The following is a 42,491-nucleotide window of genomic DNA, read 5'->3' as shown; positions in this document are numbered from 1 at the left end:
CAGTACAACTTTTGTTACTACCTACCCAAACCACCTAATAAGCCAAGATGGCTTTTTTAAAAGGATATAGCATTATGAAAACGGATTTTCTACCATGCTCAACACTAAAAATCAGCACCCTCGCCTTAGCAATTGCCGCGGCAACACTGATATCAGTTTCTGCCTCAGCTGATGGAACTGCAGATTGTAATGAAAATGCTGGTGATTCAACTGCTTTAGAGTGTGGTGTTAATGCTACTGCAACAGGCGAAGATGCTCTTGCTGTCGGTACAGACTCGACTGCAACTGGCAATTCCACTACTGCTGTGGGCGGTGAATCAGCTGCTACTGGTCCTGGTGCAACTGCCGTCGGTTGGCGGGCTATCACTCAAGGAAATCGCTCAACAGCGCTAGGACACCAGACCTCCGCAATCGGTGTTCAATCAGTCGCCGTCGGTGAAGATGCAACTGCCACAGGCAATGGTGCAATCGCTATTGGCGGTAACAACGATGTAAATGATGACGGAACCTTGGACGAAGACGGTGTCGGTTCAAATGCCAATGGTAATGACGCTGTAGCAATTGGTGCTGGCGCCAGTGCTCAGGGTAACTCAACCACAGCAGTTGGTGGCGAATCAGTGGCTACCGGTCCTGGTGCAACTGCCGTCGGTTGGCAGTCGGGAGCAAACGCTGAGCGCGCTCAAGCTTTCGGTCATTTGGCTCAAGCAAACGGCGTACGCTCTACGGCAGTTGGTGAAGCAGCAACCGCTGGTGGTACTAACGATACGGTCGCCGTCGGTAACCAAGCCAACGCAGGTAATAATTCAGCTACTGCTGTCGGTGGTCAAGCCAATGCAGCAGGCTTAGGTTCTACCTCAGTAGGTTGGCAATCTGAAGCGACTGGTGAACGTGCCCAAGCATTCGGTCATTTAGCATCTGCGACTGGTCTACGTTCAACTGCGGTTGGTGAAGCGGCTAGCGCTGAGTCAGACAACGCTATCGCTATCGGTAATAACTCAGTAGCTTCAGGTCTTGACGGGGTTGCAATTGGCGGAGACAGAAGTGGTGTACGTCAGACGACTGCTTCTGGCACATCTTCAACTGCCCTCGGTGCTCAAGCTCAGGCAACTCAAGCAGGTGCTACCGCAGTAGGTTGGCAGTCAACTGCAAGCGCTGAACGCGCTCAAGCATTTGGTCACTTAGCTTCAGCAACGGGTGTTCGCTCTACAGCAGTTGGTGAAGCGGCAACCGCAGGCGGCTTAAACAGTATCGCTATCGGTAACCAAGCCTCCGCGGTAAACGACAATCAGATCACGCTGGGCGGCGCAGGTCAGCTGCAAGCAAGTACAGCCTCACAAACAGGCAATACCAACATCGTCACCACCGATGCCAACGGCACTTTAGGCACTAGTAGTGTCAGCGTAGATTCACTAGCAACGTCTAGACAACTTAACGATTTGCGCAGCGAGTACAATCGTCATGAAGATCGCTTAGATGAAGCGGAAGACGGTATCGCTATGGCACTGTCGTTTGAGACGCCAGTCATTCCTTCGGATAAGCGCTACGCGATGACAATTGGCACGGGTTATTATAGCGGTGGCTCAGCACTAAGCACGTCTTTTGCAGGCAGACTCAATGACAGCACGACCATCTCAGCTGGTGCTGGTGTTGGTCTTGATACGGGCAAAGTTGGCGCACGTGGTGGGGTCACTTTTGCTTGGTAGGATATGATTAGCCTTAATTAAATTAACTAAAATTAAGAAAGCCTCGCGATTGCGAGGTTTTTGTATAGCTAAAAAGGCTCAATTAGTACCCAATTTCATTTAGGATTGGCTCTATACCTTATAGCTTTAAACTTTTTAAATAATACTTAGTTACTGCTGTAAGTATAAAGCTTCAATACCTTAGATTCAGTTCTCTTCTCTCAGTTATCGCTATTATGCCCTAGAGTCTAAAACCCAACTGTCATCTGCCAATAAATCAGCACCGCACTCATACTAAAGAACGAGCCGATGGTAGAGACGATGACGATAGCCGACATACGATTAACTAGGCCATAATGTTGCCCGATGATAGCGATGGTCGAAAATGTCGGCGCTGAGGCGAACAGCATCGCCACATACTTACCTTCTAGCGTACCGCCCGGAATTAAGGTAATAGCCAGTAGAATCATGAGCGGGTGTAGTATTAGCTTACCCAAGCCGACCGTAGTGATTTTTGGTAAATCGCCTTTAAGCTCCAGCCCATACAGGCTCATACCGATCACAAACAGCGCAACAGGAGCCGCCGCGCCAGTAAGTATTTGCGCAGTTTGAGCGACCACTTGCGGTATAGGCAGACTAAAGATAGAAAAGATCACGCTGACCACTAAAGCAATGATCAGCGGATTACGAGTAAAGTTTTTGCCAATACCCAGCAGCACGCTGGCTAAAGACTTATTGGAAGTGGGATTTATATCAGCCATGATAAACAGCATCGGCAGGATGATAAGGTTTTCGATGATGACGCCCATGGATAAATAGGCGGCAGCCTTATCAGTGCCGATGACCATAGAGGCCACCGCATAGCCAATAAAGGCGCTGTTAGAGAACGAAAGCGCCGTAGAGTTGAGCGCAGCGGAGACATTATCTTGTCGCCAAATCACTTTGGTCAGCACGACACCGACTGTAAAAGCCATGACCGAGCCTAGAGCATAGGCAAACAGATAGTGCGGCATTATGACTTGTTGAAAAGGCATGTCTGCAATAGCGTTAAACATGAGTGCAGGCAGTGCAATATTTAGCACCAAACTACCCATGCCTTTAGCGTGCTTAGGAGCGATGGCTTTAATACGCACGCACAAATAGCCAAGCGCAATAATGATAAAGATAGGGGCGGTGATGTTAATAATGTCTAACATAGGTGTGATTGCCCCTTGTAGGCATAGATATAAAGGGGCAATTATAATCAATCAATCCTCAGATGAATATAAAATCAATCAAACTTTAACGCCCTTTTTTAACGACCTTTAAAATCCGCCTCGCGCCTTTCAACCATCGCCATCGCACCCTCGCGAGCGTCTTCTGAGTAAAATAAATGCGGCAAATAGCTATGAATATTAGCCAGTGCCGCGGCGGTGCCACTACGACTCACATCTTGTGCTGAGGACAGTAGCCCTTGTACGCCAAGCGGTGCAGCTGTGCAAATCTCTTTAGCAATTGTCAATGCGCGCTCGTATTCTTTGCCATTTGGCACGACTTCACTGACCAGATTGAGATTATCAGCGGTTTGTGCGTCAAAGGGTTTACCGGTTAATAAATATGGCATGGCTTTTTGCCACCCAGCTGCTGCCACAAATCTTACGGTTGCCCCGCCAAATGGCATGATACCGCGTTGCACTTCCATTTGTGCAAAGTTGCAGTTATCACTGGCGATGACCACATCACTGTTTAACATCAGCTCAATCCCTGCAGTAAAACAGGTGCCTTGTACCGCAACGACAATAGGCTTGGTGCGTAATTTGCCACTGATACCCCACGGATCAATCTCGTCATCGTTAAATTCAAACGCACCTTTGTCCCATTTGTCTTGCAGCTCCATGAGATCAAGACCAGCGGTGAAGTGCTCACCATGCGCAAATATCAGCGCACAGCGTAAATTATCGTCATTGTCATAATGAGTCAGCGCATCAGACAATTGATTGATCATATGGCTGTCAAAGGCATTGCGCTTATCTGCGCGATTTAGTCCAATAAGACAAATATAGCCTTGGACTTCATAAGTAATGCGAGTGTCTGTGTGATGGTTATGTTCCGTCGTCATGGTTGCGTCCTTTTATACTTGTCTTTATTGAGAATCGTAAGAAGTCGCTTTTAATATAGCCATCTATACACTATTACACAAGCAGCAAAGCCATTATCAATACTCGCTGACCTGACGATAATAGTTGACCTGATTTACGATTGGTGCAACTATTATTCAAACTAAAACATTACTCAGAGCCTATTATGGAATTTTGGCATGGATTTTTGCTTATCACTAGCGTACATCTGCTGGCGGCCGCTTCACCTGGGCCTGACTTTGTATTAGTTTCACGTGAAACTTTAACCAAAGGACGTCGTACTGGCTTGATTTGTAGTCTAGGTATTACAGTTGGTCTTGCGGTGCATATTATTTATTCCGTGCTAGGATTGGCGGCGGTAATAGCTCATTCGCAGCCGTTATTGACTGCTATTAAATGGTTGGGCGGTAGCTATCTGATTTATTTGGGATGGCAAGGTATTCAAGCCAAACCAAAGCCTACAACTGACTTAGCACTAGATACTCCACAGCAGGAAGCGATCAAACAGGCAAAGCAAGACGTTTTAAAAGCCGATTCAACCCTCGCTACCCTGCGACGCGGTTTCTTCTGTAATGTCTTTAACCCTAAAGCGCCCGTATATTTCGTCGCGATATTTACCCTCGTATTGTCCCCTGATATCCCGCTGTGGCAGCTCTCCATCTATGGCGTATGGATGATGGTGCTACAGATGGCATGGTTTAGCGCTGTGGTGATGCTGCTCTCTATTCCTGCTATTCTGCGACGTTTTGAACGTATGGAGCACTGGATAAACCGTATCTTAGGTAGCGCGATGATAATATTAGGGTTAAACCTCATTTTACGTAGCCGATAAGACATTCGCTACTCGCAAAATCTGCTAAACTGAGCAGTTATATTCAAACCTCAAAGCCCATACTATGACCAGTACCCGTCCAAACCCTAAACACCGAAACCGCGCACCTGCGACTGCCAAAAAACTTGGTAAGCTCCATCCGCGCAACCCGCACCAAGGTCGCTACGACTTTACGCTATTGACCCGCGCTTTACCTGAACTTGCCAAGCATACGATCACCAATCCTAAGGGTGAGCCGACGATTAATTTTTCGGATCATCAGGCGGTAAGGGTGCTCAATCAAGCACTATTGGCCCATTATTATGGTGTCAAGTTTTGGGACATTCCAGAAGGTTATTTGTGCCCCCCTATCCCTGGGCGCGCCGATTATATTCACTATATCGCAGACCTACTAGCGCAAACCAGTCATATCAATGCAGATAATACACCGCCAACAGGCAAAGAAATTCATGCACTCGATATCGGCACCGGTGCCAGCGCCATCTACCCTATCATTGGTAGTCAAAGTTATGGCTGGCGCTTTACTGCAAGCGACATTGACTCTATTTCGGTAAATACCGCTGCATTAATTTGCGAGGCCAATCCAAAGCTAAAAGGCGCAATTAAGGTCAAACTACAACCCGAGCCTAAGTATATTTTTAAAAACATCATTGGACGTCAAGACTACTTTGATGTGGTGGTTTGTAATCCGCCCTTTCATGCCTCCTTAGATGAAGCCTTGCAAGCAAATAGCCGCAAGCAGCACAACTTGCAGCGCCATCGTGGCAAAAACGAAAGCGCGCAAATCAGTCGTCACTCTACAAAGTCAGGTAATGCCGCGCAAAACCTCAACTTTGGCGGTCAACATAAAGAATTGTGGTCTGAAGGTGGTGAGATTGCTTTTTTGAGTAATATGATAAAAGAGAGCCAAAACTATGCTGAGCATGTTGGTTGGTTTACCAGTTTAGTCTCAAAGTCCGAAAACGTAAAGCCACTGCAGATGCTGTTAAAACAATTAAATGTCGCGCAAATGCGCATTATTGAGATGAGTCAGGGTCAAAAAAACACCCGTGTCTTAGCATGGCGTTTTGATACTGACGAAGCGTAATCATTGCCGAAACGTCTTGTCAGAGTTTCACGTGAAACAGAAAAGCCGCTATAAAGATTTTATAGCGGCTTTTTTATTTGAGCATAAAATAACGTCTCTATTTAGCTAAAAAACATGATTTTGAGCCCAATCAAAACCAATACGATGCCGCCGAGTGCTTCTGCTTTATCTTCAAGATACGTACCTGATTTTTTGCCCAAATAGATGCCCACTGCGCTAAAGACAGCCGTGACAATCGCGATGATCACACAAGCAAGCCACGCATTAAGTGCGAGTAGGTTTAAAGTAAAACCAGCCGCCATAGCATCGATACTGGTGGCAATCGCGAGGGTAAACATGGTGCGGTGATTGATATATTTTTCTGCGTTATCTCTTACTAAAGTGGCATTATTACTTATATCAAGCTGTTGATCTGCGATAGCCTCCTTACTACCCAAAAACACCTCATAGAGCATCTTGCCGCCCAGCCCAATAAGAATAAAACCACCGATCCAAGGAGCAGCAGCGGCAAGCCAGCCTAATAAAGCTGCACCCAGCAAATAACCAATAACCGGCATCACCCCTTGTGCAATCCCAAAATATAAGGCAGCGTAGACAGCCAGTCGCCCTATATATTGACGGCTTTGTTTTTGCGATTTAGCGCCCAGTCCTATAGAGACCGCGAACGCATCCATCGCCAAAGCGATAGCCAGTAGTACCACTTCAATCATTTTATTATCCAGTTATCCATTAGTTCAAAATATAGCAAAGGTATTAAAAGGTGTTAAATGAAATTTCACGTGAAACAAACCTATTATTGAAAAAATACCGCCTTGGAAGACAAGGCGGTATTTTATACTTAACGTAAAAGCTAAACCTTAGATATCAAGGTTAGAAACCGTTAATGCATTTTCTTCGATAAAGATACGACGCGGTTCGACATGATCGCCCATGAGACAAGTAAACATATGATCTGCGGCGATAGCATCTTCGATGGTAACACGTAGCATCCGGCGGTTTTCAGGATCCATTGTCGTATCCCACAGCTGGTCGGCGTTCATCTCCCCTAGGCCTTTATAACGCTGAATTGCCAAACCACGACGAGCATCTAGCATCATCTGTTGCCAGAGATAGTCAAAGTCGCGCACTGGAATATCTTTAGTCGTACCCGAGCTTGCTTCACGGCGGATAAAGGCATCGTCTTCAAGCAGCGTGTTCCATTCGCTTGATAAGCGGAGCAGCTTGCTATACTCACCTGAATTAATAAAACTTGCATCAAGCAAGTAATGATGTGCTAATTGATGCACATAAACGGTAATACGTGGTAACCACTGCGCTTTATTAGATATGGCTTCTACGTTTTCTACGGCTGGCTCAATATTCAACATATCTTCTGCAGCGTCCATATCCTCTGGTTGCTGCTCGTGAATATTTACCAGCTCAATTTCAGGGCTTAAGTCACTACCGAAGTGATTAAGCTGAGCTTGCATGGCCTCTTTCCATCCTTGCATGGCAGTTTTATCATACGTCATATCCGTGCTCAGCTTTGGCGTATGCGTCAACGCATCCAAAATCACTGCTGGAAAACGTATCTGCAAACGTGCCTTGATCAACTGCGTTTGGTTGTAGTCGTTCAGTAGCGTCTCAAGCGCTTGACCAGTAATAGCAGGAGCATCGGCACTGATGTGCAGCTTAGTATTATCAATCGTAGATGACAATAAATAGGCTTTGAGTGCTTCATCGTCTTTTAGATAGAGCTCTTGACGACCTTTTTTTACTTTATACAGTGGTGGTTGCGCGATATAAATATAACCACGTTCGATCAGCTCCGGCGTTTGACGGAAAAAGAACGTCAGTAACAAGGTACGAATGTGCGAACCATCAACGTCGGCATCGGTCATGATGATAATTTTATGATAACGTACTTTATCAGGGTTATATTCATCAGGGCCAATACCGCAGCCAAGCGCGGTAATCAAATTACCCACTTCTGCAGACGATAGCATCTTATCAAAACGCGCGCGCTCGACGTTTAGAATCTTACCTTTTAGTGGCAAAATCGCCTGCGTCTTACGGCTACGCCCTTGCTTCGCTGATCCGCCAGCGGAGTCACCCTCCACGATGTATAACTCTGATAAAGACGGGTCTTTTTCTTGGCAATCTGCCAATTTGCCTGGCAAGCCTGCGATATCCAAAGTAGTCTTGCGACGCGTCATCTCACGCGCTTTACGTGCCGCATCACGAGCCCTTGCCGCATCAATAATCTTATTGGCAATACCTTTAGCAGCGCTTGGGTTTTCAAGCAAATAATCATTAAACTTATCATGCATCGCTGACTCAACAGCAGATTTGACTTCGCTTGATACCAGCTTATCTTTGGTCTGACTAGAAAACTTTGGATCAGGAACTTTCACTGAGACAATAGCACTTAGACCTTCTCGAGCATCATCCCCACTGACCGCGACTTTCTCTTTTTTAAACAGGTTTTCACGATCCATATAGCTGTTTAGACCACGGGTAAGCGCTGAGCGAAACCCTGACAAGTGCGTACCACCATCACGCTGCGGGATGTTATTCGTGAAACAAAGTACTTTTTCATTATAAGTGTCCGTCCACTGTAGTGCGACTTCTACTGCGATACCATCATCTTGTTCGCTAGTAAAATGGAACACTTCATTGATGCCATCTTTGCCTGCATTGATATAGCTTACAAACTCAGATAACCCGCCTTTATGCTCAAACTCATGGCGCTTATCAATACGCTCATCAGTTAAGACAATACGCACGCCTGAGTTTAAGAAGGACAGCTCACGTAAGCGTTTGGCTAAAATATCGTACTCAAAAATGGTGCCAGTAAACACCTCATCGCTAGGATAAAAACGGATTTGTGTACCCGTTTTATCGGTCGCTTCCATTTGCTGAATATCAGCATCTGGCACACCGTCGGTATAAGTTTGATGGTAATGATAGCCTTCACGCCAGATATTCATCTCAAGCTTTTTCGATAAGGCGTTTACAACTGAGACACCAACGCCATGTAGGCCGCCTGAGACTTTATAACTGTTGTCGTCGAACTTACCACCAGCATGCAGTACGGTCATGATGACCTGTGCGGCAGACACCCCTTCTTCTGGATGAATATCAACAGGGACACCGCGGCCATTGTCCATGACACTGACCGACTCATCTTCATGAATGATAATATCGATCTGATCACAGTGACCAGCTAGCGCCTCATCGATAGAGTTGTCCACTACCTCAAAGACCATATGATGCAAACCTGTGCCATCATCAGTATCACCGATATACATACCGGGACGCACGCGCACTGCTTCTAGGCCGCGCAATACACGAATGTCTTTGGAGCTGTATTCAGATGGAAGTCCTTCAGAAATAGTCGCTGGCGCAATAGTCTCAACGATAGTATCTGACATCATATTATCTGATGCCAGTTGCTCGTAATCGGTAGGTAATGAATCACTCATGTGCATTCCTTAATCTAGCCACAATCAGCCATATATTATCAGCTCACCACTCTGGTAAGACTGTACAATATTATCTTAGAATTAATGTTTTACTGTTAGAACCTCGAATATGCACCATTAGCTAAAGCCACATACAAAGTGACGTTGACTATAAACTGATACATTGCATTTACCTGTAGTTTTTACTTTGCATCAAAACTATTGACAATAAATAAAAGTTCAAATTTATCAACCACTTAAATACTTGTGTATAATCATAAGCATTTAAATAAAGTCATAAGATAATTTGCTGAGAATAGGGCAAAAATAAAGCCTTATTTTAACATTTTTTTAGCTGTAAGTCACTGTTTACTGGCTGTTTTATGCCTTGGAAACAGTCGTTTTAGAGTAGTAAATATTGTATAAAGACCAGACAGCAGTTAGCTGCGAATATGAGAGGATAGAAAACAATAAAGAGATAACAAAGAAGTAAAAAGTAGTGATCTAATAATAGAATTTGCTAAGTCAAATAAATCTGACCATGTTTCACATGAAACGTTTTAGGATTTGACCATAATTCTTTAACTAGGGGTACAACATCATCAGTTAGACTGGTCATAAATACTTGACAAGGTAGGCGCGCTAAAGTTGTTAGTAATATTTTTATCGCTCTACTGTCCAATTCTGCCGTAATATCATCTAAAAGTACGACAGGAGTCATTCTCGTTTGGATGTCGCTATTAGGTAATTTTGTGACCATCTCATTATTAAGTAGCAAAGGCAATTGAGACAAACGCAATGCAGTAATCAAAAGCTTCTTTTCACCGCGAGATAAGACATTGGCTGCCTGTTCTTTCAAAATCGGCAACTTGTGGTTTAACTCATCTCTTAAGGCGACATCTACTTTTTTATCAGAATTTTTGGCTCCTGTAGAGTCACTAGAGCGCCAATGTACATGAATATCAGCACGATGGTTGCCGATACGAGTGTATCCTAACTGTAGATCCTGTTCTAGACGCTCATTAAGCTGCACGTCAAGTCCCATACTTGTATCATAACCAACATTGTAACTTAGGCTTAACTGCTCAGCATAGGCAGGTAGTAGTTGTGCGATACTTTTAGCAAAGTAAGGCTGCCATTCGGTAAATACTTGCTCACGATAATGGTGAATAAGCGCAGCGTGATTACCAAGTCCTTTGTCCCAAGATCTCAGCTCTGCAAGCTGAACATGTGATAAATGATTCGTCTTTTTTAATAAACTATTGCGCTGTTTTAAAAGTCTTTGATAAGCAACCCACTGCGGATGAAAACCCTGTTTCATGTGAAACACTAACCAGTCTAGTAATTGCCGTCGACTGGCACTACCCTGCTCTAACATATCCATTGTGGAAGGGTCTATCAACAGCGTGGGCAACTGTTCGGTGAGGATGCTTTGGTTGTAGACAGTGGTTTGATTAAGGCGTAATAAGGTTGTCGCATCGGCTTGCTTTTGAATAGCTAATGTACTGTTATCAGTCAGCCTAGCATGTACAGTAGTACTGTCTTTATGATGCTGAATATAACGTTTGGGCTGATGATGACGAAAGCTTTTACCTCTTGATAATAAAAATATTGCTTCAAGTAGTGAAGTTTTGCCGCTACCATTGACACCGATGATGACATTACAAGCGGCAGAAGACAGGTCAACTTGAGATAAGTTACGCAAATATGAGACTTGTAGACGTTCAATCATAATAGCGACAGCCGCCTATTAAAAATGTTTACACAAACAGATAAAAGTTTGTGAAAATAAAGATTTTAAGAGTTAACTCAAGTTAAAGGTTTAGAACTTACAAAGGCTGCTTTTGATCCAAATTGTCAAAAAACAACCTCAATAACACCATCAAAAACCATATGCACGTTATTTTTAATGTTGATAAACCGCGAACACTATATACGCATTGGCATAATCACATACTGATGGAAGTCATCATTTAGCTGATTGACCAGTACAGAAGCGTTTGATTGGCTCATATGCATTTGCAAATCACCTTGAATAACACCTAGCACATCTTGTAGATAAGCGGCGTTAAATGACAACTCCATAGGCTCACCTTGATACTTAGCTTGTATCATCTCAACAGCTTCATCTTGCTCAGCGTTGTTGGCGCGGACTTCTACCATACCGTCACTAGCAAAGTTGAACACCACTCCGCGAGATTTTTCATTACTTAAGATTGCAACACGGCGCAGTACTTCCGTCATTTTTTCTTGATTAAACAAGGCCAATTTGTCAGTGTTACTTGGCATAACGCGGCGATAGTCGGGAAACTTACCATCAATCAAACGCGCGGTAAAAGTCACCATTAGATCTTGACTGACCTGCCCTGTACTATCCACCTCACCAAAAGGCAAACTGACTTGCAAAAATTCACGACCAAAACTTAAGGTCACCGGATTGTCTTTATCGCCCAGCATTTTACCAAGCTCAGAAGCCAAACGCTCAAGCTCAATGACAGCTTTACGTGGTAAAATGGCTTGCATATTCAAATCGCTACTGACATCGATCACACTACGTGCTAAAGCCAATCTATGCCCATCGGTCGCAACCGTCGTCAGCTGCTGCTGTGAGACATCAAATAACATGCCAGTTAAATAATAGCGTACGTCTTGGATTGCCATTGCAAACTGAGTCTTATGGATCAAATCAGTCAGACGACTGCGACTGATCGTCAATGGCGTGATGTTTTCTGGGTTGCCTAAGCTTGGATAATCTTCACTAGGCAAAGTACCCAAAGTAAAACGGCTCTTGCCACTAGTTAGTAAGCAGCGCTCGTTTACCTGGGTAGTAAGGTTTACCTGTGCTTGAGTGGGCAAAGACTTGCAAATCTCTTTTAATTTGGTTGCCGGTAATGTCGTTGTCCCCGCTTCAATACAAGCACCTGTAGGCAATCTCAATGTCGATGTCAGCTCTACTTCTAAATCAGACGCGGTCAAAACAAGCTCAGACTCAGACAACTGCAGCTTTATATTACCTAAGATCACCATGTTATGACGCTTGTCAGCAGCCTTGGCGATTAAATTAATAGCTTTTAGTAACGACTCTCGATTAATCGATAATTGCATGCTTAGTTACTCTTATTTAAGTTACTATAGTCGATTCTACATAAAACAGACACGTTATATGCCAACGCGGAACTGGTATAAATTTTTCTGGCTTGCTGTGCCTACGCAGACAGGGGCTGCAAAAAATTCATCCCAGTCCCGCTGTATCTTTTTCATATTGGACTGACCATTAATAACTGTGACAAAGGACTGTTTACCATGCTGAATAACGTTACTACTATGGCAAGCTCATTACGCCAACACCTGCCCTTTTCATCTAATCAAGACCATGACATCACCCCTTATTACCGAGATCATGTTGCCGCTATTACTGGTGCAGGTTCTGGCATGGGACGTGAGCTTGCCATTCATTTAGCGCAAATGGGCTGTCATGTTGCGCTATCCGATATCAACGCTGAGCAATTGGCCCAAACCAAGGATTTGCTGGTTGGTTACGATATTAAGGCGACTACAACAATACTTGATGTCTCAGACAATAAAGCGGTTGAAGCTTGGGCCGTTGATGTCATGAGCGATCATAGCAAAGTGAATTTTATCTTTAACAATGCAGGCGTGGCGCTATATTCTACCGTAGAGGGCAGTAGCATCAGCGAGCTTGAATGGGTGATGGATATTAATTTTTGGGGTGTGGTTTACGGCACCAAGGCGTTTCTGCCTTTGATTAAAAATAGTGTCAAAGCCACTGAAACGGACAATAGCAATCACACAGACAAAAACGCCCGCCAGTTTTCTGAGCATGGTCATATCGTCAATATCTCCAGTCTCTTTGGACTGACCGCCCAGCCCTCACAATCCGCCTATAACGCTAGCAAGTTTGCAGTGCGCGGCTTTACCGAGAGCCTGCGTCAAGAGTTAGATATTCAGCGCTGCGGCGTGTCAGCGACCTGTATCCATCCAGGAGGTATTAAAACCAATATCGCCAACAGTGCGCGTGGTAATGACAGCATAAACGATATTGGCATGCGTACTGGCCCAAAAGCCATCAGAAGTTTTAATAAGTTTTTGAAGTTCGATGCCAGTGATGCCGCTTGGATCATTTTGCAGGCGGCCGCGACCAACCAGCGCCGCTGCCTGATTGGCAACGATGCCAAAATGATCGATGCCGTACAGCGCATCTTTCCAGCGCGATATAGTCAAGTGTTAAACGACGTCAATAAGTTATCTCGCAAGCTAAAACCGCGACGTGCCAAAAAACCCAATCATGGCAGATGATTTTTTCTTGTTCTATCTGGAGTTACCTCCCTATAAAACAGACACAGTACGACTGGGAGCAGTTTGGCAGCGCCTCTATCGGCGTAGGCGCAGCAAGAAAAATTGACACTCCTCACACATGGTACAGTTACCTACTGATTTTACTTAGAATTGTCAAAAAAAGGCGCTTAACCCATGTGTGGTTAAGCGCCTTTTTTCGGTTTGTCGCTATCTATAGCATTGCGTTTATGATTGACGATTCTGACCTTATTAGCGGGTAAGCGCTTGCGCATAAACTGTGACACTTTACGTATTTATATACTTTAACACGTTATATTTGCTACAATTATGTTTCTAGCAACTTACTGCTTATTATCTATTTATATTGTTATTTACCGGCTAAATATCCGGCTTGCTTTTTTATTGATACAGCACTTACTCCAGACCTAGATTAGGCACAGTTCTATCAGCATGACGGTTAAATTACCATATAAATATATATTCAGATATTATCTTTTATAATAAGGATATTCCAGTGAAAACATTTCTAGCAATACCGTCGCCTTTTTTGTTGGCGACTATCGTGGCTGTCGGTGCCACTAGCATCACGGCCTGTAGCGACTCAGAGACCAAGGCGGTGGACCGTGTCGAAGAAGCAGAAGCCCTCGCCCGCGTCAAATCGCTTGAAGCACGCGCCGCTGAGATTAAAAACGACATGGCCGCAAACCCCGGTGCCAAACTAAACATCAGCATGCCAGATGAGTCGACCATCCCTGATAATGAATATGGCGCCGCTGTCCGCCGAGGGTTGGAGCTTGCCAATCATACGTACCGAGAGCTGCCAAATAACGTCGGCAACAAGCTCAATTGTACCAGCTGTCACTTAGCCAATGGCTCAGAAGCCTATGCCGCACCGTGGAATGGCCTACCGGGTATCTTTCCGATTTACCGCTCGCGTGATGCTCGCGTCAACTCGTTACAAGAACGGGTCAATGGCTGCTTACAGCGTTCGATGAACGGCACGCCACTGGATCTAGATTCAGAGGAGATGAATGCCTTTATCTCTTATATGACATGGCTATCACAAGATATGCCTATTAAGGTATCGCCAGAAGGCCGTGGGTTTGTCAAGATTGACAACACACTGACCCCAGACCCCGTCAAAGGCAAGGAGATATTTGCCAATACCTGTAGCACCTGTCATGGTGAAAATGGTGAAGGTCAATACAATGACGACGGCACCTACGTATATCCTGCCGTCGCTGGTGAAAACTCATTCAACGACGGCGCAGGTATGGCACGTACCTATAAGGCAGCAGCCTTTGTGAAAGGTAAAATGCCGTTTGGTCAAGGCAATACCCTAACCGATCAAGAAGCCATCGATGTGGCCAGCTACTTTACCCACTTGCCGCGCCCTGTCAAAGCCAACAAAGACAAAGATTGGCCAAAAGGCGGCGCGCCTGTTGATGTACGCCGTTAATAAAGGTCAGTGGTTTAGACAATAAAAGGACTCAGATAAAAAGCCCAGCTATAAATAACTGGGCTTTTTTGCGGTATGCATAACCATCATAGTAATATTTAAGGTAGCTTCATATCACCTTCTACCAGCCAGCCCATACGCCGCATCACATAAGCGACGATACCGGCAATCACGGCTGGCAGCACAAACATCAATAACACAATCGCCGTCCATAGCTGTGCGGTGCTCATCAGTCCTTGCGAGGCCTCGATGACGCCAAACACCCCGACCAACCCCGCCGTACCCATGCCAGCGCCAGTTGCGGTACATGCCAGCCCAAAGCCGACTGTCGCAATAGGACCGACGATAGCGCTAGCGACAACGGCTGGCAATAAAATTAATGGCTTTTTAAGTACATTAGGTATTTGTAGCATACTGGTGCCAAGCCCCTGAGAGACCACCCCGCTGACACCGTTGTCCTTAAAGCTCGCCACGGCAAAGCCGATCATGTGCGCCGCGCAGCCCACCACCGCCGCCCCGCCTGCCAGCCCGCCAAGCCCGATAGCGATACAGATAGCTGCGCTTGAGGTTGGTAGCGTCAGTAAAATGCCAACCACAACTGCTATCACGATTCCCATTAATAACGGTTGTAGCTCAGTGGCGGCTTGGATACCTTGTCCAATAGCATCAACAGCAGCGACGATAGGTGGATTGAGTAGCGCACAGACCAATAGCGCGATACCACACACCACAAGTGGTACTAATAGAATGTCAAGCTTAGTCTTGCCAGCGACCCATGTACCAGCGCGATAAGCAAATACCGATGCCAAATATGCCCCTATCGGGTTGCCAGGTAAAGCGACAAAAGTTGCCGGACCGCTCACTTGCGGTGTAAAGAGCGTCCCCGCCATTAATGCTTCAGAATGGGCGCCGAGCATACCTGCCACCAAGCAACTTAGCATAACCAATGTTGGTGCTTTGAGGTAATAGGCAATACCCACTCCGATACCAGCGCCCATCAAAATAGAAGCCAGTTTACCGACAGCGATAAGGGCTGGTAAGTCTAACCAGCCACCAATTTGCGAGATGATAAGGCCAGCGATTAAGGTGACAAATAGCCCTAGAGCCATACCAGTAAAAGCATCGATAAAATACTTTTGAAAAAATGCTTTAAACATATTGACAGATGGGGCGGAGAAACAAATCCAATTGCAAAGGGTTCATCTCCCATGCGTCTTTTAGCGTTTGAAATTCTGGCTCCTGCGAGGTCATGATGGTTTCATCAATCAGCGCACAGTAAGCGTACTTAGCTTCATGAATATCTTCTGATAAAAAGCCTTTTTTGCGTGCATTTATCTCAAATTTATCTAGGAAGTCGTATATCTTTTGACGAAACTTATGTGGTTCGGTACTAAAGTAGTGGTTGCGTAGTAAGAACACTAAATAAAAGCCGTCATACATGATATCAACCAGCGATTGGCTGCTGATGCGTTTATCAAGACCGATTGCTGAGACCTTTGATGCCACCTCACCTGAATCTAACAATGAGGGCGCAGAACCAATTGAATTATTCCCTGACATGATCGTTCCTAATGCTTAATTTTTGAAAATACTGGTTTTGGAGATATTACTTAACGACAGCAATCAACTAACGTGTATACACAAGTAGCGATTTATAACGCTGCTCGATAGTAGCTTCTAGAATTCACTACTGTACGATAGCCATTAGCTCTATTTTTAAATCATCAAAACCGTTTGGCACATAGATACAGATGGATTCAGACTTTATCATCTCATCATACAGCTCACCTACAGGCTCAATGGTGAAGTAACTAAATCCTGGCCGCACAGGTATCGCACTCGGTACTTGAGTCACATGTGAGATAGGTGAACCGGGCAGCGCTGATAAGACACGCTTCTCTACCGAATCAGGGGTCGCGACCTTAAAGCGGCGTGGTACGATATCGATTAATTCATGCATCGGCAGTGAGGAGCTAATAGACAGATATAGCTGTGAGCTGCGTGTGATTTTGTCGCCGCTCAGCTCCCCTGTATAGTAAGACGATTTGTTTTGACGTAATGGGATTGAGATGAAGTTACTCGCGATCACGGTGTTGAGTAGCTCACGAATGATTGAGATGATGCTATTAAACGACTCATTAGCATTGTCATGATGATAAGAAGGCAAATCGCCTACTTTATATAATGAGCTAAAAGTAGCCAACTGGCTGGCCACATTTAATAGCGCCTCATACAGACGTTCTGGATGCAATTTAGCGTTATTATATAAGTGATTTAGCTGAGAGTATGCGGTATTGAGCGTATGCAATAGCCAAAAAGATGCGATATCTGATGAGCGAAATTCTAGTAAATCATTATTAGACTGGCGATGATGGTCATATAACGAAGTCGATTTGGTATTGATCATGGTCATCAAACGATAGACTTGACCCACGAGCGCAGGGTTACTCTTAATATGCACACTAGGACGATATAATCTTCATCTACTTGGTAGATGCCTTGGGTTGTGCGCACCAGTTTGGCAACTAACAACGACAGGGTATCTCGACTGGGCGCTTGCGCGGAATGGCTCAATTGCAGGCTTGGTGATAGCTTGATAACATCAATGACTGCTTCAGCTGCCTGACTATATAAATCTTTTGCTTCAATAGCTCCCCTGACATAGCGTGCTGGATTATCATTATGGTCTGCTTGTATGTTACTGCCACCATTATGGACAATCTCTAAACTTAAAAACACAAAGACCTCATCACCATGATCTTGACTATCTAGCGCAACACCTTTGGGTAATGCATCTATACGGGGTGCCTGATATATTGTGCTATCTGGCAATACAGCGTAAATACTTTGAAAGCTTAATAAGTTACTTTCTAAAAGCTGTTTATCTATCTGAACATCGGATACTCCGTAAGCATACGGTTGCATCAGCATCATACTCAGGGCGCGCTGTGAGTTATGATACGTGTCTTGTATTTGAAAATGCTGAGGTCTTAAAAACAGCCCCTCTCCCCATAGTACTCTGTGTTTACTCAAGACAATCTCCTACAAACAGCTGACTAATGGCTGCTGATAATATTTAAGTTTGGTCGAAAATGTAGGCGCAAGCTCTGGGCTGATACCCTCCGCTATACTCACATCACATGCGCCTATATGAAGCGCCAGTGGCTTATCAAAATTGAGACTATTAAGCGGAATGAGAAGCTGTGAGCGTTTTTTGGTGTATCTAAGTCCCACTTTAACCGCCATAAAGCGTGCATCCTGCGGAATATTTAAAGTTAGACTGGTCTCGCGATTAGGGATAACACTGACTTCTTTAGCAGCCAGCTCCTCAACTTCAGTAAACTGGCTTTCTTCTTCCAAAAACGCAATATAAGCGATACTCGCAGTGCCTTGGTTTGTACGTCCAGCATTAGCATTGACCGTCGGTTTAATATTTAATGTGAATTTTTGTCGTCTTAGTTGCTCTTGCAAAGCCTGCTGCTCGGTATTCATGTTTTTCAATCTGCTGTTGCTGTTTTTTCTAACTGAGCTTTTAAGTTTTGCAGATCGTCATTGTCACTGTTTTTGCCATTACTGATGATGCTTTTTATATTATCAGCAATAGTAGACTCGCCTGCCAGCGCAGAGACATTGTTATTGGATTTGCTCAACTTATCAGTGCTACATCCTGTTAGCGTCCCGCTTAACAAACAACCAGCTGTCATCGATGCTATGGATATTATCTTACATCTGTTCATATTTTCAATTTACCTTGAAATACTATAGTTATTATTGACTGGTCAAAATTTCCGCCATTTCTGGGCGACCAAGTACCCCTTTTTTGCGTAGTTCAACATGCCCAAGATCCATCATTCGCCAGTCTCCTCCCCACACAAGTCCAGCAGATTTTGCCACTTTACCATATAGTTTATAGCCTCGCATCGCCCAAGGATCCTTTTCAGTGATCACAATCTTACCATTTTTTAATAAAGGCGCTGTCTCCTGCAAGACCAAACTCTTACCATTTTTTAATAAAGGCGCTGTCTCCTGCAAGACCAAACTGATGGTAACTTTTATAGGAGCCCGCCTTGGTCACATGAGTGCCTTTTTTAAGCAATCTTGCCTGCCTTGCAGGGCTACGATAGCCTTCTAAAAGCACCATATCATAGCCATACTGATCGCTCATTACCTTATACACAGTCAACAGCCGTTGAACAAATTCTGAATTCATCTTTTTCCAATTACGGTCAGCATTTTTGATATTGATATGACCATTATGTAGATGCGAAGCCAAAATGTCTCCTGAATAGCCAGTCGTACTATCTTGAGCATTTAGAGTGGACAAATCTGGCTCAGGTAATATGAGCGGCCTTCTGGCTTGAGAAAAATCCGTTTTTTCATCGGGCCAATAACCCTTTTCAGTCTGGTTTGCTTGATAGCTTGCAATCTCAGCTTCAAGCTCAGCGAACAACTCCTCTGGCGGCGATGGCGGTGGTCGCAGACGCTCACCTACAAGTAATTGATTAATTTGTGAGTTAGCAGTGCCGGGTATAGTGTTTTTAGCATGATAAACCTCAAGAGAATGACTGTTAATGAGGGCATAACATAGGCCAATAGTCGCTGTAATAACTAACAACGACAGTGTAGATACGATTGGGATGCGCTTTATATTGATAGGCAATATAAAACGATGAGTACCCTTTATAGTAGAGCGAGAGGACGTTACTTGTAGCTGCCTCAATAAAAAGCCTATTTTTAAACCAGATAACTGCCGAACACTATTTTTTGTTTTATCAAATATTCTTATACATAGTTGTCGATCGAAAAGTGCAACCACCACAACGACTGATATCAGTGTAAAGACAGAAACAGTGAAATAAACCATAAAAATATAAACATTCGTTGGTATTGCTAATTTTATAAGCAGTATATAGACAAACGAGCTGTTTTAAAATAAAGCTGACTTAATTTCATTATTATTTTTCCATACCAATATGTTTTTTCTCTCTTTTACTATATGTTTTCAACTCCAAATCTTATAATTAAAAGGCTTTAAACTATCTCACTATAAAAATAATTACGGAAAAAGATATTGAAACTTAATGACTTACTAAAAATTAGTAAAATATTGTAGTTATTCGTAGTGGCATTGATAGAGTAAACACCATAAAATACTATTAAAAATATCTTAGAATATAGTAAAAACTAAGAAAAATAATCGATAGTTAGGAGTTAGAAAAGTGGTTGTAAAAAAACTAATGTCATACGGCCGCTATGTTTTAGTGATGCTCTTAATTGTCTATCTCATATTGGCTTGGATGTATTTCAAAGACAATGCAGGACAACTTACTGCATTTGGTTTATTGCTTTGGTTTGTCATTGTTCCCCTATCATTATTTGCATTTATCCTAGCGCTTCGATGGAGACAGAAAAAAACAGAAAGCAGTACTGCTGATGCTGTATATAACAATAGTGAAAAAGAGCGCGCTAAACTGCCGAATACTTATAGATTGTTTATGTATAGCAGTATGTGTCTGCCTGAAGGAGATAACTGGTCCGATGTGATTGATAATAATGCAGACCTTACCTTATTGAGTGAAGATCTGACAGACTTTGATGGTTTACCGATACTGACCAAACCGATTATACAGTTAACCGATGTCGCACCCTTACCATACCAGTATATGCATGATACAGGTTTAGAGGATTCAGATCTGAACGGCCTAACTCTGCGTTTGTGCTCATTGATTCACAAACAACTCTCTTTAAGTGACGAGGTGTTGTCGAGTATTGCTCAACACTTTAACGTTCATAATGAACAAGATACTCATGAACCCAACTCAGCTATCGACATCCACCCTGATTGGCAACAGCATTACCTTATTAGTGCAGATAAAAAAGATAATGACGAATCCACCGTCGCTCCTACTGATGGCTCACTCTCTGAATTTTCCATTTATCTGTGCGTGCCTGAAGGCGCAGACACAGATCTACTCATCGCAGCCACAAAAGAGCAGCTATCCACCTATGGTTTTTTAGACTCTTTAATTACTATTAACCCAATTATCACTAGTGATACCAATCCAAAAAACAATGTCACTTACGACCCTATACAGTTTGTCAATGAGCATGTGATGCCATTGGCTCAATCGGTGTCCCCTGAGCTTTGCTTATTGATTATCGCAGACTCACAGCTTAATGATGAGTGGCTAGAATTGCAGCTGTACTCGAGTAATACTTCCAACGTCATTCCTACTGAAGCGGGTGTGCTACTAGTATTCTGTAATCAAGCTGCTCAAGACGTACTTAATATCGACACTTGTGCCAACATTTTATTAACTAAAATACGTGCCCCCGATGTTAAAGACATTAGTACACAAAATGCGGATATAAACGACCATGGCCAATCAGATGTATGCCTTGATAACAGACGTAGTTATAGTCATCGGTTAATGAGGATCAAAGACCTACTGTTAGACAATTCTTTTTCACTGTCATCAACCACTGATAAAACGCACACTCAAACAGAATTAGACAATACAACAGATAAAACTAATGTTCTTTACCAAAATCTCAATGTCACATCTATGACTGACATTAATCCAGAAAAACAACCGTATGATATTTCAGTATATATGAGCTTTATTAATGCACTTACAGAACAAGACATACTAGCAAATGAGCATTATTTAGGGCATTATATGCCATCTAACCTCTGGTTAAAACCATTTATCGGTTTATCATTATTCGTCAATTTAATTAATACAAATAAACAAGAGTCAGATTTTATATTTCTAGAAACTCAACATAAGCAATGTTCTCTGCTTTGGTTAGCAGATTTTTCCTAGGCGTTTTAAGCGTAGCTCTTACGAAAAAATTGACGCTTCATTGTTGTAAATATTTATTTTATTGTCTTAAGAACACACTAGGTAGCACGCATGTTTTCAAGGTTTTTTCATCTTATTTACAACCCAAGAGTGTTGTCGGTCTTGGGTATCATAGTCGCTCTAGTCTTGTTGTATGATTATGTGACCATCAAAACCTTTACCATCATTATTGGTGTATTGATGACATGCGTAGTGCTAGGGGTGCTTGGCTACTACCTATGGAAAAGGCGCAAAAAAGCCTCAGATGAACTTGCTAATCTGGTAAAAGATGGTGGCAACGAGAGCCACAACGAAAATAGCCTTCATAAAGCTAAAGATGGAAATGTCCAAGAAGTGCAAGCGCTACGTCAACAAATGCAAGACGCTATTAAGACCATCCGTAAGTCAAAGATTGGTGATCAAACCGGTAAAGCAGCGTTATATGAGCTGCCGTGGTATATGGTTATTGGTAATCCAGCAGCAGGTAAAAGCTCAGCTGTACTGCATTCTGGTTTAAAGTTTCCATTTATGGAAAAAACCAATAAGCTATCGGTAAAAGGGGTTGGCGGTACGCGTAACTGTGATTGGTTTTTTTCAACCGAAGGTATTTTACTTGATACTGCAGGCCGTTACTCTGTCTACGAAGAAGATCGCTTGGAGTGGCTGTCATTCTTAAATCTGCTCAAAAAGAACCGACCTAAAGCGCCAATTAACGGCATCATTATTGCGGTCAGTATCGCCGAACTTACCAAAAATGATCCAAGTTATGCCTTAGACCTAGCCAAAAACTTACGCAGCCGCGTCCAAGACCTGACCGAACAGTTAGAAGTCTATGCACCTGTCTACGTAGTCTTTACCAAGATGGACTTGGTCTCAGGCTTTCGTGACTTTTTTAATGACTATGAACAAGAAGAGCGCGGTCAAGTATGGGGCGCGACCATACCCTACCCTGAGGATCCCGAAAACATTAACATTACTGATGTTTTCGAAGAGCATTTTGGCGTATTAGTCAACGGTCTAAAAGATTTGAGTACGACAAAATTGTCTTTGCGTCATCAGCGCACTGTCTCTCCCAGTCTGATGACTTTTCCTATGGAGTTTCAGTCGCTACGTCCGATGATACGAACCCTTATGCATGCTTTATTTGAGGACAACCCTTTTCAATTTAAGCCCATATTGCGCGGGTTTTACTTTACTAGCGCCTTACAAGATGGGCAGGTTAGCAGTCAGATGACTTTGCAGATGGTGCAAAATTACGACTTGCATCCACCCGCTGTCCCTCTCAGCGCTCAGCAAGAAACCACCGATAAGCCCTATTTTTTGCAGGATTTATTTTCTAAAGTCATCCTAAAAGACAAGCATTTGGTCAAGCAACACAAAAATCGTAATAAACGCAGTCATCGCGCTATTGCTACCTTGGCCGCTGTGGTGGCTCTTTGTGCGGCTGTTGGACTATGGACATGGTCATATACCAATAATAAGCAATTAACTGAACGCGTAGTAGCCGACTTACAACAAGTTGCCGAGCTACAAAAAAACGCTAATGGTGATCTGCAGTCTCAGCTTGAGTCACTTAGCATTTTGCAAAGCCGAATAGAGCAGCTTGAGAACTATGAAGAAGATAAACCACTGTCTTTGAGTCTTGGTCTCTATCAAGGCGGCAAGCTCAAACAAAAACTACTAGCAGAATACTATAACGGCATCCGCATCATCGTCTTAGCCCCTACCAAACAAAATATAGAAAAGTTCCTGACAGAGGTAAATACTAACGCGGCGCAACTGAAAGTACGCACAGAAGAATCTGCAACTGAAAATACAACTGAGACTACGACTAATGACGCTTATATTCAGTCCGATCCGACCGATGTTGAAGATGCTTATAATGCGTTAAAAACTTATCTTATGCTAGGTAATCACAACAATTTAGAAACCAGTCATTTAAGTGACCAAATGACAAGGTTTTGGCGTAACTGGCTCGATGCCAATCGAGCTGACATGCCACGCGACAAAATGATTCGCCAAGCTGAGCGCATCTTAAGCTTTACCCTGGCACATGTCGATGACCCCACTTTCCCGCTCGTCCAAAACGACTTGGGACTGATAGATAAAACTCGCAGCAATCTATCTAAAGTTAGTAAAGGCCAGCCTGCACGTGAGCGCGTCTACTCTGAAATCAAGATGCGCGCATCTGCTCGCTTCCCTTCTGTTACGGTTGCACAGATCACTCAAAACAATGCCAACGAAGCACTACTTGGTAGCTATGTAATCTCAGGCACTTTTACCAGGCAAGCCTGGGATTCTTTTGTCAGTGATGAGATTGATAAAGCTGCCACCACTAGAGTGGTCGCAGATGATTGGGTACTGGCAACCAGTAGCCAAGATGATCTCACGTTGACTGGTAGCCCTGAACAAATACGGCAATATCTAGTCAATCGTTATAAGCAAGAATATATCGCTGAATGGAAACGCTTTATATCGCAAGTTTATGTTCGTGATAGTGAGGGATTTGATGACCATGCTGTCTTACTAAATCAGCTGTCTAACGTAAAAGAATCACCGTTAAAAACTTTATTTGAGACGGTCGATCGTCAAACTCAATGGGACAACCAAGCTGCTAACCTCGGCTCTGATAATAATGGCAAGTCTCGACGCTCCTTTGTAGATTGGTTTAAGCAGACCATACTGCGCCAAAGTCCAGCTGAGCTGCGTATGGCAGAAGCGGCAATGAACAACGGTAGTAGCTCTAGTGATACAAATTCTGCTCCGCAAGCTAATTCAGGTGTGATCGCGCAAGAATTCTCCTCTATCCATGCTTTAGTCACACCAAGAGAGGACAATCAAGATCTGTCACTGTTAGATAATTACCTAGTAAGCTTAGGAAATATTAGAACACGCTTTAATAATATAGCGCGTAGTGACGATATCGGTCCTGATGCCCTACTGTTTGCTTCACAGACCCTAAGTCCTGACGGATCAGAGCTGACCAAGTCTCTACAAATCTTGGATGAGCAGATACTGAGTCAAGCCAATTCAGAAATAAAACAGCTTGTACGACCTTTATTAAGTGAGCCTCTGACTCGCTCATTCAATATGCTGCTGACACCTACTAAGGCTGAGATTAATAAAGTCTGGCAAGCGCAAGTACGGAGGCCATTCCTCAACAATCTAGAGAAAAAATATCCATTTACTGCCAATGCTAATTTAGAAGCGACACCAGCAGAGATTGGTCAATTCTTTGGGGAAGATGGCTATGTGGCGAGATTCGTTAACGAGACTTTATCGCCCTTTATCATACGTCGCGGTGATCAAATCTCAAGTAAGATTTGGAATGGTGCAGGTTTAGGTCTGAACCCACAGTTCGTCGCTGACTTCGGTCGTTACTTTGTCAACTATACTGGTAGCAATAGCTCAGGCTCATCGGGTACAGCTGGTGCTGCCCCCAATCAAACAACGTTTCAGATTATGCCATTACCAGTGAGCGGCTTGACAGAGTATACAATCGTCGTCGACGGTCAGCAGCTGCGTTATCGTATGGGCACACAAGCATGGACGACTTTTGTATGGCCAAACCCGAGTAGCCAGCCTGGCGCTAGCATTAGAGCCAAGGACTATGATGGCAGAGACTTTACTGTCTTTGAAGAAGCCGGAAGCTTTGGGGTAGAACGCCTCATCAATAGCGCACGCCGGACCGAGCTTGGCGATGACATCTTTGAGATGGCATGGTCGGGTGATGGCACAACGATTTCTGTCCGCTTTAGAGTTATCAGTGGCAATAGTAACAATGCCACTCAAGGTCGCTCAAACAACCCATTTACTGGCATGAAATTGCCTGCTGATGTAATCGCCCTTGGTGTTACGCGTAGTGCAAAGCCAATTGCTACTCCTAACGCTGACAATAACAGCCCTTCTGCTAATAATTTAGCAGATCAAAGCAATGAACAAGGTAGTGCAACTACGAATAACACCTCTGCACCCTCTGAGCAGCAGGAGAAAACGCGATGATGCCCGAATCACTACCTTTAGTTTATTTTGGCAAGCTGCCTGCTCGCGGAGACTTCGTGCGTGCGCGCGCTCATATCAATGAAACCAACATTATTGATCAGTGGGTCAGTCAAGCTCTGACTACTTCGGGCTCTATATTGAACGAGTCATCAAAAAGTGATGTACCCTCTAAAGAGCCTCCCTTTTTAAATTTCAGTCACGTCGATACTGCTGCAAATCAAATCATTACTGGAGTGCTCATACCCAGTCATGATAGTAGTCATAGAAAGTATCCTCTTATCGGCTTTGGTGTCATCCATTTGGATAAACCCAAAAGCTGGACGAACTACCTTCCTATTAAATCGCTTACTATCTGGGATGACATTTATGCAACGTTAATTGCGGCAAAGGCTCAAAACGATAGCACGCAAGTGACTGACGCTTTAAACAACTGCCTACTGACTATCGATAACAACGCCAGCACACACTACTATGACTTTATTAATACCATGACTCTACAAGATATTTCGGTATTAATGGATGTCAGTAAGCAGCAACTGGTACAGCAGATTATCGCAACAGGCTTGTTGTTTTTGCCTACTTTTACTAAAGGCTTCCACGGTCTCAACAAATCGATATGTTGGACACTAACGTCCGATAAAGCCAGTGCCATATATATGGCGACTTTTTGGCATGATTTAATCAGTGGCTTCTACCAACCCCATCAAATCCGTCTCAACACTTATCTATACCGCACCTCTAATCATTATCGTCTATTAATGAACTTCACTAAACCTGATGGACGCGTACTTAGCCAACTAACAAGTAGTGCAGATACAAATCCTGATGACTGGGTCTGGATTGCTAATAGTGACTGGACCCAAGGTTATATCGACGAAGACATCGGTTTGACCCGCTTTAATAAAGTGTTGTTGCAAGACAATCTGTATTTATATGATACAAGACAGCTGTTTAAGAGTATCTTCTTAGCGCAATAGCTATTTGAGACTATGTTTAGGATTAGTTTATTCAAAAACCGTTTAATAACATCTAGGTTAAAAAGGTGCTTTAATGAAAGACCTCTCCATAACGACAATATCTAAGCTGACACATCACAAAAAAAGCCTGCTATTGGCTGCTGTTTTTACGCTTCCTATGAGTGCTTTTGTCTTTGCAGAACATAATGGTGCTCACGTTGTAAACGGTTCGAAAGATGTGCCTGTCGTCATTAAAGGTGTCGTCGCTACCAGCTCAGATAAGCAGCAACTACTTGAAAAGCTCAAAGCTCAATACCCTAATAAACCAGTCAGAGATGAGATTGAAGTACGCTCAAACATCAGTATACCAACCAACTGGCAACAGATAGCCGCAGCTATTATCGATAGCGATATCTCCAATATTCGTCAAGGCCGTATCGATATTCATGGCACTACTATTAGCCTGCATGGCAAAGTCAGTAGCCCTGAACAAAAGCAAGCGATCCAAAATCGTATTCATACCCTTTTGACCGATCTTTATCAATTGGAGAACCAGCTAGTCGTCATAGAAGGCGAACAACGTCTCATCGATGATGCCCTAGGCGATCGTATCGTTGAGTTTGAGTCAGGCAGTGCCAATCTCACTCCTCTAGGTCTTGGCATCTTAGACGACATGGCAGGCGTCATTCAAAGTCTAGGCAACAAGCCCGTTACGATTACTGGTCATACTGACAATGTAGGCAACTCTGCCACTAATCTGGTCTTGTCCAATGAGCGCGCTGAAGCAGTTAAGCAGTACCTGATAGGCCGTAATATAGATGCTACTCGTCTAAGCACTACAGGCAAAGGTGACGCTGACCCTATCGCTAGCAATGACACCGAAAAGGGACGCCGACGTAATCGTCGTATTGAATTTACTCTTGGCGAATAACACCGCTGTCTATGATGACAAAGATAAATAAGCACTCAAGTTGATACTGCCGTCGCTTAACAATAGGGATATTCATTATGCTACGCTTGACCAATACCTTACTGCCTATGACTGCTGACAGGCTTTATGCCAGCGAAGGTAGCAGCCAAGCCCCTTATCCAAGTGCTCGGCAAAATACTGTTACTCATCAAACATGGCAGCAAACCCTACTTAGTGCTCCTGATGAATTCACCATCATCGCTCAGCTCAACCCGAATAATATGCAGCAATATCAACAACACGGTATCGACACCTACGTGCTGCACGTCTATATCCATGAGCTCAATCACCCCCCTTTTATGCCACTGACTCCCTTAATTGGTAGCTCCTTAACCCTAAGTTTTGATACCCCAAGTGGGCATGCCTATCGTCATCTATATATCACCGCCCTTTGCCAGCTCGATCATGATGGCAGCTATGGCTACTATCGACTCATCGCACAGCCCGTCACTTATCGCTTGCATCAGCATCTGCGCAGTCAGATAGATACTGACCTATCGGTACAAGCCATGGTATCAGAACGCGTCGCCATGCAAGAGATAGATGTGGTCGATGACAGTGGTACTGATAGCAGTAGTGAGGAAAATGCCAGTTGGACCCCAGCACGCATGACCCAGTGGCAGAGCAGTGACTGGAGTCATATCTGCGAGCGCCTCTCACGCCAAGGACTCACCGCTTACCTCAGGCACGCGCAAACTGAAGAGCATGCCCCGCCCACCCTTATCATTACTTCAGCTCATCCTAGTAATGAAGATGGTATCAGTCAAAATATCGGCTCAGTACGTTATCAGCAAGTGCTACATGATCGCGCTCACGCGCCAATCTTAGCCCTTAGTGAGCAAGTCATAACCCAGCCGAGTACCTTCACAGTGCAACGCTTTAACAGCGCTAGCGTGGCCCACCCAACCCAGTCAGCAAATATAGCTATCAGTGATAGTGAGGCAGATAGCCAAACCAATACGTCTACCCTTACGATCGACACTCCAGCCGCCTTTGCTCCAGTGACTGATACCGAGACGATTGATGACGCTACTATCATGGCAAATAGTCACCACAGTCGCTACAGCGTCTACCATGCGCTTGCTCACTGTACTGATTTAAACGTTGCGGACACTTTTACTCTAGTAGGTCATAACCATCTTAATCAGCATTACCGCGCCACTCATATCGTGCATTTAGCACGCAATAGCCTCGCTCATGTCACAGGACTCACGATAAGCCGTCGTCATCAGCAGCGCCATGCCTCAGATCTAAAAGCAGGTACTCATTTAACCCAGCTCAGACTGATCACCGCTGACACCCCTTGGGTAGGTGCGCTATACAGCAGACAAGCACTCCCACCAATGACGGGGCTCACAGATAGCCAGTCTGATACGGACAGTCGCAATCATATGACGCCGACACGCCACTATTTATTAGACAGCCCTGCTCAATCTATCAATCGATTAGAAGCCCAAGCAGGAAGCAATTATGGTAGCCACTTTACCCATAGAGCAGATGACCAAACTCTGATGCAAGCTATCGGTGATAGTGAGCATCTGATGAATACCGGTAGCTTATTATCATCAAGTCGCCCTAGCCTGTTTGCCACTGACAATGAGCAAGCGGTCGAGAGCGGCTATCGCAACACGGATTACGGTTTATCCGAATGGATCAGCGATCATAGAAGTGAGCAAGCCTATTCACAACTTAACGTCGATGCAGGAGACGTTGTTGCCAGTCTTAAAATGGGCGTGATCAACCCATCAGACACAGCCAAACGTCAAGGGATCAATGCGGCCACCAACGCGCAGATCAGTATCAAATCAGGGGAAGCACTAGTCCTATCCACTCAGCCGCAGACCCACGCGCAAGTCCAAGAGCACAACTACCAACAGCACACCCCTACTCTAACGCAAACAGCATTGGGTGGTCAGCACTTGGCGGAGCGGTTAACGCAACTGGCAACAGGACTTGGCAGACAAGTGAATGACCATAAGGCGATTAAGATGCAACTTGAGACTATCGCAGAGGAACAGCAAACCAAAACCCATCAAACCACGCCATTCACGCTCATTGATAGTGCCGCTGATAGTAGCTATGTCAGTGAAGACACGCTCATTCAACGTTCAATGGGTGAAATGATTACTACTACTCAAGCGAACATGATGATAAGTAGTGGCGAGACTCATAATCAAATCAGCAGCGAGTCACTCAATATAGTCGCCGATGGTCAATTTAGCATGACTAATGCGAAAGACAATATTACTCTCTCAGCCCATACAGGAAAGCTTGAAGCTACAGCGAAGCAAGATGTGAACATCGCCTCCTCGACTAAAGAGGTAGAAGTCGTGGCAACGAACAAGATTACGCTGACCGCTGGTGGTGCAAGTATTACTTTGGATGGCGCAAATATTACGATAGCGGCTAAGCAGTTTACGGAGAAGGCGGGTAAGCATAGCAAGGCGGGGGGTGGTATGGATGGGTTGGGGCTTTTAGGGTTGCCGAGTAAATCGATAGAAACAGATGATAACTTAAGAATTGTATATGATGAAGGTTTCATAATCGTTGATGAAGATACTCAAGAACCAATACCAAACTGTCATTATAAAATTACAAAACCTGATGGAACTACCGAAATGGGAATAACAGATAAGTATGGTAAAACTAAAGTGATAGAAAGCTATACAATAGAAGAACTGAAAATTGAGGTGAAATCCTAATGGCTGATACTTGGGAAGTAATTGGACAGTCATCAACTAGTCCAAGAAGTAATACTGATAGAGCAGTAGTAACTACGAGAGCCCCAAAAACTGAAAATATTATATTTATTGGTTCTGAGTTTGAGTATAATAATTTCTGGTTAAAGAACATGTTTATTGCAGCTGCATATCCTTTTGTTAAAAACAGAAGTAGATTTAGACAATGTGATAAAGTGACGATTGCTTATGTCGATTATGGCTATACCCGTTTAGAAAAATTAGCTATCGAAGGTCTAAAAAACGAAATAGAATTTACTGATAACATAACCTTTATCGCGTTAAAAACCAAAACAAAAATTATAGAGCTATTAAACGCGAATAGAGAAAACTATAAAATAAAAGATTTAGCTTTCTTTTGCCATGGGTTGAATGGAAAGATTACCTTGAATTATAGTGGTAGACCTAACATCGACCTAACTACTTCAGATATAAATACTATTGGTAACACTAATTTTCTTAGTTCAGCTACAGCTAGTTCGTACGCTTGTAGAACAGGGATGGCAGATAATATAACACTTAGGACTCAAGGATCATTTGATAACATTAGCGAGGCAGATCCTGATAACAGTTTTGCTCAACTATTCGCAAATAGACATAGTATCGATTTTTATGCATTTCATAAACGTACATTATATAGTAATATTCTGAACCCTAAAGATGATGCTGAAAAAATAGCTGAAAACCTTAAAGATAAGAGAAAAGTAAATAGTAGTGATGTCATTTCTATATTAGAAAACTATGAAGCACTACCACATCCAGAATTAGGTGAAAGTTATAAAAATATGTGGGGGTGGATTCCCAGAGGGGCAGTATTAGAAGGAACAGTTGGTTATTCACTATGGCGAAAAGGGGGTGGATTAAAAGTACCAGTTGCTGCCAATACCCCTACAGGATTACCTTCAACAATGACTAGATTCAGTCCTAAATAATATGATCAATAAAAAACTAAAGCTCACGCTCCTTATACTTACACTAATAATTTTATTAGTTTTTTCGTATATTTATATGGTGAAATCAATGAATGCATTTACTTACCAACATTTTAATGAGAAAGATTTTTTACTCATTCAAACTGATTTGCAAAAAGAATATAGCTTTTATTTAAATAGCTTTAAAAAAGATAATAGTGTTCAAGTTACTTTTAATTTTCATAATGTAATACCCCCATATGACGCAACTATAGAACTATATTCTCATAAAACATCTAACTACGTATATATTGGTTCTTATCAACCTACAATTACATTTGCTGCAAAAGATAGTTTATTCGAAGATAGTCTTGATTCGCTAACTATCTCCATAGTAGATTCAGAAAATAGATCCTCTTATACTATAGAGCAGGAAAAATCTTTCGAATTTTGGAAAGAAGGAAAAGTTATTAATATTTGGTTTTTACCTTTCAGAACATATGATGAAGAAACTGGTAGAGATATAGGCTATACAGTTTCACTCAGTTGAAGTTTTCGTTAACAAATAATTTAAACATGAATTTGTCAATATTAGTCTTCTTATCAAAATCGTAAAATAAGCTCGAAATTAACCCAACCTATTATCTAGAGCATAATAGCTTGCATTTATAGTATATACTAATCAACTAAATAAATAATTATAAACCGCCTTCGGACGATCTTTTTATTAACTCAATATAATGTGTCTCAAACTCAAAGCATTCAACTTAACTTCAAATTATAGACATTACTCAGCATAATAACTCCAAACACGACCACCCTTTGCAAGCACCTGATGTTACCGCTAGCCCTGTGTGTAGCGAATATCCTTGGCTGTACGCAAGATTGCAGGCACTTAGCCTGAGACATTATCGTCGAGCAGGAACGGCGCAGGCTTTAGTGCTTGCTCTTGCGAGCAGTCAAGATAGTAGCGAAAAGCAGGAGTGGCTATAAAGTATTTTGATATAAAACGATGATGCCATTTTCTGCAGATCAAAAGCCACCAACCGAAAAATTCTCACAATCCTGCACCCTCAATCAAAAATACTGCATCTCCAGTCATTTTATTTCTTAAAGTATTGTCTATAGTTAAATGACTATATTTATCTTTTTAGTTATAGAGATATTGTAAGAATAACGCCTTTTTACAGGACGTAAAAGGCATGGTATGGCTACTGTCAACGAAGCAAAAGTCTTTGCTGCTAATTGTGTTTAGCCGATAGGCGATTATGACGACGGTACAACCAATAGACTATCATAAGGAGTGTGATATGGCGGGTGTAATACAACCAAAGAATAAGGGCCAGGATAATTCTGCTACCCCTTCTGATCCTAACCAAGAGTTGGTATCAAATGCAGACCGAGCCACCAAAGGCTCCTTAACCATGGCATGGTGGGGCGTCTGTAGCGCCATGTTCTATCTGGTCATTGGTATTGCAATGGCAGAGAACTATGGGACTAAGAATGCGATTATCGGCTTATTGATAAGCTGCGTCGCCTACGGCGTCATTAATGGAATTATCACTCGCTATGCCATTCGTACAGGCATGTCAGTGGCTTTGTTTTCTCGCGTATTATTCGGTCACAAAGGTGCAGCCTTAGCGACACTGATATTCTTTGCCACGGCTATGTATTACGCGGTGTTTGAAGGCTCTGTTATTGCCGTCACCTTTAGCCAAACTTACCCCTCTGTCCCTTACTGGATCGCTGCTTTAATCGTAGTGGCTTATAGTGTGCCTATGATTATGGGCAGTGTCCAAAACTGGCTAGATAAACTAAATGGCGTGCTCTTACCGTTTTATATTATCGGACTTATCGCAGCAGTCGTCATGGCGACTAATGAGTATGGTTATAGTAGTGCTTGGTTGTCTCTAGGGCCCGAAGAAGCGCTGCCTTTTGGCTGGTGGAACGTTGCCGTATATTACATGGGCATATGGGTCTTGATGATGTATACCTTTGATTATGCGCGTTATGGCAAGCAAGAAGACAGCAAATTCTTATCCTGGTTCAATTTTGGTATCCCCTTTTATCTGGTTGCTTTTTTCTTAAGCGGACTGGCAGGGATTTATTTGGTAAGCACTATTCCACTGGAAGGTGCATTATCTGAAGTCTCCATCACGCTAGGGCTCGTAAAATTGATGGGTGTGTTCGGTCTCATCTTTGTTGTCGTTACACAAACTCGTATTAATACGGCCAACTACTTATTGGCAACCACCAATCTGCAAGCATTTCTCAAAGATACCCTCAATATTCAGATTCCAAAACTCGTTGGCGCTTTATTAATTGGTACTTTTATTTTCGTTCTGATGCTACTCGATGTATTTGCTTATCTGTTACAAGCACTGGCCTATCAGGGCGTATTTGTCGTAGCTTGGGTAGCTATCGCCCTAACCCACATACTCTATCCTAAACGAGAAGATATCTTTGGCGCAGTTCCCGTCATTGATCCGCAGCGCTTGCCTGCATTTGATAAGTCAGGATTGGTCGCTTGGATCGCAGCCTCAATCGTCGGAATCGTGCTCATGAATTTAGGTGGTAGCTGGGTCAATTGGTATGCAACCTTAACCTTTATTACAGCGACTGTTCTGTACGCGATATTGATGCCCAAAACTCAGCAACACGTTTTACAACTCACACCAAAACCAACAGTTAGTTAACCATATAAGATAAAAGGTGCGCTGACAGTCAAATACTGTACCTGCTCAATCCATTTATTTGTGGTTAGCATTGTTATAGTAAAGCCAGTGCGATAATAAGATTACAAGGAGTGAATCATGAATCAAGCTAAAAACACCTCGACCCAAGCTTCAACCACCCTCGATCCTATCACTTTATCCGTTGTCCGCGGTGCGTTAGAAACCGCGCAGCGCGAGATGACACTTACTTTAGAAAAAACAGCGCGCTCTAGTGTATTTAATCTAGCGCATGATTATAGTAATGCGCTGTTTGATCATTTGCCTGAGATGATTTTGCAAGGACAAGACATTCCTATTCATCTAGGCTCATTGATGCCAGCCATGAAGGCCGTGGCAGAATTTTATGGCGACGATGTTCATGAAGGCGACATTATTTATCATAATGACCCTGTCGTTATGGGCAGTCATATTTTAGATTGCTGTATGTATAAGCCTGTGTTTTATGAAGGTGAGCTGGTATTTTGGACGGTATGTAAAGGTCATGTCACCGATATCGGCGGCCCTGTACCTGCTGGTTATAATCCAGATGCCAAAGAGATCTACGCCGAAGGATTACGCATTCCACCCATCAAGATATGGGAAAAAGGCGTTAGACGTGATGACGTTATCAATCTGATCCATAGCAATATGCGCTCACGCCGCAATCAAGAAGGCGATTTGAATGCGCAATATGGTGCTTGCGCGGTCGGTGAGCGTAATATGATTGCGCTGCTAGACAAATATGGTGTAGAGACAGTTCGTGCTGCCATCGAAGAGCTAAAAAGCATGGCTGACAAACACATGCGCTCGCTCATCGAATCCCTTAATGATGGTGAATATCATGGCGAGGCCGTTCTGGAAGATTCAGGGCATGGCCTTGGCGATTTGACTATCAGTGCAGACATCACTATCAAAGGTAGCGATGTACATATTCAGATAGATAGCCCGCCACAAGTTCCTTATTTTATTAACTCTTATGCTGGTAACTCAATGTCAGGCGTCTTGCTTGGACTTATGATGTTCGCCCAAGTAGATCCTCCTTACAATGAAGGTTTGTATCGCTGCGTTACCGTAGATTTAGGTGAGCATGGCACGCTATGTAATGCCAAAGAGCCTGCGCCTCATGTGAACTGTACCACCACACCAATGGAGACATTGACAGATGCGGTACGTAAAGCGCTTGAAAATGCTGCACCTGAGCGCGTAACGGCATCGTGGGGACATTCGTCAGGAGTCAACATTGCCGGTATTGATCCAAAAACGGGTGAGCAATATGTCACCATGGTACTCGCCTCTATTATCTCAGGCGCAGGCGCCACTCAGCAAATGGATGGTTGGCATGCTTGCGGGCCTTTGTGCTGTTTTGGTGCGTTAAGCTCAGGTGATATCGAGTTATTAGAATATCAATATCCTATCGTCGTCCATAAGTATGGACTGGCAGAAGATAGTGGCGGCGCAGGACGCTTGCGCGGCGGCTGCGGTACAGTTTGGGAGGTAGAGCCCCTCGATCATACCATGACCGTCGTTGCTTTTGGTGAAGGACGTCATATTCCAACGATGGGTGCAGGCGGAGCTGAGCAAATCTCACCAGAGCTCAAACTGGGTAAATTAGAAGTGTTCCGTGAAGGCGGCGAGACTGATGTGCATCTTCACAATACAGTAATTGAGATCAAGTCAGGAGAACGCGCGCGAAATACCAATCCTGGTGGCGGCGGCTTTGGTCGCTCTTTTGAGCGTGAACCAGAAGCTGTATTACGTGATGTCATCGAAGGGATTGTCTCTGTAGCTGCTGCTGCAAAAGAATACGGTGTCGTCATTGATAGCAAAACCATGCAACTAGATGAAAAAGCGACTCAAGCATTACGGGCAGAGGCGGCATAGTTGGCACAGGGATGTGCTGACTCTACATATAAAATAGAAAAGTTTAAGGATGAATTATGAGTTATGAATTTCGTTTAGGCGTAGATGCTGGTGGTACTTTTACAGATTTTGTGTTGGCTGAAAACGGGGGCGATATACATCTATTTAAAGCCCCTTCTACCCCAGAGGACGGTACTAAAGCGATTGCAAACGGGCTGCAACAGATTTCCGAAAAATTTGATCGCCCAATTACCGAGATTATCCAAGCCTGCGACTTGTGTATTAATGGTACCACCGTTGCCCTAAACGCTCTGATTCAAATGAAAGGGGTAAAAGTAGGACTACTCTGTACGGAAGGTCATGAAGACAGTATTGAGATTCGTCTGGGTCATAAAGAAGAAGGTCACCGCTACGATGCAAGCTACCCGCCAGCGCCGCAGATAGCTCCGCGGGATTTGCGCTTCCCTATTCGTGGTCGAATACTTGCCGATGGGACAGAGCGTGAAGAGCTCAATGAAGACGATATTTTACAAGCCATAGAAGAACTAAAACGTCAAAACGTCAAAAGCGTGGCCATCTCTTTTGTATGGTCAATTCGCGATACCAAACACGAGCAGCGTGCAAAAGAGCTGATACAGCAGCATATGCCAGACGTATTTGTCTGCTGCGGTAGTGAGGTCTATCCCCAAATTAAAGAGTATACGCGCACCTCAACGACCCTAGTTAACGCCTATCTAAGTCCGATTATGTCCTCTTATGTCTATAAGATAGATGATTACTTTAAACAACTAGGCGCTGATCAACCAGTACGTTACTTCCAATCTAATGGCGGGCTTGCATTGGGTGAAGTCATGAAAGAGCGTGCGGTTAATGCGATCAACTCAGGGCCTGCCTCTGCACCGCAAGCGGGATTATATATTGCTGAACCTTTCGGTATTAATAACGTGATTACTGTCGATATGGGTGGTACCTCGTTCGATATTACACTAGCAAAAGATGGTAAAACCAGTCTAAATCGCGATATTGACTTTTTGCGCAATCGCATTGGTGTACCTATGATTCATGTCGAAACCCTAGGTGCTGGCGGTGGCTCTATTGGTCATATCAATAACTTTGGCATGCTAGAGGTCGGTCCACAAAGTGCAGGCGCGACCCCAGGACCTGCGTGTTATGGTAAAGGTGGCACACTACCGACGGTTACCGATGCAAACTTAGTATTGGGATATTTGCAGTCTGGTGCAGTACTAGGCGGGATTGTCACTTTAGATGAAGATAAAGCAAAGGCTGCTATCAATGAGCATATTGCCAAGCCACTAGATATCGACTTACCTCATGCAGCTTATGGTATTAGTACGATTGTTAATCAAAACATGGCCAATGGTATTCGCCGTATCACTATCGAAAAAGGCTATGACCCTCGCGACTTTGCTTTGGTTTGTGCAGGCGGTGCTGCTGGTATGCACATAATCTCACTAGCAGAGGAGATGGGTATCAATACGATACTTGTGCCTAAGATAGCGTCATGCTTGTGTGCTTTTGGACAGATTATCTCTGATGTCAAATACTCGTATCTAGCCACTCAAATTATGATTATGTCTGCAGATGCTGAGCTAGAAGCATTAAACGATACCCTTACAAGGCTTGAGCAAGATGGTATTGCGAAGCTTAAAGAAGATGGGTTTAGTGACGAAGATATAGAAATCGAACGAGCTATGGAGATGCGCTATGTTGGGCAGGTTCATGAATGTAATGTCATCGTACCTAATGGAAAGATAGATAGTAGTGCTGCTACAGACATCTTGCAAGCCTTTCACAAGCGTCATAAAGAGCTATACACTTATGATGAACAAGACAGCGCTGTAGAGCTTGTCAATGTAGAGGTTTCAATCATTGGTAAAGTAAAAAAACCTGAGCTCCCTACGCTAGATGCTCAAAATGGGTCGGTGGAGAGCGCTAAAATTGATGAGCGCCAAATGATACACGACCATACTTATCAGTGGATGCAAACCCCTATTTATGATGGCAATAAATTGGGTGCAGGAGCAGTCGTTACCGGTCCAGCTCTGATTGAAGAACCAACCACAACTATCGTTATCAAACCCAACTGGCAAGCTGATCTACATCAATCAGGCACATACAAGTTGAGCAAAATTCAATAATGTGGATATAATAGTCGTAATTATTTCAGCCTTTCTCTCTTTATGGGAGAAGGGTATTTATCGTTTCTATTAAGATAAATTTGAAAACCAAGTGGAGATAAAAAAGAGCTGTAAACTTATTACCTAGCATTTAAGGATGAATGCAAATGGAACATAGTCAAGGCGTAAGCAAAAAACACTGTGAGCATGTAGACAACACGAGTAGCTCTCAAGAACCACTCGAGCCTTTACTGAGTGCTGATGGCTGGCAAAACGCAATTAGTGATACCTATTTTGACTTAAAAGTACAGTTTAAAAACCCCAACCAGTTCACAGGTCAACTTCAACAAGCTACTCTAGCTCAAATGGGTATTTCAAGCTATATCGCTGATTCCGTCCATTATCAGCGCAGTGGACAGGATTTATCCAAGGCTTGCGATAGTATTCTGCTCACATTTCCATTGAATGGCTCAGTGTGCTTTCAACAGCAAAAACGGCAATTAACTTGCTACCCTGGTCAGTTCTTTATTGAGCTATCTCATCAACCTTATCAGTTTTATCATGCCGAAACGGTAAAGCTGCAAGTCTTAAAAGTGCCGATAGCCAGACTAGAAAACCATCAGCGTTTAATAGAGCAGTATTTTGCTCAAGCCATTACTACTGAACAAGGCTCAGGGCGACTGCTTAATCATCAAATCAACCATGCTCTGCACCTTGCTACTAACTTTAAATTATCCTGTGTAGAGTCTCAGTTTCTTGAGCAACAACTTTTAGACCTAATCATACATACTCTACATCGACCCTCCCTATCTCTAGCAGACAGTCAAAATTCAACGATAAAAGCCGCACATCTGCAACGGATCGAAGACTTTATACATTTTAACTTAGCCAATCCTCAGATTTCTCCTAAACTGGTCTCACAATCTTGTCATATCTCTGAGCGTTATATTTATCTGTTGTTTCAAAATCTACCTTACTCGTTTTCAGAATGGGTCAAACTGACCAGACTGCTGGCTGCAAACAAACTATTAACCAAAGCCAATTATAGCTCTGTTGCTGAGGTTGCTTATCAGGTTGGTTTTACCGATCAAAGTTACTTCTCGCGTATTTATAAACAACACTTTGGCTTCTCGCCCAAAGATACGCCCTCTAACGACGCCAAGTCCTATTAGCACAGAGTAAATGCAAATCAAGCCATACTAGCGTACTCGTATTAATACTACCTACATGCTTGTGCTCTTAATAGAAAAAGTCTGACTTCCATTATTGATACCATTATTTATTGGCAGTTTTACTTATCGATATGCACGACTAATAACTAAGTTTTCTTAAGAGTCTAATCAGCCTCACCCTTTATTCCTGAAAGGAATAACTACATGATAACTCGGTGTTAGACCTTATTCCAAAAATCAGGATAATCACTCCTTTGTTATTCATTTTTTGATTTCTTAGGAGTTTGTAATGCAGTTATTGTTACTAGTGGCTGTTTTTGTCGCATTACTATATGGCTTGTGGCGTTATCACCGTCAGAGTGATTCGTTAAGTCGTAGTGTTTTCCTAGGTTTATTTGTCGGCGTAGGTTTTGGTTTGGCGCTTTCAGCGCTTAATATTGATACCAGTAATTTTTTACCCTGGGTAAACATTGTCGGAAATGGTTATGTCAATTTGCTGAAGATGATTGCAATGCCCTTGGTATTCATTTCAATCTTGGCAGCCATCGCACGTTTAGAAAAAGCGTCCATGATTGGCTCTATGAGCTTCTGGATTATTGGCACCTTACTAATTACGACAGGGCTTGCTGCTTTAGACGGCGCGATTATTGCCAACTTATTTACTCTTGATGCCAGCTCTATTGTTGCTGGTCAAGCAGAAATTGAGCGTGGACAAAGCATGGTTGAGAGCAGCACTCAAGTCTCTGATCTGACCATTCCAGGATTAATTTTGAGCTTCATTCCCACTAGTATCGGCGCGACATTTGCAGGCTTACAAAGCACTTCGATGATATCAGCTGTGGTTATTGCCAGTTTATTAGGGATAGCCGCTTTAACGGTTAATGCAAAAGAACCTGAAAAAGGTGCGGTAATCATTCGCGGTATCGACATATTGCAAAGTTGGGTGATGGCACTGGTACGTTTTATTATCCGTTTGACCCCTTATGGCGTTTTTGCCTTAATGATTAAAGTCATTGTCACCACTGATGCCAGTGCAGTTTGGCAATTAGCAAAATTCCTCCTTGCATCCTATGTTGCCCTATTCATTGTGTTAATAATGCATGCACTTATCATTTTATTAGCCGGGCGCTCACCCATCAAACACTTTAAAAAAATCGCGCCTGTGCTCACATTCGCTTTTACATCACGCAGTTCAGCAGCGTCTATTCCTTTAAACATTGATGTGCAAATTAATAAGCTTGGTATTGCTAAGCCCATTGCTAACTTTTCAGCATCATTTGGCGCGACCATTGGTCAAAATGGTTGTGCTGGCGTTTATCCTGCGATGTTGGCGGTTATGATTGCTCCGACGATGGGTCTTGATCCTTGGTCGATAGGCTTTATAGCCTCCGTCATTGGCGTCTCTATGATTGCCTCATTTGGTGTCGCAGGGGTTGGTGGCGGAGCGACGTTTGCAGCCATCATCGTGTTATCAACCTTGGGGATGCCGCTAGAGCTTGCGGGTTTGTTGATATCTATTGAACCATTAATCGATATGATGCGTACTTTAGTCAATGTTAGTGGCTCAATTACCTCTGGTGTCGTTGGCAATCGTATTCTTAGTAAGTCGTCTGAACCAGAACAGCTTATCGATTATGATACTCAAGTGAGTCACAGCTAAATAGTAACACTGACTGGATTTCGGTACTGTCCAAGTTTCAATAATAAGCATTGTACAAGATATAGCGAACGGTAACTTTTAGGGTAAAAACTAAAAGCTTACTACTTCGCTATTTTTTATGGCTGGTTTAACGTTAATGTTCAATACACCCTAACCTGATTTATCTTTGTTCTTCAAACAAGAACTTTCATTTGTGATTATTGCTGTTTATCTGTCTATAGCGAATAAACTATAATGACTATATAACAGTAGGATTGATTAAGAACGAGATAAACGCTTGGTGATAGTTAAAAAATCATAATAAGATAGCACCTCTTTGCACTAGTTTCTTAATAAATGTTAAAACCAATCTATCTTTACCAATCCTATTTATCGTCGTTTTTAATTCAAACTTAAATTGAAAATCAATACTAAAATCAAAATAGACAGGAGATCGGTATGGGCTTATTAGTCGATGGCAAATGGCAAGACAAATGGTACGATACCGACGCTAGTGGTGGCCATTTTAAACGCGAAGAGTCAGACTTTAGAAACTGGGTTACCAAAGATGGTAGCGCAGGACCAACAGGTGTAGGCGGCTTCAAGGCTGAACCCAAACGCTATCATTTATATGTGTCTTTAGCTTGCCCTTGGGCGCATCGCACGATTATTTATCGTAAACTTAAAGGTTTGGAAGATATGATTTCACTATCTGTCGTCCATCCTTATACGGGTGATCACGGTTGGACATTTAGAGAAGGTGCTGGGGTAATTGCTGACCCTATCTCGCACGCTAACTACGCTTATGAGATATACACTAGGGCAAAATCAGATTATACAGGACGCGTCACCGTTCCTATCCTATGGGACAAAAAAACCAACACTATCGTCAGTAATGAATCATCCGAAATCATTCGTATGTTCAATTCAGCCTTTGATGAGGTTGGTGCGTTATCAGGTGACTTTATACCATCAGAGCTGTTAGCAGAGATTGATGAGATTAATGCATTTGTATATTCTGCTGTTAATAACGGGGTTTATAAATCCGGCTTTGCAACGACCCAAGAAGCTTATGAAGAAGCTGTGAATGCGCTATTTGATGCGTTAGATGTATTAGAAAAGCGCTTAAAAGATCAGCGCTATTTGGTCGATAATACCATTACCGAGGCCGATTGGCGTTTGTTTACCACACTTGTGCGTTTTGATGCCGTTTATGTGGGTCATTTTAAATGTAATCTGCGCCGTATCGTTGATTACCCTAACCTTTGGGGTTACCTGCGAGACTTATACCAAGTACCAGGTATAGCAGGGACCGTCAACATGGATCATATTAAGGCACATTATTACACCAGTCACGCCAACATCAACCCAACTGGTATCGTACCTATCGGTCCTCATCTTGACTTTAATACGCCGCATAACCGCGAACAGTTATCGTAAATAAAAAAGTAACGATAACAAGATACAGGGCGACTGGTATAAATTTTTCGCAGCCTCTGTCTGCTAGCTACAGCAAGTAAGTAAAATTCATACCAGTTTTGCGTTATTTAATAACGTATCCATTTTATTTAGTATCGATTATAGTAAATAGATAAGCTTTCGCATACTA

General features: G+C 43.2%; 31 protein-coding genes and 1 pseudogene. 19 read left to right on the top strand and 13 right to left on the bottom strand.

Annotation, left to right across the window (positions count from 1 at the left end):
- Positions 1-74: 74 nt before the first annotated feature.
- Positions 75-1,703 (top strand): YadA-like family protein, encoded by a 1,629-nt coding sequence (locus tag PENNN9_RS00370; RefSeq protein WP_058367799.1) that lies wholly within the window; start codon positions 75-77, stop codon positions 1,701-1,703.
- Between the two features lie 227 nt (positions 1,704-1,930).
- Here the strand turns inward: PENNN9_RS00370 and PENNN9_RS00365 are convergent, their stop codons facing one another.
- On the bottom strand, positions 1,931-2,878 hold the full coding sequence (locus PENNN9_RS00365) for an AEC family transporter (RefSeq protein WP_058367798.1): 948 nt from the start codon (positions 2,876-2,878) through the stop codon (positions 1,931-1,933).
- A 98-nt stretch (positions 2,879-2,976) separates the two neighbouring features.
- Positions 2,977-3,780, bottom strand: coding sequence for a crotonase/enoyl-CoA hydratase family protein (locus tag PENNN9_RS00360; RefSeq protein WP_058367797.1), 804 nt, complete (start codon positions 3,778-3,780; stop codon positions 2,977-2,979).
- A gap of 185 nt (positions 3,781-3,965) precedes the next feature.
- Here PENNN9_RS00360 and PENNN9_RS00355 point away from each other — a divergent pair, with 185 nt between their 5' ends.
- Positions 3,966-4,631: a LysE family translocator gene (locus PENNN9_RS00355; RefSeq protein ID WP_058367796.1), complete on the top strand. Its 666-nt coding sequence runs from the start codon at positions 3,966-3,968 to the stop codon at positions 4,629-4,631.
- A 64-nt stretch (positions 4,632-4,695) separates the two neighbouring features.
- Positions 4,696-5,718 (top strand): 23S rRNA (adenine(1618)-N(6))-methyltransferase RlmF, encoded by a 1,023-nt coding sequence (gene rlmF, locus PENNN9_RS00350; protein ID WP_058367795.1) that lies wholly within the window; start codon positions 4,696-4,698, stop codon positions 5,716-5,718.
- Positions 5,719-5,819: 101 nt separating this feature from the next.
- Here the strand turns inward: rlmF and PENNN9_RS00345 are convergent, their stop codons facing one another.
- The 4 genes from PENNN9_RS00345 to dnaN all read right to left on the bottom strand — a co-directional run bounded on the left by PENNN9_RS00345 (position 5,820) and on the right by dnaN (position 12,266).
- The gene (locus PENNN9_RS00345; protein ID WP_058367794.1) at positions 5,820-6,428 is read right to left on the bottom strand and encodes a manganese efflux pump MntP family protein; all 609 of its coding nucleotides are present in this window, start codon (positions 6,426-6,428) and stop codon (positions 5,820-5,822) included.
- A gap of 147 nt (positions 6,429-6,575) precedes the next feature.
- On the bottom strand, positions 6,576-9,149 hold the full coding sequence (gene gyrB / locus PENNN9_RS00340) for a DNA topoisomerase (ATP-hydrolyzing) subunit B (protein ID WP_058367801.1): 2,574 nt from the start codon (positions 9,147-9,149) through the stop codon (positions 6,576-6,578).
- A 532-nt stretch (positions 9,150-9,681) separates the two neighbouring features.
- Complete coding sequence (recF, locus tag PENNN9_RS00335; protein WP_058367793.1) at positions 9,682-10,893, bottom strand: DNA replication/repair protein RecF; 1,212 nt, start codon at positions 10,891-10,893, stop codon at positions 9,682-9,684.
- Between the two features lie 197 nt (positions 10,894-11,090).
- On the bottom strand, positions 11,091-12,266 hold the full coding sequence (gene dnaN / locus PENNN9_RS00330) for a DNA polymerase III subunit beta (protein WP_058367792.1): 1,176 nt from the start codon (positions 12,264-12,266) through the stop codon (positions 11,091-11,093).
- 198 nt (positions 12,267-12,464) lie between these two features.
- On the opposite strand from dnaN, the gene PENNN9_RS00325 reads away from it, so the two are divergent.
- Positions 12,465-13,478: an SDR family NAD(P)-dependent oxidoreductase gene (locus PENNN9_RS00325; protein WP_075103726.1), complete on the top strand. Its 1,014-nt coding sequence runs from the start codon at positions 12,465-12,467 to the stop codon at positions 13,476-13,478.
- 514 nt (positions 13,479-13,992) lie between these two features.
- Positions 13,993-14,937, top strand: a complete 945-nt coding sequence (locus PENNN9_RS00320; protein WP_058367791.1) for a c-type cytochrome — start codon at positions 13,993-13,995, stop codon at positions 14,935-14,937.
- A gap of 98 nt (positions 14,938-15,035) precedes the next feature.
- Here the strand turns inward: PENNN9_RS00320 and PENNN9_RS00315 are convergent, their stop codons facing one another.
- The 7 genes and pseudogenes from PENNN9_RS00315 to PENNN9_RS13200 all read right to left on the bottom strand — a co-directional run bounded on the left by PENNN9_RS00315 (position 15,036) and on the right by PENNN9_RS13200 (position 19,657).
- On the bottom strand, positions 15,036-16,094 hold the full coding sequence (locus PENNN9_RS00315; RefSeq protein WP_058367790.1) for a PTS transporter subunit IIC: 1,059 nt from the start codon (positions 16,092-16,094) through the stop codon (positions 15,036-15,038).
- A complete protein-coding gene (locus tag PENNN9_RS00310) occupies positions 16,087-16,497 on the bottom strand; it encodes a DotU family type IV/VI secretion system protein (RefSeq protein WP_227511668.1) in 411 nt (136 codons plus the stop codon). The genes PENNN9_RS00315 and PENNN9_RS00310 overlap by 8 nt, the downstream gene beginning before the upstream one ends.
- A gap of 127 nt (positions 16,498-16,624) precedes the next feature.
- A pseudogene (tssK, locus tag PENNN9_RS12890) lies at positions 16,625-17,970 on the bottom strand (type VI secretion system baseplate subunit TssK).
- 9 nt (positions 17,971-17,979) lie between these two features.
- Entirely contained in the window at positions 17,980-18,429 is a 450-nt protein-coding gene (locus PENNN9_RS00295; RefSeq protein WP_058367787.1) for a hypothetical protein, read from the bottom strand.
- Between the two features lie 5 nt (positions 18,430-18,434).
- The gene (locus PENNN9_RS00290) at positions 18,435-18,587 is read right to left on the bottom strand and encodes a hypothetical protein (protein WP_156410043.1); all 153 of its coding nucleotides are present in this window, start codon (positions 18,585-18,587) and stop codon (positions 18,435-18,437) included.
- 118 nt (positions 18,588-18,705) lie between these two features.
- Complete coding sequence (locus PENNN9_RS13205; RefSeq protein WP_264752878.1) at positions 18,706-18,924, bottom strand: M15 family metallopeptidase; 219 nt, start codon at positions 18,922-18,924, stop codon at positions 18,706-18,708.
- Positions 18,925-18,934: 10 nt separating this feature from the next.
- Positions 18,935-19,657, bottom strand: a complete 723-nt coding sequence (locus PENNN9_RS13200) for a M15 family metallopeptidase (RefSeq protein WP_058367784.1) — start codon at positions 19,655-19,657, stop codon at positions 18,935-18,937.
- Between the two features lie 499 nt (positions 19,658-20,156).
- On the opposite strand from PENNN9_RS13200, the gene PENNN9_RS00275 reads away from it, so the two are divergent.
- The 14 genes from PENNN9_RS00275 (at position 20,157) to PENNN9_RS00215 (ending at position 42,322) form a co-directional block, all read left to right on the top strand.
- A complete protein-coding gene (locus PENNN9_RS00275) occupies positions 20,157-21,764 on the top strand; it encodes a hypothetical protein (RefSeq protein WP_143505744.1) in 1,608 nt (535 codons plus the stop codon).
- Positions 21,765-21,854: 90 nt separating this feature from the next.
- Entirely contained in the window at positions 21,855-25,784 is a 3,930-nt protein-coding gene (gene tssM / locus PENNN9_RS00270) for a type VI secretion system membrane subunit TssM (RefSeq protein ID WP_058367782.1), read from the top strand.
- A complete protein-coding gene (gene tagF, locus PENNN9_RS00265) occupies positions 25,781-26,761 on the top strand; it encodes a type VI secretion system-associated protein TagF (RefSeq protein ID WP_058367781.1) in 981 nt (326 codons plus the stop codon). Before tssM ends, tagF begins: the two co-directional genes overlap by 4 nt.
- A gap of 73 nt (positions 26,762-26,834) precedes the next feature.
- Positions 26,835-27,671: an OmpA family protein gene (locus tag PENNN9_RS00260; protein ID WP_058367780.1), complete on the top strand. Its 837-nt coding sequence runs from the start codon at positions 26,835-26,837 to the stop codon at positions 27,669-27,671.
- Positions 27,672-27,748: 77 nt separating this feature from the next.
- Positions 27,749-30,412 (top strand): DUF2345 domain-containing protein, encoded by a 2,664-nt coding sequence (locus tag PENNN9_RS00255; protein WP_058367779.1) that lies wholly within the window; start codon positions 27,749-27,751, stop codon positions 30,410-30,412.
- Positions 30,412-31,380, top strand: a complete 969-nt coding sequence (locus PENNN9_RS00250) for a hypothetical protein (RefSeq protein WP_058367778.1) — start codon at positions 30,412-30,414, stop codon at positions 31,378-31,380. Before PENNN9_RS00255 ends, PENNN9_RS00250 begins: the two co-directional genes overlap by 1 nt.
- An 88-nt stretch (positions 31,381-31,468) precedes the next feature.
- Positions 31,469-31,909, top strand: a complete 441-nt coding sequence (locus PENNN9_RS00245; RefSeq protein ID WP_143505742.1) for a hypothetical protein — start codon at positions 31,469-31,471, stop codon at positions 31,907-31,909.
- A gap of 272 nt (positions 31,910-32,181) precedes the next feature.
- A complete protein-coding gene (locus PENNN9_RS12620) occupies positions 32,182-32,352 on the top strand; it encodes a hypothetical protein (protein ID WP_156410042.1) in 171 nt (56 codons plus the stop codon).
- Positions 32,353-32,669: 317 nt separating this feature from the next.
- Complete coding sequence (locus tag PENNN9_RS00240) at positions 32,670-34,055, top strand: purine-cytosine permease family protein (protein WP_058367776.1); 1,386 nt, start codon at positions 32,670-32,672, stop codon at positions 34,053-34,055.
- Positions 34,056-34,172: 117 nt separating this feature from the next.
- Positions 34,173-35,954: a hydantoinase B/oxoprolinase family protein gene (locus PENNN9_RS00235; RefSeq protein ID WP_058367775.1), complete on the top strand. Its 1,782-nt coding sequence runs from the start codon at positions 34,173-34,175 to the stop codon at positions 35,952-35,954.
- 56 nt (positions 35,955-36,010) lie between these two features.
- The gene (locus PENNN9_RS00230) at positions 36,011-38,092 is read left to right on the top strand and encodes a hydantoinase/oxoprolinase family protein (RefSeq protein ID WP_058367774.1); all 2,082 of its coding nucleotides are present in this window, start codon (positions 36,011-36,013) and stop codon (positions 38,090-38,092) included.
- Positions 38,093-38,238: 146 nt separating this feature from the next.
- Positions 38,239-39,243 carry a helix-turn-helix domain-containing protein gene (locus PENNN9_RS00225; RefSeq protein ID WP_058367773.1) on the top strand — a complete coding sequence of 335 codons (1,005 nt, stop codon included), beginning with the start codon at positions 38,239-38,241 and terminating at the stop codon, positions 39,241-39,243.
- Positions 39,244-39,532: 289 nt separating this feature from the next.
- Positions 39,533-40,903 (top strand): cation:dicarboxylate symporter family transporter, encoded by a 1,371-nt coding sequence (locus PENNN9_RS00220; RefSeq protein WP_058367772.1) that lies wholly within the window; start codon positions 39,533-39,535, stop codon positions 40,901-40,903.
- Between the two features lie 438 nt (positions 40,904-41,341).
- Positions 41,342-42,322: a glutathione S-transferase family protein gene (locus PENNN9_RS00215; protein ID WP_058367771.1), complete on the top strand. Its 981-nt coding sequence runs from the start codon at positions 41,342-41,344 to the stop codon at positions 42,320-42,322.
- Positions 42,323-42,491 lie beyond the last annotated feature (169 nt).

Source organism: Psychrobacter sp. ENNN9_III (assembly GCF_001462175.1).
Lineage (GTDB): Bacteria > Pseudomonadota > Gammaproteobacteria > Pseudomonadales > Moraxellaceae > Psychrobacter.
Note: the sequence above shows the minus strand (reverse complement) of the source record. Positions and strands in the feature narration are given on the sequence as shown.

What these genes read in the sequence shown, in the direction of transcription:
- PENNN9_RS00370 (WP_058367799.1), top strand. Translation starts at nt 75, where the DNA reads ATGAAAACGGATTTTCTACCATGCTCAACACTAAAAATCAGCACCCTC.
- PENNN9_RS00365 (WP_058367798.1), bottom strand. Translation starts at nt 2,878, where the DNA reads ATGTTAGACATTATTAACATCACCGCCCCTATCTTTATCATTATTGCG.
- PENNN9_RS00360 (WP_058367797.1), bottom strand. Translation starts at nt 3,780, where the DNA reads ATGACGACGGAACATAACCATCACACAGACACTCGCATTACTTATGAA.
- PENNN9_RS00355 (WP_058367796.1), top strand. Translation starts at nt 3,966, where the DNA reads ATGGAATTTTGGCATGGATTTTTGCTTATCACTAGCGTACATCTGCTG.
- rlmF (WP_058367795.1), top strand. Translation starts at nt 4,696, where the DNA reads ATGACCAGTACCCGTCCAAACCCTAAACACCGAAACCGCGCACCTGCG.
- PENNN9_RS00345 (WP_058367794.1), bottom strand. Translation starts at nt 6,428, where the DNA reads ATGATTGAAGTGGTACTACTGGCTATCGCTTTGGCGATGGATGCGTTC.
- recF (WP_058367793.1), bottom strand. Translation starts at nt 10,893, where the DNA reads ATGATTGAACGTCTACAAGTCTCATATTTGCGTAACTTATCTCAAGTT.
- dnaN (WP_058367792.1), bottom strand. Translation starts at nt 12,266, where the DNA reads ATGCAATTATCGATTAATCGAGAGTCGTTACTAAAAGCTATTAATTTA.
- PENNN9_RS00325 (WP_075103726.1), top strand. Translation starts at nt 12,465, where the DNA reads ATGCTGAATAACGTTACTACTATGGCAAGCTCATTACGCCAACACCTG.
- PENNN9_RS00315 (WP_058367790.1), bottom strand. Translation starts at nt 16,094, where the DNA reads ATGTTTAAAGCATTTTTTCAAAAGTATTTTATCGATGCTTTTACTGGT.
- PENNN9_RS00310 (WP_227511668.1), bottom strand. Translation starts at nt 16,497, where the DNA reads ATGTCAGGGAATAATTCAATTGGTTCTGCGCCCTCATTGTTAGATTCA.
- PENNN9_RS00295 (WP_058367787.1), bottom strand. Translation starts at nt 18,429, where the DNA reads ATGAATACCGAGCAGCAGGCTTTGCAAGAGCAACTAAGACGACAAAAA.
- tssM (WP_058367782.1), top strand. Translation starts at nt 21,855, where the DNA reads ATGTTTTCAAGGTTTTTTCATCTTATTTACAACCCAAGAGTGTTGTCG.
- tagF (WP_058367781.1), top strand. Translation starts at nt 25,781, where the DNA reads ATGATGCCCGAATCACTACCTTTAGTTTATTTTGGCAAGCTGCCTGCT.
- PENNN9_RS00260 (WP_058367780.1), top strand. Translation starts at nt 26,835, where the DNA reads ATGAAAGACCTCTCCATAACGACAATATCTAAGCTGACACATCACAAA.
- PENNN9_RS00255 (WP_058367779.1), top strand. Translation starts at nt 27,749, where the DNA reads ATGCTACGCTTGACCAATACCTTACTGCCTATGACTGCTGACAGGCTT.
- PENNN9_RS00250 (WP_058367778.1), top strand. Translation starts at nt 30,412, where the DNA reads ATGGCTGATACTTGGGAAGTAATTGGACAGTCATCAACTAGTCCAAGA.
- PENNN9_RS00245 (WP_143505742.1), top strand. Translation starts at nt 31,469, where the DNA reads ATGAATGCATTTACTTACCAACATTTTAATGAGAAAGATTTTTTACTC.
- PENNN9_RS00240 (WP_058367776.1), top strand. Translation starts at nt 32,670, where the DNA reads ATGGCGGGTGTAATACAACCAAAGAATAAGGGCCAGGATAATTCTGCT.
- PENNN9_RS00235 (WP_058367775.1), top strand. Translation starts at nt 34,173, where the DNA reads ATGAATCAAGCTAAAAACACCTCGACCCAAGCTTCAACCACCCTCGAT.
- PENNN9_RS00230 (WP_058367774.1), top strand. Translation starts at nt 36,011, where the DNA reads ATGAGTTATGAATTTCGTTTAGGCGTAGATGCTGGTGGTACTTTTACA.
- PENNN9_RS00225 (WP_058367773.1), top strand. Translation starts at nt 38,239, where the DNA reads ATGGAACATAGTCAAGGCGTAAGCAAAAAACACTGTGAGCATGTAGAC.
- PENNN9_RS00220 (WP_058367772.1), top strand. Translation starts at nt 39,533, where the DNA reads ATGCAGTTATTGTTACTAGTGGCTGTTTTTGTCGCATTACTATATGGC.
- PENNN9_RS00215 (WP_058367771.1), top strand. Translation starts at nt 41,342, where the DNA reads ATGGGCTTATTAGTCGATGGCAAATGGCAAGACAAATGGTACGATACC.